Annotated in this window: 42 protein-coding genes and 1 pseudogene (1 of these 43 only partly in view); 21 read left to right on the top strand and 22 right to left on the bottom strand. The window is 62.9% G+C overall.

Annotated features, from left to right (window positions below):
- Positions 1-359 precede the first annotated feature (359 nt).
- From C5N93_RS24075 to C5N93_RS24045, 7 genes are all read left to right on the top strand, one after another.
- The gene (locus C5N93_RS24075) at positions 360-1,862 is read left to right on the top strand and encodes an amino acid adenylation domain-containing protein (RefSeq protein ID WP_242561212.1); all 1,503 of its coding nucleotides are present in this window, start codon (positions 360-362) and stop codon (positions 1,860-1,862) included.
- A gap of 2 nt (positions 1,863-1,864) precedes the next feature.
- Positions 1,865-2,128: an acyl carrier protein gene (locus C5N93_RS24070; RefSeq protein WP_150720175.1), complete on the top strand. Its 264-nt coding sequence runs from the start codon at positions 1,865-1,867 to the stop codon at positions 2,126-2,128.
- 28 nt (positions 2,129-2,156) lie between these two features.
- Positions 2,157-3,077: a chlorinating enzyme gene (locus C5N93_RS24065; RefSeq protein ID WP_347403325.1), complete on the top strand. Its 921-nt coding sequence runs from the start codon at positions 2,157-2,159 to the stop codon at positions 3,075-3,077.
- 6 nt (positions 3,078-3,083) lie between these two features.
- Positions 3,084-4,040, top strand: a complete 957-nt coding sequence (locus C5N93_RS24060) for an SDR family oxidoreductase (RefSeq protein WP_242561210.1) — start codon at positions 3,084-3,086, stop codon at positions 4,038-4,040.
- Between the two features lie 47 nt (positions 4,041-4,087).
- On the top strand, positions 4,088-5,308 hold the full coding sequence (locus C5N93_RS24055; RefSeq protein ID WP_242561209.1) for a cation:proton antiporter: 1,221 nt from the start codon (positions 4,088-4,090) through the stop codon (positions 5,306-5,308).
- A gap of 91 nt (positions 5,309-5,399) precedes the next feature.
- Positions 5,400-6,089 carry a CoA pyrophosphatase gene (locus tag C5N93_RS24050; RefSeq protein WP_242561208.1) on the top strand — a complete coding sequence of 230 codons (690 nt, stop codon included), beginning with the start codon at positions 5,400-5,402 and terminating at the stop codon, positions 6,087-6,089.
- A 51-nt stretch (positions 6,090-6,140) separates the two neighbouring features.
- Positions 6,141-7,562 carry a DHA2 family efflux MFS transporter permease subunit gene (locus C5N93_RS24045; RefSeq protein ID WP_242561207.1) on the top strand — a complete coding sequence of 474 codons (1,422 nt, stop codon included), beginning with the start codon at positions 6,141-6,143 and terminating at the stop codon, positions 7,560-7,562.
- 114 nt (positions 7,563-7,676) lie between these two features.
- Here the strand turns inward: C5N93_RS24045 and mqo are convergent, their stop codons facing one another.
- Positions 7,677-9,389, bottom strand: coding sequence for a malate dehydrogenase (quinone) (gene mqo, locus C5N93_RS24040; RefSeq protein ID WP_242561206.1), 1,713 nt, complete (start codon positions 9,387-9,389; stop codon positions 7,677-7,679).
- A gap of 459 nt (positions 9,390-9,848) precedes the next feature.
- On the opposite strand from mqo, the gene xopG reads away from it, so the two are divergent.
- Both xopG and C5N93_RS24030 read left to right on the top strand, forming a co-directional pair.
- Positions 9,849-10,514 carry a XopG/HopH/AvrPtoH family type III secretion system effector gene (gene xopG, locus C5N93_RS24035; RefSeq protein ID WP_242561205.1) on the top strand — a complete coding sequence of 222 codons (666 nt, stop codon included), beginning with the start codon at positions 9,849-9,851 and terminating at the stop codon, positions 10,512-10,514.
- A gap of 252 nt (positions 10,515-10,766) precedes the next feature.
- A pseudogene (locus C5N93_RS24030) lies at positions 10,767-11,747 on the top strand (APC family permease); the annotation flags it as partial.
- 32 nt (positions 11,748-11,779) lie between these two features.
- Here the strand turns inward: C5N93_RS24030 and C5N93_RS24025 are convergent.
- Positions 11,780-12,694 (bottom strand): LysR family transcriptional regulator, encoded by a 915-nt coding sequence (locus C5N93_RS24025; RefSeq protein ID WP_242561203.1) that lies wholly within the window; start codon positions 12,692-12,694, stop codon positions 11,780-11,782.
- Between the two features lie 99 nt (positions 12,695-12,793).
- Between C5N93_RS24025 and C5N93_RS24020 the strand changes: the two genes are divergently transcribed.
- From C5N93_RS24020 to C5N93_RS24010, 3 genes are read left to right on the top strand one after another with little or no spacing between them, the layout of a single operon-like run.
- The gene (locus C5N93_RS24020) at positions 12,794-14,098 is read left to right on the top strand and encodes a citrate:proton symporter (RefSeq protein WP_242561202.1); all 1,305 of its coding nucleotides are present in this window, start codon (positions 12,794-12,796) and stop codon (positions 14,096-14,098) included.
- Between the two features lie 60 nt (positions 14,099-14,158).
- Entirely contained in the window at positions 14,159-15,541 is a 1,383-nt protein-coding gene (locus C5N93_RS24015; protein WP_242561201.1) for an acyclic terpene utilization AtuA family protein, read from the top strand.
- Positions 15,528-15,839 carry a hypothetical protein gene (locus tag C5N93_RS24010; RefSeq protein WP_150720187.1) on the top strand — a complete coding sequence of 104 codons (312 nt, stop codon included), beginning with the start codon at positions 15,528-15,530 and terminating at the stop codon, positions 15,837-15,839. The genes C5N93_RS24015 and C5N93_RS24010 overlap by 14 nt, the downstream gene beginning before the upstream one ends.
- Positions 15,840-15,919: 80 nt before the next feature.
- On the opposite strand, the gene C5N93_RS24005 is transcribed toward C5N93_RS24010, so the two are convergent.
- The 3 genes from C5N93_RS24005 to C5N93_RS23995 form a co-directional block, all read right to left on the bottom strand.
- The gene (locus tag C5N93_RS24005) at positions 15,920-17,410 is read right to left on the bottom strand and encodes a YncE family protein (RefSeq protein WP_242561401.1); all 1,491 of its coding nucleotides are present in this window, start codon (positions 17,408-17,410) and stop codon (positions 15,920-15,922) included.
- 135 nt (positions 17,411-17,545) lie between these two features.
- Positions 17,546-18,067 carry a DUF305 domain-containing protein gene (locus C5N93_RS24000; protein WP_150720188.1) on the bottom strand — a complete coding sequence of 174 codons (522 nt, stop codon included), beginning with the start codon at positions 18,065-18,067 and terminating at the stop codon, positions 17,546-17,548.
- Between the two features lie 244 nt (positions 18,068-18,311).
- The gene (locus tag C5N93_RS23995) at positions 18,312-19,412 is read right to left on the bottom strand and encodes an asparaginase (protein ID WP_242561200.1); all 1,101 of its coding nucleotides are present in this window, start codon (positions 19,410-19,412) and stop codon (positions 18,312-18,314) included.
- A 211-nt stretch (positions 19,413-19,623) separates the two neighbouring features.
- Between C5N93_RS23995 and C5N93_RS23990 the strand changes: the two genes are divergently transcribed.
- The 5 genes from C5N93_RS23990 to C5N93_RS23970 all read left to right on the top strand — a co-directional run bounded on the left by C5N93_RS23990 (position 19,624) and on the right by C5N93_RS23970 (position 24,734).
- Positions 19,624-19,956, top strand: a complete 333-nt coding sequence (locus C5N93_RS23990; protein WP_242561199.1) for a hypothetical protein — start codon at positions 19,624-19,626, stop codon at positions 19,954-19,956.
- 112 nt (positions 19,957-20,068) lie between these two features.
- On the top strand, positions 20,069-20,971 hold the full coding sequence (locus C5N93_RS23985; RefSeq protein ID WP_242561198.1) for a LysR substrate-binding domain-containing protein: 903 nt from the start codon (positions 20,069-20,071) through the stop codon (positions 20,969-20,971).
- A 208-nt stretch (positions 20,972-21,179) separates the two neighbouring features.
- Positions 21,180-22,502 carry an MFS transporter gene (locus tag C5N93_RS23980; RefSeq protein WP_242561197.1) on the top strand — a complete coding sequence of 441 codons (1,323 nt, stop codon included), beginning with the start codon at positions 21,180-21,182 and terminating at the stop codon, positions 22,500-22,502.
- A gap of 82 nt (positions 22,503-22,584) precedes the next feature.
- Positions 22,585-23,799: a CoA transferase gene (locus tag C5N93_RS23975; protein ID WP_242561196.1), complete on the top strand. Its 1,215-nt coding sequence runs from the start codon at positions 22,585-22,587 to the stop codon at positions 23,797-23,799.
- A complete protein-coding gene (locus C5N93_RS23970) occupies positions 23,796-24,734 on the top strand; it encodes a hydroxymethylglutaryl-CoA lyase (RefSeq protein WP_242561195.1) in 939 nt (312 codons plus the stop codon). Before C5N93_RS23975 ends, C5N93_RS23970 begins: the two co-directional genes overlap by 4 nt.
- 38 nt (positions 24,735-24,772) lie before the next feature.
- On the opposite strand, the gene C5N93_RS23965 is transcribed toward C5N93_RS23970, so the two are convergent.
- From C5N93_RS23965 to C5N93_RS23940, 6 genes are all read right to left on the bottom strand, one after another.
- Positions 24,773-27,196, bottom strand: a complete 2,424-nt coding sequence (locus C5N93_RS23965; RefSeq protein WP_242561194.1) for a hypothetical protein — start codon at positions 27,194-27,196, stop codon at positions 24,773-24,775.
- 140 nt (positions 27,197-27,336) lie between these two features.
- Complete coding sequence (locus tag C5N93_RS23960; protein WP_242561193.1) at positions 27,337-29,226, bottom strand: DUF4157 domain-containing protein; 1,890 nt, start codon at positions 29,224-29,226, stop codon at positions 27,337-27,339.
- Positions 29,227-29,325: 99 nt separating this feature from the next.
- Entirely contained in the window at positions 29,326-29,988 is a 663-nt protein-coding gene (locus C5N93_RS23955; RefSeq protein WP_242561192.1) for a DapH/DapD/GlmU-related protein, read from the bottom strand.
- A gap of 12 nt (positions 29,989-30,000) precedes the next feature.
- A complete protein-coding gene (phnE, locus tag C5N93_RS23950; protein WP_069342873.1) occupies positions 30,001-30,813 on the bottom strand; it encodes a phosphonate ABC transporter, permease protein PhnE in 813 nt (270 codons plus the stop codon).
- Positions 30,810-31,670 carry a phosphonate ABC transporter ATP-binding protein gene (locus tag C5N93_RS23945; protein ID WP_242561191.1) on the bottom strand — a complete coding sequence of 287 codons (861 nt, stop codon included), beginning with the start codon at positions 31,668-31,670 and terminating at the stop codon, positions 30,810-30,812. The genes phnE and C5N93_RS23945 overlap by 4 nt, the downstream gene beginning before the upstream one ends.
- Entirely contained in the window at positions 31,667-32,566 is a 900-nt protein-coding gene (locus C5N93_RS23940) for a phosphate/phosphite/phosphonate ABC transporter substrate-binding protein (protein WP_069342874.1), read from the bottom strand. Before C5N93_RS23940 ends, C5N93_RS23945 begins: the two co-directional genes overlap by 4 nt.
- Positions 32,567-32,833: 267 nt before the next feature.
- Between C5N93_RS23940 and phnF the strand changes: the two genes are divergently transcribed.
- Complete coding sequence (gene phnF / locus C5N93_RS23935; protein WP_069342875.1) at positions 32,834-33,592, top strand: phosphonate metabolism transcriptional regulator PhnF; 759 nt, start codon at positions 32,834-32,836, stop codon at positions 33,590-33,592.
- Here phnF and mdeB read toward each other — a convergent pair whose 3' ends face one another.
- On the bottom strand, positions 33,593-36,328 hold the full coding sequence (mdeB, locus tag C5N93_RS23930; protein WP_242561400.1) for an alpha-ketoglutarate dehydrogenase: 2,736 nt from the start codon (positions 36,326-36,328) through the stop codon (positions 33,593-33,595).
- 164 nt (positions 36,329-36,492) lie between these two features.
- Between mdeB and C5N93_RS23925 the strand changes: the two genes are divergently transcribed.
- Entirely contained in the window at positions 36,493-37,020 is a 528-nt protein-coding gene (locus tag C5N93_RS23925) for an Lrp/AsnC family transcriptional regulator (protein WP_069342877.1), read from the top strand.
- 2 nt (positions 37,021-37,022) lie between these two features.
- Here C5N93_RS23925 and C5N93_RS23920 read toward each other — a convergent pair whose 3' ends face one another.
- From C5N93_RS23920 to C5N93_RS23910, 3 genes are all read right to left on the bottom strand, one after another.
- On the bottom strand, positions 37,023-37,766 hold the full coding sequence (locus tag C5N93_RS23920) for a sulfite exporter TauE/SafE family protein (protein ID WP_242561190.1): 744 nt from the start codon (positions 37,764-37,766) through the stop codon (positions 37,023-37,025).
- Between the two features lie 212 nt (positions 37,767-37,978).
- Positions 37,979-39,424, bottom strand: a complete 1,446-nt coding sequence (locus tag C5N93_RS23915) for an NAD-dependent succinate-semialdehyde dehydrogenase (RefSeq protein WP_242561189.1) — start codon at positions 39,422-39,424, stop codon at positions 37,979-37,981.
- Positions 39,425-39,492: 68 nt separating this feature from the next.
- A complete protein-coding gene (locus C5N93_RS23910; RefSeq protein WP_242561188.1) occupies positions 39,493-40,641 on the bottom strand; it encodes an iron-containing alcohol dehydrogenase in 1,149 nt (382 codons plus the stop codon).
- A 119-nt stretch (positions 40,642-40,760) separates the two neighbouring features.
- On the opposite strand from C5N93_RS23910, the gene C5N93_RS23905 reads away from it, so the two are divergent.
- Together C5N93_RS23905 and C5N93_RS23900 are read left to right on the top strand one after the other, a co-directional pair.
- On the top strand, positions 40,761-41,711 hold the full coding sequence (locus tag C5N93_RS23905) for a LysR family transcriptional regulator (protein WP_242561187.1): 951 nt from the start codon (positions 40,761-40,763) through the stop codon (positions 41,709-41,711).
- A gap of 124 nt (positions 41,712-41,835) precedes the next feature.
- Entirely contained in the window at positions 41,836-43,179 is a 1,344-nt protein-coding gene (locus C5N93_RS23900) for an MFS transporter (protein WP_242561186.1), read from the top strand.
- 132 nt (positions 43,180-43,311) lie between these two features.
- Here the strand turns inward: C5N93_RS23900 and C5N93_RS23895 are convergent, their stop codons facing one another.
- The 7 genes from C5N93_RS23895 to C5N93_RS23865 all read right to left on the bottom strand — a co-directional run.
- On the bottom strand, positions 43,312-43,998 hold the full coding sequence (locus tag C5N93_RS23895; RefSeq protein ID WP_242561185.1) for a hydrolase: 687 nt from the start codon (positions 43,996-43,998) through the stop codon (positions 43,312-43,314).
- 122 nt (positions 43,999-44,120) lie between these two features.
- Positions 44,121-45,323, bottom strand: a complete 1,203-nt coding sequence (locus tag C5N93_RS23890; RefSeq protein WP_242561184.1) for a GGDEF domain-containing protein — start codon at positions 45,321-45,323, stop codon at positions 44,121-44,123.
- A gap of 72 nt (positions 45,324-45,395) precedes the next feature.
- Positions 45,396-48,632 (bottom strand): hypothetical protein, encoded by a 3,237-nt coding sequence (locus C5N93_RS23885; protein ID WP_242561183.1) that lies wholly within the window; start codon positions 48,630-48,632, stop codon positions 45,396-45,398.
- 52 nt (positions 48,633-48,684) lie between these two features.
- A complete protein-coding gene (locus C5N93_RS23880; RefSeq protein ID WP_242561182.1) occupies positions 48,685-50,073 on the bottom strand; it encodes an ATP-binding protein in 1,389 nt (462 codons plus the stop codon).
- Positions 50,055-54,986, bottom strand: a complete 4,932-nt coding sequence (locus C5N93_RS23875; RefSeq protein WP_242561181.1) for a contractile injection system tape measure protein — start codon at positions 54,984-54,986, stop codon at positions 50,055-50,057. Before C5N93_RS23875 ends, C5N93_RS23880 begins: the two co-directional genes overlap by 19 nt.
- Positions 54,987-54,988: 2 nt before the next feature.
- Complete coding sequence (locus C5N93_RS23870) at positions 54,989-57,607, bottom strand: hypothetical protein (RefSeq protein WP_242561180.1); 2,619 nt, start codon at positions 57,605-57,607, stop codon at positions 54,989-54,991.
- On the bottom strand, positions 57,604-57,671 hold the end of the coding sequence (locus C5N93_RS23865) for a hypothetical protein (protein ID WP_242561179.1). Its footprint extends 304 nt past the window's final position; the window shows 68 of its 372 coding nt (coding positions 305-372); its start codon lies off the right edge, out of view — the gene reads right to left on this strand; its stop codon occupies positions 57,604-57,606. Before C5N93_RS23865 ends, C5N93_RS23870 begins: the two co-directional genes overlap by 4 nt.

Raw genomic sequence — 57,671 nt, 5'->3', positions numbered from 1 at the left:
TGCCAACGGCACTCCGCTCTCACAATAGGACAAAAGAAACACAATTGTTAGGATTGCAACTAAAAAATTCTCCGCCAGTGAAATCCGGGTCAGATGGCAAATAATTAAAATATTCACATTCTCTGAATCAGATGAAATTGGAGTGAATAAATCGTCATAACTGTCGATGACGGCAACAATATCTCGATAGAAAAATACGGCGAATGCAAATCACAAAAAAATGATATTTCGCATTTGACTTTTGCAAAATCGTCGCCCTATTCTTTGAAACATCGCTCGCGTTGATTCGTTATTTATTCGTCATCCTTAATATTGAAAACTCGACCTATTAAATTTAAGAGTCGAGTGAGGAGCACACCATGCTGCTGGAGACGTTGCCCCCACAAGTCGAACAGAATGCGTCATTGCGTATCGATCCTCTGCTGCAAATGCTTTGCCGCGCCGCGGCGCTAAACGCCGACAAGATCGCGGTGATAGACGCTAAGGGCGCTTACACCTATGACCAGGTCTTCGCGTCGGCCAGAGCGTTTGCGGCAGTACTGCGTGACGCGGGCATCGGCCCCGGCGAGACCGTTGCGCTATCGATGCGAAAGGAAATGTCGTATGTCCAGGCCGTCCTGGGATGTCTGCTTTCCGGCAATGCGTTCTTGCCTATCGATCCGATCTATCCGTCGGAGCGCAAGCACTACATGATCGAAGACGCGGGCGCGGTGGCGTGTGTCATCAACTTCGAAATGTGTCACCGCATCGACGCCGCCGTGCTGTTGGACATGCGGGATATCCCGGCGAATACCGTGCCGTCGAACGACTTTCCTAACACGCTTCGTACGGCCTATACGATCTATACGTCGGGGACCACCGGACGCCCCAAGGGGGTGCCGATTGCCTCGACGGCGCTCGCCCGGTTTGTCGTCGTGCAGGGCGAAACACTGAACGTCTCGCGCGATAGCCGTTTTGCGTCCGTCTCGTCGATTTCGTTCGATATGTCGATATGGGAGATCTTCATGGCGCTTTGCCATGGGGCATCGATCGTCATGCTTGACCGAGAAACCATTCTCGACGGAAGAAAGTTGGGCGCCGCACTGAAGTCGCATGCGGTCAGCCACGTACTGATGACCCCCTCGATGCTGTCGCTACTGCCTGCCGACACCTACCCGGCGTTGCGGCATGTCGTGTCGGCTGGCGAGAAGTGCAATCAGCAGACAGTCGACACCTGGTCCCCCGTCAGTCATTTCTACGACGCGTACGGCGCGACCGAAGCCACCATCTACACGACCATCGTCCGAAAGACTCCCGATACGCCGCTGACATGCGTGGGCAGCGCCATGACCGGCAGCGAAATCGTGATCGCCGACGAGCGCGGCGAGTCGCTCCCGACGGGAGATATCGGCGAGATATGCATCGTCGGCAATGCCGTCTCCGCCGGATATCGCAATCGTCCCGACCTCAATGCCCGTGTCTTCATCGCGCTCGATGGCAAGCGTGCCTATCACACCGGAGACATCGGCTATCTCGACGCGCAAGGCCGCTTGCATTGCAAGGGGCGCGCGGACCGGCAGGTGAAGTTCAACGGGTTCCGGATCGAACTCGAAGAGATCGAGCGCGTGGCGAATGAAACGGCGTTCACGGCGGCGTGCGCAGCCACGCTGCATACGACCGCTTCCGGCAAGACGTTTCTGTATCTCTTTGTCGCGCCTCGCGAGCCGTCCGCGTTCTCGACCGACACGTTCCGTGATGCGCTGCGTAGGCGCCTGCCCGGCTTCATGATGCCCAGCCGGATCTTTGCCGTCCCGGAGATCCCCGTGACCTCCAGCGGCAAGGCCGACATTCCCCGTCTCATGACACTGACCCAGGAAGGTTGACGATGAACCATCTCGCAGATCCCGTCTCCACAGTCTCCACCGATGCCATCGACCGGATGCACGCCATCTGGCGCCGCATACTCGACCATGACGAGTTCGGCCCGGACGATAGTTTTTTCGACATTGGCGGCCACTCGCTGCTTACCACCGAGTTGGCCATCGAAATCGAAAACGAGTTTCGGGTCGCCATTCCCGTCGACGCGATTTTCGATCATCAGACGATCGCTGAACTCTGTGCCTTTGTGAGTCATCGCAATCCGTCGTAAATCCCTTGTGAAGATTTGCCAATCCGGAATGCAGGAGATCAAGAAAATGGTAAACGCCAAAACAATCAGAGAGCGCTTCTTTCGCGATGGATTTTATGGACCATTTCCGGTCTACGAGCCAGAAACGGCAAAGACGATGCTGTCTTCGATTCGTCGCCAGAGTCAGAACATGAGTCGGGCGATATTTCAGAACAGCTGCAATTACGACCGCCATTTCGATATCGACGAACTCGCCTCGCACGTGGAGAACGACGTCATCGTGTCGCATGCCAGGGCGATTCTGGGCGACAACCTGCAATGCTGGCGCTCGGAGTACTTCCCGAAGTTTCCGGGGGCGAAGGGCACGGAGTGGCATCAGGTCGAGAAGTTCCAGTACACCACCGGATCGCCACAGTTGCAGCCCATCGACGGCAAACCGGGCGACGTTCCGTTCGAATTGACGGTCTGGACCGCTTTCACGGAATCGACCATCGACAACGGCTGCATGAAGTTTCTGCCGGGCTCGCACCGCACGAAATACTTTGACGAGTCGCTGGAGCCTGTGACCGGGCGAAACGAACGATACGATCCGATTTCAGCAGACAAGACGGCGTTCTTCGGATACAACTTTGCCGAATTCAAGGTCGATCCGTCGTGGGAACCGAACGAAGACGAGGCGCATTCGATGATCATGAAGCCCGGAGAGGCGGTGATGTTCATGGCCAAATGCGTGCACGGCTCACACCCGAACATCACCAAGAACAAGACGCGCTTTGCGATCACCACGCGATACGTGTCGACAGATGTGCTCGTCTATCCCGGGCAGGATCAGTTCGTCGAACACGGCGGCTTCTTCGATCTGAGCCAGTACGGTGTGGTGCAAGTCGCGGGGCAAGATGCGTTCGGGCACAACCGGACACGAAGTTCGACCAATACGGGGTATCGGTTCCGTCCGGCATCGCTCGGGTAAGTCGCCATGCAAGCTGCAGGCGCGTTCGCGGGCCGCGTCATTCTCGTGACGGGCGGCTCAGAGGGTATCGGCGCGGGCACCGTCGAGGCGATGGCGCGTGAAGGTGGCATCGTCCACGCCGTTTCGCGCTCGCCGGATGGCGAACGCATCGCCTCGCGCCTCGTCGCGCAAGGGCTGGCGGTGTCCTGGACGCAGGCGGACGTTGCCGAACCGGCGGCTTGCGCAGCACTGGTGCGTGATGTGGTCGATCGATTCGGGCGGCTGGATGTTCTGGTCAACAACGCCGGCAACCGTCCGGCGACATTGCGGCGGGACATCGGCTCGCTCACGGACGCCGACCTGCATGAAGCCCTCGCGACGCACTTGCACGGCCCCTTCAATCTGTCCGTCGCGGCATGGCCTCATATGGCGTCACAGCGATATGGGCGCATCCTGAATTTCTGCTCAGGGCATGTCTTCGGTTCGCTCGACGATCATGGCCTGTTGCCTTTCGGGATCGCCAAGGCCGGCATCATCGGGCTGACGAAGATGATGGCGACACCCGCCGCCCGTTGCGGGATCGCCGTCAATGCGCTCTTCCCCGCTGCGCTCGACTCGCACTGGAATCGCGTCGAATGGCGAGTGATTTCCGAGCAGGAGGAACAAGCGCTGGCCGATGTGTGTTCCCACCGCGACCTCTGGCCGTTTATCCGCTGGATATGCGGCCCCGAAGCCTGCAATGGGGAAATGTTCAGCGTCTGCAATACCAACCTGACGCACGTGTTCGTCGGCGACAGCGAGAACTTTTCATATCCGGCTTATGCCGACATGAGCGCCTGTGTCGGCGCTGCAATGGCGTCGGGCGACTATTACCGTCCCCGCTCGGTGGGGCAATTCTTCAGCCGCCACCTCGGCGCGGCGCGCAGCAAGCGCCTTTTTCAGCTACTCACGCATTTCGCGGGAAGCGGCCAGACGTCCCGGTGACGTCTCCCTGATCGTGTCTATCGCCATTCAACCAACAAGGCTGTGCCATGTGGCTGATACAAGTCGCTGTCGTCATCACCGTCTGCTACGGTTGCGGCGCGCTCGCCGAGCGTATGGGGCAATGCAAAGTCATTGGCGAGATCGCCGGTGGCATTCTGCTTGGCCCGGTCGCACTGGGGGCCGTTACCCCTTCGCTTCAGAAGCAGTTATTCACGCCCGACGCCGCGTCCCTGATCGGCCAGCTCGGTGAGGTTGGTCTGGCACTTCTGATGTTCGAAATCGGGCTGGAACTCAGCATGCCTTCCCGTCGGGCAGTGCTTGGGCCGGCGTTGATCGCGATATCCGGCATTGCGCTGCCGCTTGGCGGAGGCATCGCAGTGGCCTGGATCTCCTACGACGTGCTGGCTGCACATCAACCGTTTTGGCCCTATGTTCTGTTCTGCGGTGTCGCCCTGTCCGTGTCAGCCGTGCCCGTCATGGCGCGTATTGTCGGGGATCTGAATCTGATCCGCCATCCGGGCGCTTGCGCAGCCTTGTCCGCAGCGATGGTCGGTGACCTGCTCGGGTGGTGTGCGCTATCGGCCATCGTGTGCTTCTCGCACGTCGATGCCAGTTGGCGGGCGCTCGGGGTGGATATTGCGCTGCTTTGTGCCTACGTCGTCGCCCTGAGCGCGGCATCGAAATGGGGACTCACGCCGCTGCTCACGCGCCTGCTGGCGCGAGGCTGGTCACGCGGCACGGTGACCATGCTCGTGGCGTTGGTGTTGCTCTCGGGCTGGATCACGTCAGCGCTCGGCTTTCATAGTGCGTTCGGTGCCTTGCTCCCCGGCATTCTGTTGCGTAATGTGCCGGGTCTGCGAGAGCAGTTTCAAAGGCTTTTGGGCGGATTCGTTCATACGATCCTGATGCCGTTATTCTTCGCCAATGCCGGTTTGCACATGCAGATGTTCGACGGCGGCGCCAATGGGCAATGGTATTGGCTGATCGCGTTTATTGTCGTGGGTTTTATCGGGAAGTATCTGGGGGTATTCGCCGGCGCCCGAATGGTTGGCTATTCGCGCGAAAATGCCACTGTCATTGCGACCCTGATGAACGCGCGCGGGCTAATGGAATTAATATTCCTTTCGATTGGGCTGGAACTTCGAATTCTTCCCGCCAATGTCTATACCATGCTGCTGATTTTCGCATTGTTTACCACCGCAACGACAGCACCTCTATTACGGCGTAGCATTCAGCCGGTGACGGCCGGGGCAAAAGGGTCGATATAAAACCGACTAAAAGCCTTTCTCCGGTTCGATGGACGCCGATTGCAAGTTATTGCATGATGGCAATTCCGCTGTATTCATACAGGAGGAAGATATGGAGACCGAGAGAAGTTTCCCGAATACCGACGGCGCGCTTGCCAACCTGCTGACGAGCACCGGGACACACCAGCCCCTCATCGAGACCATTGTGCGGGGTGTCGAGCGATACCGGATTCCCGGTTCCATGGACTGGGCCGCGACGCAGCGCTCGCTCGACAGCGGCGACGGGCAGTGGAAGCTGTCGGCCGTGCTGGTGGCTATCGTGGCGCAGTCGGAGCCGAGCGTCCTCCTGACGACCCGTTCGTCCGGATTGCGTGAATACTCCTCGCAGGTGAGCTTTCCCGGCGGCCGGCCGATGGATGAGGATGGCAACGTCGGCACTACCGCGTTACGGGAAGCGTTCGAGGAAATCTGCCTTGCGCCGGGTGCGGTTCAGGTTGTCGGTTGCCTGCCGATTCACAAGACCCGCAAGCGTAATCACGCCATCGTGCCGGTCATCGGTCTGATACCGGAGACGGCCGGCTGGGAAGCCGCGCCAGCCGAAGTCGAAGAGGTCTTCGAGTTTCCTCTGTCGACGCTCCTGAAACCGGAGCTGGCGAAACAATATGTCGACGGCGAGCGCGCGGGCTCATGGTACTGGGCCGAGCAGAGATACGACATCTGGGGCGTTACGGCCGTCATCCTGAAGTCGCTCTCCGGACTGGTGCACGGTCAGGACATCAGCGACAACCTGAGCCGCAGATAGTCCGGTCTGACGTCCATCGTCAGACTCCCCTCCCCCCATAAGGCGCGCGCCATGTCGATTGCCGATAAGACCGGTGAAGCCGGTGAAGCCAGTGAAGAAGGATTTGAAGTCCCCCGACGTTACTTTGCGGCCCTGGCCATCCTGCTTGGTGTCCTCATGTCGTCGCTGGACAGTTCTATCGTCAACATCGCGTTGCCGACGATTTCCACCGATCTTGGCGTCAGTGCGGCATCCGTCATCTGGGTGGCGAACGGTTATCAGGTCGCCAGTGCGGCCACCATGCTGATCTGTGCTTCGCTTGGATCGAGAGTCGGCGAGCGGCGCTTTTACGTCATCGGGCTGGTGTTGTTCACGATCTCGTCGTTAGGTTGCGGACTCGCGACGAGCTACATGATGCTAGTCGTGATGCGCGTGATTCAGGGCCTCAGCTACGCGGTACTGATCAGCGTCGGCTATGGCCTGTATCGGGTGATCTTTCCTCCCGCATCGCTCGGCACCATCTTCGGCATCAATGCCCTGACGTTTGCCGTCGGCACTGCCCTCGGCCCCGCGCTGGGCGGGCTGATCGTGTCCTACGCGTCGTGGCCGTGGCTCTTCTACATCAACCTGCCGCTGGGGGTTGCCGCGATTGTGTTCTCGCTCATGTCGCTAGGAAAAGACACGCACAGGGAGCGCGGCTTCGACATCTCCGGCGCGCTCACGTCGGCTGTGGCATTTGGCCTGTTTGCGCTTGCCGTCGACCAGATCGGGCGATGGAACAACGTCACCGTGCTAGTGCTCGGCGCAGTGTCGGCGTTTCTGCTGTATTTGTTTGTCGCCATCCAGCGGCGCGTGAAACATCCTCTGCTGCCGCTGGACATATTCCAGTCGCGCCGCTATTCGTTTGCGGTGCTCACGTCCGTGACGATGTTCGTCTCACAAGGCATGGCGCTGGTCGCGTTGCCCTTCGTGTTGCAGCACACCTACGCCTACAGTGTGCTGGAGTCGGCATTCCTCTTTACGCCGTGGCCGATCACCGTCGCCATTTGCGCCCCCATTGCCGGCCGGTTGACCAATCGCTTCAACGCGACACAGGTCTCCAGCATCGGCGTGCTGATTTTCTGTCTGGGAATCGGTTCTCTGGTGTTTTTGCCCGAGCAGCCCCGCGTCATCGACTTTCTCTGGCGCGTTGCCGTGTGCGGCATGGGATACGGATTCTTTCTCCCGCCGAACAACAAGGAGATGTTTGCCAATGCCGCAAAGAACCGCACCGCCAGTGCGTCCGGCGTGTTGTCCACGGCGCGAACCACGGGGCAATCGCTCGGCGCTGCACTGGTCGCCGTGGTCATGGCGCTGGCCGGTGGGGTGAACGACGGTCCAGGTCAACACTTTTCCGCGTATGTCTTCGCACTGGCGTGCGCGATTGCCGCGTTGTCGTTCATCGCGAGCATGGCCCGCGTGTATCGGCAGCGGTATCAGGCAACGGCTTCGTGATCACGTCACCGTCCAATTCGGTAGCGCGCGGATCGTCACGCCCTGATCGGCGGGCATGACCCCGCGCGAAGAACAGCGCCCACCAGAGGTTCCGGACAGGCGCTGTGCAGCCGCTTACAGCGCGATGTCCGGCACCTTCTTCACGACGCCCGGGTTTGCCATCGGGGCGGCCGGCACGACACCGTCGAGGCTCGGCGGCGCGATGGCCAGTTGCAGCGTTTCTGCCGTGTTGGCCCATTCCTGCGCCAGCAGATCGGGGTGCTCGTTGAGCTTCTTGCCGTAGCTCGGCACGATCTCCCGAATCTTCTGTTGCCATGCCGGTGTTTTCATTTGCTCAGGGAACACGCGTTCGAGCAACGACAGCATGATGGCCGGCGACGTCGAACCTCCCGGCGAGGCGCCCAGCAGCGCGGACACGGAACGGTCGCCCGACACCACGACTTCGGTACCGAGCTTGAGCACGCCGCCCTTCTCCGGATCGTTCTTGATGATCTGCACGCGCTGGCCGGCTTCCCACAGACGCCAGTCTTCGTCCTTCGCTTCCGGCATGTAGTGACGCAACGCCGCCATCTTTTCCTCGCGCGACAGCGCCAGCTGTTGTGCCAGATACTTCACCAACGCGAATTCGTGAACGCCAACCTGCAACTGGGGAACGATGTTGGACGGCGTGGCCGCTTTGGCCAGATCGAAGTACGAGCCGTTCTTCAGGAACTTGCTGGACCACGTGGCGAACGGCCCGAAGAGGATGACGCGCTTGCCATCGAGCACGCGCGTATCGAGGTGAGGAACCGACATCGGCGGCGAACCGGTGTCTGCGAGACCATAGACCTTCGCCAGATGGCGCGACGCGATCTCGGGCTTTTCCGTGACGAGGAATTCGCCGCCCACGGGGAAGCCGCCGTACTGCTTTGCTTCAGGAATGCCGGACAGTTGCAGCAGCGGCAGCGCGGCACCGCCCGCACCGATGAACAGGTTGCGCGCATCCACCGTCTGGATCCTGGAGCTGTCGTTCATGTCGAACGCGGAGACGCGCCAGGTGCCGTCTTCGTTGCGCGTGATGGAACGCACTTCGTAGCCGGTCGTCACCTTGACGCCCGCCTTGCCGGTCAGATGCGAGTAGAACTGACGCGTGATTTCGCCGAGGTTCACGTCGGTGCCGAGCGGCGAGCGCGTGGCGGTCACGACTTCGTCGGCCTTGCGCCCTTCCATCATGATCGGAATCCACTCAGCGATCTTCGCCCGATCGGTCGTCATCTCCATACCGGCAAATAGCGGCGACGCCTTCAACGCTTCGACACGCTTGCGGATGAACTCACGGTTTTCTTCGCCGAATACCAGATTCATGTGCGGCGTCGAATTGATGAACTCGCGCGGATTGCCCAGTACGCCCTGGCGCACCTGATGCGACCAGAACTGACGCGAAATCTGGAAATTTTCGTTGATGTTGATGGCCTGGGCGATATGGACGTTGCCCTTGTCGTCCATCGGCGTGTAGTTCAGCTCACAAAGCGCCGAGTGACCGGTGCCGGCGTTGTTCCAGCCGTTCGAGCTTTCTTCCGCGACCTTGTCCAGACGCTCGAAGACTTCACACGTCCAGTTCGGCTCCAGTTCCTTCAGGTAGACGCCGAGCGTTGCGCTCATGATGCCGCCGCCGATGAGCAGCACGTCGACCGTGCGGTCCGCCTTCGCGGCGCGATACTGGCTGCCGAAGAAGTACGAATATCCGCCCCATACGGCGGCGGCGCCGACGGCTGCGGCGAGGAACTTGCGACGGGTGAAAGGCTTGCCGCTGCGACCAGGCGCCGTCTTGTTGTCCGTTTGCGTCATGAGAGTCACCCTCAAAAATAACGTCTGGCGTCGATAGCCCGAACGCGCCCGGCGCTTGCCGGCATCGATTCGGACTGCTCGACGCAATCATGTCTGTGCGTCGGCGAGTCGGGAGCGATACCGGAAGCCGAGCGTTGCGAAAACGCGGATTGTAGCGCAAACCCACAAAAACCTAAGTGAAAACCCTGATATAGAAATGGGGTGGGGGTCACACGTGCGCATTATCGGACGTCCTAACCCGGCGCTCGGGCGTTGTCCCAGGCGGAACGCCAACGCGCTCACGTGCGCATCGGTGAGCGGCGCGGCGAAGTCTTCGCCGGGCATGACATCCCTTCGCGACCGTGGATCATCCCCGCAGATTGATCGGTTACAACGTTGTGTGAAGCGCGGTGCGTCCCCCGTCGGAAACGTCGGGCGCACTGTGCGTGCCGTTGTTGGCACCCATTACGGAGTCACATGATGAAAGTTCAGAGCAGTACAGTCCCTTCGATCACGATCGAGTCCAATTCGAACACGGCCATTCGCGACGCCGAACACGCCCTTGCCAAGATTGCCAGCCAGCCAAATGGCAACGCGTTGCTCAGCGGGCTGAACAACTTCAGCCAGAGCGGCAAGCGGGTCAAGATCTTCGTGGCGCCTCGCGGCGGCAACATGCGCAACGCGACGATGCCGGTCGACGACATCGATTCCCCGGGAGAAGACAACCGAAACGCGATGAAGAACGCGAGCAAGTCGTCGCTGGGATTCAAGGGCAAAGGAGCCAGCGCCATTGTCGAGTGGAATCCGAGCAAGAGCCTTGCGCTCAATGCCGCGGGCGAGCCGGTCGGTCACACGCAAGACACCAGCAAGGCGTATCTGTCCCTCGCGCATGAACTCGTGCACGCCTATCGCATCACCAAGGGCACCTACACGGGCGGCAGCGGGACCGAAGGCTTTCAGCCGGGAACGCGTGCGGCCGAAGAGGAGTTGCGAGCCACGGGCCTGGACAAGTGGGCCGATGAGCCCATCAGTGAGAACGGGATTCGTGCCGAACACGGCGAGCCGCCCCGCAGGGCTTACCCGCTGAGCCGCGATCGCGGCGATCAGGTCGCGGAGTTCGATCCCACGGCGACTTACCGCGGGTAATACGGGCACAAAGGAGCACCGGGGCAGGCCCGGTGCCCGGTTCGATGAGACTCACCCAAGGCCGGCGGTCGGCGGTAACCCATGCCGGCCGCTTGCCTTGCCAGTGGGCGCCGCTATGGCATCCCCCAGTTGTCCATCTGTCGACTAGGATGTAAAAGTCGCGCCATCGATGGTCTTAACCGGACACGCCCATGACTCCTCCCTCCGAACTGAAGGCAGATTCACTGGGCATCGTCGAATCGATCATACGCGGTGACGCTGATCGCTGCGGGATGGCTCACGCTCGTGAGTCTGGTCGTGGTCAAGGGAATCAAGCTCACCAGCTACGTGCAGGTGCTGATGACGGTCGTCGAAGGCATCATCCTGCTGGCGATCATCGTGGCGGGTTTCGTCGTTTTTCCCCATACCCCGCAGCACGCGTTTTCCTGGGAGTGGTTCTCGCCATTCGGATTCACGCCGAAGGTCTTTGCGAGCAGCGCGCTGGTCGCGATTTTCTTCTTCTACGGCTGGGACGTCACCCTGAACCTGAGCGAGGAGACACGCGACGCGAATCGCACGCCGGGACGCGCGGCGTTCTGGTCGATGGTGTTTCTGATGGCGTTCTTCCTGGTCTTCATCACGTTGGCACTGCTCGGCCTGTCCGATGACGAAATTCAGCATTTCAACACCAACATCATTTTTGCGATGGCGGAAAAGCTGTTCGGACCGCTCTGGGGTTATATCGCCATCATTGCGGTGCTGCTGAGCACCGTGGGCACTGTGGAAACGCAGATGCTCCAATTTACGCGGACCCTGTTTGCCAAAAGCCGTGACGGCGCCCTCCATCAACGCTACGCGCGCCTGCATCCGCGCTGGAACACGCCGCACATCGCCATCTTCCTGATCTGGGCCACCGGCCTGGCGCTCCTGCTGGTGTCGTCGTATCTGCCCACCATCAACATGATTCTTCAGGATTCGATTACCGCTATCGGCTTTCAAATCTGCTTCTATCTGGGGTTGACGGGGCTGGCGTGCGGCTGGTTTTACCGCGCAGAACTCGTCCGGGGCCCGTGGCGTGCCGCGACGCACGTGATCTGGCCGGTCGCCAGCGCGCTCTTTCTTTTCTTCATCGCGCTCTCCAGCATTCCCACGTTCGACTGGGTCACCAACGTCGTCGGCATGGGCGGCATCGCCGTGGGAGCCATCCCATTGCTGCTCAATCGCAAACGTCTCTTGCGCGTCTCGCCGGGTTGACGTTCGTGTGGGTGCCGGCGCGTTTGCGTTACCTACTCCGCCGGGTTTGCCTTGCTGGATGAGGTCAATCGGTCCAAAAGCATCCCCACGAACGTTTGCGTCACTGGCGGCAGCGTCCGTCCCCGCTTCTTGATGAGCGCGATGGGGCGCAGGAACGCGTCGTCGGCAATCGGGCGCACCCGTAATTGCGGTTCCGCCCTGACTTCCCGGGCCGATGCGGGCAGGATCGTCACACCAAGGCCTGCGCGGACCATGGCGACGGCCGTCATCATGTAAGTCGGCTCGCAAGCGATGACTGGCGTGGATCCGGCGCCTGCCAACGCGGCATCGACCACCGCCCGCACGCTCGTGCCCGGCGCCGTCAGGACCAGCGGTACCGCCGCCAGATCCGCCAGCGAGACTTGCTTGCGACGCGCCAGCGCATGGCCCGGCGGCAAAACGGCAACCAAACGGTCCGCGCCCGCGTGGAGCACGTCGAACTCCGCGTCGTTCACTTCCCCGCCGGTCAAACCGATATCGACGTCTTCGTTGCGCACGAGTGCTTCGACGACACCGGCCACGGCGTCACGGATGTGAAAGCCCGCGCGCGGTACCGCTGCGTTCATCTGTTGAATCAATTCGGGCAATTCACTGGCGGCGAACGTCGGCAAACAGGCCATGCGGACCACGCCGCTCGAACCATCGCCCAACGCGCGAGCATCGATCAGCACATGCTCCATGTCGTGAAGCGACTTCGCCAGCACGGGCAACAGTTCACGCCCTGTCGGGGTGAGCGCCACGTTTCGGCTGTTGCGATCGAACAAGCGCACCCCGACCGTTTCCTCCAGCCGCCGAATCTGCACGGTCAGCGCCGGCTGCGACAGATGCAATTGCGTGGCGGCCCGCGTGAAGCTGCCGTTCTGTGCCACGGCGATGAACGCCCGAATGTCCCGCAGGTTCAGATCCATTATCGTTTTTGATTGCTGCGATCAAATCATTTCAATTGTCTTATAGACGCCATCAACTTACGCTCCATCGCATCAAAAAACAACATTGGAGACAAGCACATGCTGCCGTTACTGGGGCTGGCTACCATCGTCGTGCTGCTCGGCGCGATTCTGTCAAAACGCATGTCGCCGCTCGTGGCGCTCATCATCGTGCCGATCGTGGCGTCGCTCGTCGGCGGCTTCGGCTTTCAGACGAGCAAGTTCGTGCTCGACGGTCTCAGGAGTCTTGCACCCGTCGTCGGTATGTTCGTCTTCGCCATTCTGTACTTCGGCACGATCACCGACGCCGGCACGCTCGACCCGATCATCGACCGGATTCTCAAGGCGGTGGGCACGCGTCCGACGCGCATCGTGATGGGTACGACGCTGCTCGCGCTGCTGATTCACCTCGACGGCTCCGGCGCGGTCTGCTTTCTCGTGACGATTCCGGCGATGCTCCCGCTCTATGACCGTCTGGGCATGGATCGTCGCGTGCTCGCGGCGGCGGTCTCGATGGCCGCCGGCATCAACTTCCTGCCGTGGACCGGACCGATGATTCGTGCCTCGGCATCGCTGCATCTGCCGGTCTCCAGCCTTTTCAATCCGTTGATTCCGGTGCAGGCCGTCGGGCTGGTCTTCGTCTTCGGCATGGCTTACTGGCTCGGCCGGCGCGAAGAAAAGCGTCTGGGGTTGACTGCCGCAAGCGGCGCGATTCCGATGCCGAAACGCGAACTCTCGCCGGAGGAGCAGGCGCTGCGCCGCCCCGGGCTCTTCTGGTTCAACATCGTGCTCACGCTGATCGTGCTCGGCACGATGGTCGTGATGGGTGAGAAGATTCCGCCCGCGATCATGTTCATGGTCGGGCTGTGCGTCGCATTGCTGGTGAATTACCCGGATGTCGACATGCAGCGAAAGCGCATCGATGCGCACGCCCGTGCCGCGCTGATGATGGCCGGCATTCTGCTCGCTGCCGGGGTCTTCACCGGGGTGATGCAGGGCAGCGGCATGCTCAAGGCGATGGCGCAAGCGGCCGTCGGCTTCGTGCCCCCAGGCATGGCGAGCCACATTCCGGTCGCGCTCGGTCTGGCGTCGATGCCGTTGAGCATGTTGTTCGATCCCGACTCGTTCTATTTCGGCGTGCTGCCCGTCATTGCGGAAGTTGCCGGACAGCTCGGGGTGCCGGCGGTGCACGTCGGTCAGGCCGCGTTGCTCGGCCAGATGACGACCGGCTTCCCGGTCAGCCCGCTCACTCCCGCGACGTTCCTCGTCGTCGGGCTATGCCGCATCGATCTCGCGGACCATCAGAAATTCACGTTCCCGCTGTTGTTCGGCGCGTCCATCGTGATGACGATCGCCTGCGTCGTGCTTGGCGTGTTTCCGCTATGAGCCGGCTTTGCACGACTTGCACGCTCCGCCCTACTCGCTTTATTTCATGGACCTGAACGCATGACAGGCAAGTCACATAAGGCATCGCGACGCACCGTCCGGATCGGTGCCGGCGCCGGCTACTCCGGCGACCGCATCGAGCCGGCCGTCGAACTCGCCGAGCACGGTGCACTCGACTATCTCGTTTTCGAATGCCTCGCCGAGCGCACCATTGCCATCGCACAACAGGCGCGTCGTCAATCGCCGGAACACGGCTACGATCCGCTGCTCGAAGCCCGCATGACCGCGGTATTGCCCGCCGCGATGCGTAACGGCGTGCGCATCATTTCCAACATGGGTGCGGCCAATCCGCTCGCCGCAGCGCGCAAGACCGCGGAGATTGCCCGTCGGCTGGGGCTGGGCGATGTCAGGATTGCCGCCGTGACCGGCGACGATGTCCTCGATGTCGTGCTCGCCACCGATGCAAAGTTCGAGGAGACGGGCGATAGCGTGGCGTCGTATCGCGATCGCATTGTCTCGGCGAATGCCTATCTGGGCGCAAGCGCCATCGTCGATGCGCTGGCCGCCGGCGCACAGATCGTCCTGACGGGCCGCGTGGCCGATCCGTCTCTTTTCGCCGCACCGTTGATCCATGAGTTCGGCTGGCAAATGGACGACTGGAACACGCTCGGTCAGGCGACCGTCGTCGGTCACCTGCTGGAGTGCGCGGGACAAGTCACTGGCGGCTACTTTGCCGATCCGGGCTACAAGGACGTGGCGGGCCTGGCCCGGCTCGGCTTTCCCATCGGCGAAGTCTCGTCCGACGGCTCGGTGGTCATCACGAAAGTCCCGCAGGCCGGCGGACAGGTGACGGTGGCGACGTGCAAGGAACAGTTGCTGTACGAGATTCACGATCCGCAGCGCTATTTCCAGCCGGACGTCGTTGCCGACTTCTCACACGTCAGTGTGAGCGAGGAAGCCCCCGATCGCATCAAGGTCGGCGGTGGACGTGGCGCACCGAGAACGGACACGCTCAAGGTGTCGGTCGGATACGTCGACGGTTTCATCGGCGAGGGACAGATTTCGTACGGCGGCCCCGGCGCAGTGGCACGCGCCCGACTTGCCATCGACATCGTGCGTGAACGTCTGGCGTTGACCGGTGTGGCCACGCGTGAGCTGCGCTGCGATCTGATCGGCATGAACGCGCTGCACGCAGAGACGGCCGGCGCGCGCCATGCCGAGCCCTACGAGGTACGCGTGCGTGTCGCGGGACGAACCTCGTCGGCGCAGGAAGCGCAGCGTATCGGCAACGAAGTCGAGACGTTGTACACCAACGGCCCTGCGGGCGGCGGTGGCGTGACCAGGTCGGTGCGCGAAGTGCTCGCCGTACAGTCGGTTCTGCTGGCACGTGAGCACGCCAATCCGACGTTCACTTTTGTGGAGACGCAAGATGAAGCTGCGTGAACTGGCGCATTCGCGCACCGGCGACAAGGGCAATACGCTCAATGTCTCGCTCATCTGCTTCGACGCCCGGCATTACGCGCATTTGCGTGCCGAGGTGACGCCCGAGCGCGTCAAGGCGTTTCTGAGCGACGTCGTACGCGGCGATGTCGTGCGCTACGAACTGCCGAATCTGGCCGCGTTCAACTTCGTACTGGGCAACGCGCTGGGGGGCGGTGTGACACGCTCTCTCGCACTCGACGCCCACGGGAAATCGCTCAGTTCCGCCTTGATGGATCTCGAGATCGCGGCACCAGAGTGACGGAAGACGGCAACCGTACGTACGGTCGCCGTCCCCTTCGTTCCTGCTCAACCGCGAGCACCATCGGGACGTGGGTCTTCTTACAGGCGCTGAAGTTGCACCGGCGCGCCCGGCTTGCCGTCTACCTGTGGCGCCACGACCAGATAGCGACGCTTGTCGGTCGCGTTCTTCGCGTCTGCCGCTGCCGGCGACACGACCTGACGGATGGCGCCGATCGAGTTCACGATGGCCGAACCTGCCGGGTTCGTCATGAACGACGCGAGTGCCTGCAAGTTACCGCTGCCGTCCGGATTGTCCGAGAGCGCCAGCACGTAAGGCGACTTGGGCGTCAGGCCCGTAACGGACGCTTGCAGCACTTGCACGAGCCCCTGATCGAACAACGTCACGCTGGTCGGCGCAGCGCCCGCGCCGCCGCCAGCCGGTGCCAGCGTCAGATGCGCGGCTTGTCCCGAGACACCGAGCGGTTGCAGATTCTGAAGCCCATCGCCCTCCGGCACGGCGTCAGGCACGTACGCAATGGCTTGCGGCGCCTGCCCGATGGGGATCGTCGCGACGACACGCTGCGACGACGTGTCGATGGCGGCGAGCGCATCGGCGTTCTCGAGTCCGACGTACACACGCGAGCCATCGGCGGACGGCCAGACGCCGTGCGGCAGATTGCCCACGTCCACCGTGGCGATCTGCGAGAAGTCGTCGGTGCGGAATACCTTCACCTGATTGAGGCCACCGACGCTCACGTAAGCCAGCGTGCCGGCGGACGTATGGGCGAAGTTCACGTGATTGGTGATCGGGCCGGTGTCGAGCGTCTTGATGAGTGCGAACGGCGGTCGCGCGTCGAACACCTGCGTGCGACCCACATCCTTGAGCGTGAACCACACTTGCTTGCCGTCAGGCGTGGCCGCGATGTTCGGGCAGAACGGGCTCTCCTGCTTGACCGTGCCCACGATGCGGTGATCCGCTACCGACACGACTTTCGTCTCGGGATTGAACGACGAGCAGATGTAACCGTACTTGCCGTCAGGCGAGAAAATCTGCATGCCCGGGCCGGCCGGCGTGACGATGCGGGTCTTCTCCTCGAAGGTCTTGGCGTCGAGCACGGCGACATAGTTTTCTCCGCGAACGGTCACCCAGACTTCCTTGCCGTCGGGCGTGTAGAACGCCTCATGCGGCGAGCGGCCGACATAGGTCGTGTGCTTGACGGCATTGGTCTGCGTGTCGATGAAGGTGACGGAGTTCGAGCCGATGGACACGACCGCCAGCGTGCGGTGATCGGGCGAGAAGCCCATGCCGTGCACGAGCACCTGACCGCGATAGAGCGGGCTGAAGTTGCCCGGCGACGGATCGCCCAGACGAATCACGCCCAGCAGCTTGTTGTCCACCGGATCGGTCACGGACACCGTGTTCGAGAATTGCTCGGCGGCGTACAGGCGGTCCTTGTGGCTGATGGGGATATCCGGAGCGGCAAGCGCGCCCGGGGCCTGACCGGCGTGCGCCGGCGCCGCCGCGAATGGGGTGACCAGCGCGATGACCGGCGTGGTCAATTGCACGGCCAGTAACGTGGCGCGGGCCATGGCGGACAAGGGTTTGCGAATCATGGGGTCTCCTGAAGACGATTCACGTGGGAATGCGAAAGGTTGGGAAGACGCGGACGTGCGTCGTCCAATGCGTGAGTTATCGAATCTGGGCGAGGCGACGGATCGCGACGATCATTCGCCGTGGTGGTGATGCATCGCAGACATCGCCCCGGCAGGCGGTGGTGTGTCCTGTGCCGACCCTTGCGCGGGCGGCACGGCACCGGTCGGCGCAGGGGCCGAAGGCGGCAGCGGTTGCCCGAGCGCAATGCGCATGGCGATGATTTCCTGTTGCTGTTCGACGATGATTTCCTGCGCAATCCGGCGCAGTTGTTCGTTCTTGCCATAGCGCAGTTCGGCCTGCGCCATGTCGATCGCACCCTGATGATGCGGAATCATCATCGCAACGAAGTCATGGTCGATGTCGCCGCCGGGTTTGACGGTCATGTCGCGCATCATGCGATCCATGGCGACGTCGTTTTCATGAAGGAACGCGGCTTCGTCCGGCGATGGTTTTACCGTCGGTGCGGCATGCGCCTGCGGCGTTAGCGCCAACAAGACTGAGAATGCCAAAGACACGGACACCGACGTCAATGTCAATCGATGACCCCAGGGGTGACGCAAGAATGTGTCGCGAAAACGTGAAACGGATAGCATGGCCGCCCTCCCGATATCTCCCGCACATGCGGGGTGCAAAGGGGTATACACAGCCAAAGGGGGTTCTATTCCGTTTGCGCGGAAGTCTTCACGTCTTTCGGAAATATGAGATATGGGCGGGAATAAACGGCGTCAGGAGGTGTGCTCCCCGTCCGGGGTGCCGGGGATGCGCGTATTCCGTCACCCCCAGCACCGGAGGATCGCCCGCGCGATCCCCTTATCAGCAGATCAGTCGGTCATCCGATCAATACGTCGCGTCGAACGCCTTCTGCACCTTGTCCGATGCGCTGACGCCGTTGCCGATCAGCAGTTGCGTGAGCACCCGTGCTTTTTGCGGATTCAGATCGTAGGAAACGACAAACCCGGTCTTGTCGTCGGAGACCTCGACGTTGCGGTTGACGAAGCCGCTCCCCACCCGCGACGACCGCACCACGACGACGCCCTGCTTCGCCGCCGCCTCCAGCGCGTCGAGCGCGGCTTTCGAGGCGTTACCGTCGCCGACGCCCGCCAGCACGATGCCCTTCGCCTTGTGTCGCACGGCGTCTTCGATCTGCGTGGCGTCCATGTCGGCGTGGGCATAGACGATATCGACGCGCGGCAGACCGCCGACCGGCACGGCCAGCGGGGCTTTACGCGACGCCGGCGTCGGTGAGAGGTACCGGACCGAGGCGGGATCGACGTAGCCCAGCGGGCCGCTGTTGGGATTGCCGAAGGTCTGGACCGAGGTGGTGTTCATCTTCGTCACCCAGCGCGGGCCGTGAATCGTATCGTTCATGACGACGAGCACGCCGCGATTGCCCGACTGCGGGCTGGCCGCGACTTCAACGGCTTCATAAAGGTTGCCGGGGCCGTCGGCGCTGACGGCCGTGCTCGGACGCATCGAGCCGACGAGCACGACGGGCTGACGCGTGGCCAGCACGTTGTCGAGGAAAAATGCCGTCTCCTCCATCGTGTCAGTGCCATGCGTGATCACGATGCCGTCAGCCTCATTGCGCTCGAATGCCTGTTTGATTCGGGCTGCCAACTGGTACCAGACCTTGCTGTTCATGTCCTGCGAGCCGATGTTCGAGATCTGCTCCGCCTTGATGCTCGCCAGCTTGTCCAGCCCGGGCACGCTGGCGGTCAGTTGCTCGCCGGTCACGCCGCCGGCGTTGTAGCCGATGGCCGAGCGTGCGTCGCCTGTGCTGGCGATGGTGCCGCCGGTGGCGAGGACGAGAATGCGGGGTTTGGGCGCGTTGGTATCGGCGGCCGTGGCCGTCAGGGTATAACCACCGGCGCTCAGGGTGAGCGCGGCGAGTGCCATCGTATGCATCAGGACTGCCCGAGGGGTCTTCGACGTCGTCATAGTTCGCTCCAGTTTTGTAGTTTGTCGAACATCGCGCAGACGGCAAGCACGATGCCCGACATATTGACGAATTTGGCGTCGGGAGGAAAGCGCCATGCGCCATGATTGATGACGGGCGCTGAGCGTGGCGTTTGAAGTCACCGTCCTTGCGCGGCGGTGCTATGCTGGAAACGAGTTCGTTCGCATCACTTCACGTCTGATGGAGGGCATCATGACGGAAACCGACGTGCTGGCCATTGAACAGCGGGCGACGGCGCTCGTGCACGCGCAGGTGCTGGGTATGCTGCTCGCTCACATCAACCATCTCGACGGCAGGCCCGACGCGGCCTTCGACCGGTTCCGGCAGGCGGCGATGGACGAAATTCGCCGCGCGCTGATCACGCGCTGCGGTTCGACGGCCCGGGAGCATGACGAGCTCGAATTGCTGTTCGCCGCGCTCTCCCGGGCCTCGGAAGACGTGTTCCGCGTCGCCGACCATCACAACGCGAGATTCTTCCGCCAGTTGCACGATCGCAAAGTCGCGGCGGAGCCGGCGCTGGACTGACGGCGAGGCGATACACTATGCCTCGCCTGCGCCTCGGGCGAAACGTGTCCGCCATGGCGAACCGCCCCGCGACTTCCACCGCCATAACCACCCGCAACGTCGCTCATTCAGGATGAATCCGCATCGTATCGACTTCGCGTCGCTGTCCCTGTTCAGTCTGATCGCGCGCACCGGTAGCATCAGCAAAGGCGCCGCCCTGGCGCATCTCGCGGTCGGCGCCGCCAGCAAGCGGATATCGGATCTGGAGCTCGCTGTCGGCACGCCGTTGCTCGAACGGCATTCCCGAGGCGTCACGCTGACGGTGGCCGGCCAGGCGCTTTACCGCCACGCGCAGCGCATTCTGACCGACGTTGACGTGCTCGCCGCCGAGATGTCGGATTTCACCGCAGGCATCGTCGGCGTCGTGCGTCTGTGGGCCAACACCTCGGCCGTGACACAGTTCCTGCCGCATCAGCTTGCCGCGTTCACCAAAGCCAATCCCGGCATCCGTATCGAACTCGAAGAGAAGAACAGCAACGAGATCGTACTGGCCGTACTCGATGGCCGCGCCGATGTCGGCATCTTCGCCGACCGCACGCCCGCGCTGGGTTTGCAGTGTCTCGACTACTGCAAGGACCATCTGAGCCTCGTCGTGCCCAAGGGGCATCCGTTGGCCGGGCGGCGCAGCGTGCACCTCGCCGAAGTCCTGGACTACGACTTCGTCAGTCTTTCGGAAGGGACATCGCTGGCCGATCGGCTTCAGACGGAAACCGAGGCGCTCGGGCGCCGCCTGAAGCTCCGCATCCGCGTGCGCAGCTTCGACGCCATGTGCCAGATGGTGGCGGCAGACATGGGGATTGCCGTGCTGCCCGCCGACGCCGTACGCGCCCTGGCGCGCTCCCTGAACCTGCGTCAGATCGCACTTGCCGACGACTGGGCGCAGCGTCGTTTGCTGATCGGCCTGCGTGACGTGAACGCCGTACCGCGGCACGTCCGCGCGCTCATCGAGCACCTTCGCACGACTCAGGACGCCTGAACGGCGTCCGAACCACGCGCCCCTCCTTCGGCCGCTGCTTTCGCGATTCGCGAAAGCTCGGTTCTCGTCTTTGCGCTTCTGCGGCCACCGGCCTGCAACCAGAATACCCGTACGCGTCATACAGAGCGCCGCTACAGCGATGCCGCACGGGTTTGCCGACCATCGGGGCCGGGCCACCCGCTGCCATCCTCAATATCAGGAGACAGTCATGGCTCATCCCGAGTCGATCCCCGTTACGTCATCACATCCGTCCGTCGACACCGAGATATCGCACATCGTGCGCAAGATCGCGTGGCGCATCATGCCGCTGATCATGGTGTGCTACCTGTTTGCCTTCTTCGACCGCATCAACATCAGTTTCGCGAAGTTCTCGCTACAGGCCAGTCTCGGCCTGAGCGATACGGCTTACGGCCTCGGCGCCGGGCTGTTCGTGGTCGGCTACGTGCTCTTCGAGGTGCCGAGCAACCTCATGCTCTACAAGGTCGGCGCCAGACGCTGGATCGCCCGCATCATGGTGTCGTGGGGCATTGCGACGGCGTTAATGGCATGCGTGCAGACGGAATGGCAGTTCTATTTCCTGCGCTTTCTGATCGGTGCGATGGAAGCGGGTTTTGCCCCGGGTGTGCTGTATTACCTGACGCTCTGGTTCCCTGCTGCCTACCGGGGCCGCATGACGTCCCTGCTCTTTCTGGCGTCCGCGTTTGCCGGTCTGCTGGGCGCACCGGCCTCCGGGCTGGTGCTCTCGCATCTGGACGGCGTACTTGGAATGCCCGGCTGGCACTGGCTCTTCCTCGTGGGCGGCGTGCCTTGCGTGCTGCTGGGCTTCGTCGTCTTCAAGTCGCTCAGCGACCGGATCGAGGACGCCCGCTGGCTCAAACCCGAGGAGCGGACCGTTCTGCTGGCCAACATCACGCGCCAGAACCGCGATATCGGCGGGCACTCGTTGCTCGATGCCATCAAGACGCCCGGCTTTCTCATGCTCGGCCTGATCTATTTCCTGATTCAGGTCTGCTCGTACGGGCTCAACTTCTGGGCGCCGCACATCATTCGCGCCTCGGGCATCAGCAATGCCACGACCATCGGCTTTCTGACCGCCGTACCTTACTTGTGCGGCGCGATCGCCATGGTCGTGGTCGGTCAGGTGTCGGACCGTTCCGGCGAGCGTCGCTGGTTCGTCGTCGGTCTCATGCTGCTCGCCTCGCTCGGCTTCTTCAGCGCCGGTATTTTCGACAAGCAGACGCACATTCTCGTCGCGGCGCTGGCGCTGATCGGCGCGGGTGTCGTGGCGGCCATTCCGGCGTTCTGGGCGCTGCCGCCCAAGCTCGTGACAGGCGCGGGTGCCGCCGCCGGGATCGCGCTGATCAACACGCTCGGGCAACTGGGCGGCATCGTGAGCCCGGTCGCCGTCGGGTGGATCAAGGATACGACCGGCAGCACGACGCCTGCGCTGTATCTGATCGGGTGCCTCGGGCTGATTTGCGCGGCGATTCTGAGTTTCGCGATGCCCGCAAAGCTCAAGGCGCGCGATTAGGCCGGCGGATTAGGCCGATCAGGCCGACCACATGCGGGGACGCCCCGCATGGATTTTCAAGAGATCAAGCAGGAACACAAGCATGAACACCAACGCAAAGGAAAAGCCCGACATCGCATTGCGCGGCATCCGCGTGATCGAAATGGGCCAGCTCATCGCCGGGCCGTTCGCGGGCAAGACCCTCGGTGAGTTCGGGGCCGACGTCATCAAGATCGAGCCGCCGGGCGTGGGCGATCCGCTGCGTAACTGGCGCATGCTCAAGGACGGCACGTCCGTCTGGTGGCAGGTGCAGTCGCGCAACAAGCGTTCGGTCGCGCTCGATCTGCGCAGCCCCGAGGGGCAAGACATCGCACGTCAACTGATCGCGAGCGCCGACGTGCTGATCGAGAACTTTCGTCCCGGCACGCTGGAAAGCTGGGGCATGGGCTGGGAAGTCCTGTCCGAACTCAACCCGGGACTGGTGATGTTGCGCATCTCGGGCTATGGGCAGACCGGACCGTATCGCGATCTGCCGGGCTTCGGCGCGATCGGGGAAGCCATGGGCGGCCTGCGTCATCTGACAGGAGAGCCGGGCCGCGTGCCGGTGCGCTGCGGCATCTCGATCGGCGACACGCTGGCAGCCCTGCACGGCACCATCGGCATTCTCACCGCGCTTTATCACCGCAAGGTGAACGGCGGCAAGGGACAGGTGATCGACGTCGCCCTGAACGAGGCGGTATTGAACGTCATGGAGAGCCTGATCCCGGAATACAGCGCGTTCGGCGCCGTGCGAGAGGCTGCGGGCAGCGCCCTGCCGGGCATTTCCCCGTCCAACGCCTACCGATGCAGCGATGGCTACGTGCTGATCGCCGGCAACGGCGACAGTATTTTCAAGCGCCTCATGTCGGTCATCGGTCGCGACGATCTTGCGGCCGACCCGACGCTGGCCAACAACACCGGGCGCACCGCACGCGTTCTCGAACTGGACGACGCCATCGGCGCGTGGACCGCGTCGAAATCGGTGACCGAGGTGCTGACCCTGCTGGGCGATGCCCGCGTGCCCGCAGGCAAGGTCTATACGGTGAAGGATATTGTCGAGGACCCGCACTTCCGCGCCCGGGACATGATTCTTTCGCAAACCACGCGTGATGGCTACGAGGTCGAGGTGCCCGGCGTCGTGCCGAAGTTGATGGGGACACCGGGGACGGTGCGCACCTCGGCGCCGCGTCTTGGCGAGGACACTGACAACGTATTGCGGCAACTGGGCCTTTCGGCGCAGGACGTCCACGCCTTGCGCGACAAAGGAGTGATTGCATGACGAACGTATGGCATGGCGGCGGACGCCGCATCCGCATGAACGAAGTGGGAACGCGCGACGGCTTTCAGGCGGAGACGGTCTTCGTCCCCACGCAAGAGAAGATCGCCATGGTGAATGCCTTGTCGCATTCCGGCGTCGCGAAGATCGAAGTGACCGCGTTCGTGTCGCCGAAGATGATCCCGTCGTTGCGCGACGCCGAGGCCGTGATGCAAGGCATCGAGCGCGTGCCGGGCATCGTCTACAGCGCGTTGGTGCCCAATCTGCGCGGGGCCGAGCGTGCTATCGCGTGCGGTGTCGACGAACTGAACCTGGTGATGTCCGCCAGCGAGAGCCACAACCGCGCCAATCTCCGTATGGGACGCGAGCAATCGTTCGACGCGCTTCGCGATGTGGCGAGCGCTGCGCGTCAGGCGGGGAAGTCGGCCAACGTGTCGCTGTCGTGCACCTTCGGTTGCCCCATCGAGGGCGATGTGCCGGAGCATGAGGTATTCGATCTGTGCGAGCGTTTCGCTGCGCGAATGGGCGCGGATGGCATCACGCTGTGCGACACGACCGGCATGGCGTATCCGAGCCAGGTCGTTGCGCTGGTGCGTGGTTTCCGTGAGCGGTGGCCGGACATCGGCCTGACGCTGCACTTTCACAACACGCGAGGCATGGGGCTGGCGAACGTGCTGGCGGCCATCGACGCCGGTGCAGACAACTTCGATGCGTCGCTGGGCGGCATCGGCGGCTGCCCTTATGCGCCCGGCGCGACCGGCAACGTGTGCACCGAGGAAGTCGTGCACTCGCTTGCGCTGATGGGCTACGACACGGGTGTCGATCTTGCCCGTCTGATCGATGCGTCGAATCGCTTGCCGGCATTGATCGGACACGATACGCCGAGCCAGATTGTGAAGGCGGGATGCCGGCTGGATCTTCATCCGTTGGCGGCGTGATTCTGGATGTGCTGCGGTGCTTCCAGGTAGTCGGGGGCTTACGCTCCGTTGAAGTACCGCAGCAGCGCCCAAAGCTGACGTCCCCAGGCGACGTCGACGCCGTCGAAGATATGCTCTTGGAGTTGTGCGTCGGGATGATCTCCCTGCGCCGGGACCCCGGCCTGTACGAACTGGGTGTTCAGGTCTGCGCTGATGACAGCAGCTTCCGCTGGCGCCAGCCCGTTTTGCGTCAGCCTGAGCAATGCCGCTGCACGGTGATCTCTGAATTGCAGGAACTCGTGACTGAACGTTCCCTGCCCTCTCGCCCACAGAATGCCCGGCCCGTAGTGCTGAACCATTTGCGGGACGGTCATTGTCGCGAGCGGCGGAGGAGCAATGACCGGTCTGGCACCTCCCCCGCCTGCGGGCTCACTGCGCGACGCGCTCACGGTCGCACGGGTCCCGCCTGTGCCCACAGCCCCGGTAACTGGTGTCGTCACGGACGACGTCGTCGGCGATGTAGCCGACGACTCTGTCGACGGCGCCCTGGGTCGCTGCACGCGGTTTCGGTCCATGTCGCGCGCGGCCTCCATGATCGGACGCAGGGGTTCGGATCTTCCTCGAAGCGCCTCGTTCACCGCACTCACCAAAGTGCCGGTTCGATGTTCCACCAGTACGCGAAGCTGACCTGATACGGTGTCGCGCAGCGGCGGTTGTAGCTTCTCCGCCACGGCCCGATACCCCCGATCGCCCGCCCCCTGAACGCTTGGAAACTGTCCGTCGTTTCGAATTTGCTGGACGGCTTCGGCCAGCGGCGCATACGGATGGGCTTCGCTATCTCCCACCGTCACGCTACCCTCGGCCGACGCGCCACGCGGCGCGCGCAACGTCGGGTCGGCGGCCAGAATCGATTCAATGGGCGATTTGACCGTAGAGCCGGCCCGATTGCGGCCGACGGTGGTGGCATCGAGCGGGCTGCCCGACCCATTGGTGAGGGCCGCCAGTTGATCCAGCAACTGTTGTCGGTCGGTTGCCCCTCGCCCTTGGCGGAACAGTAGGTTCTGCTGATCGTGATTGAGGGTGCCGAACGCAGCGAGTTCGATGGAGATCGTCGCGTGCTGTGCCAAATTGGAAGTGGAGGAGATCGAGAAATTTCTCTGATCCGGTGCGCCTTCGGTCAACTGCGCGGCATGCTCGCGCAGCAATGCGGTTGGACGCCACTGCCCCACTGCAACCGGCGAGGCTGCGGTGAGCATCGAGGTTGGAAAACGGCTGATGGCCCGACGAATCTGCGCGGACAGACTAGTGCTTAGCCAGGAGAACCGCAATGGCGGCGTGCGGAACTCGACCTGAGCCGTGCATCCCCCGGCGTCGGGCGTTCGAATATCATCGAGAAGCACTTCGAGTATCACCGCCCGGCGCGGCTCTCCGCCCCGGATTGCCGGTGGTACCGTGCCGACGAACTCTGCCAGTGTTCGATTGAGCACCTGCCCGAGCGTCGGTCTGGCCGATTCAGGGAAGTGGTACGTCCGTCCTAACTCGATTTCGAAACCGACACGCGTGAGCGATTCGGGGCGTATCTGGGTGCGCAAGTCGGGGCGGGCCCGTTCCGAGGCCGTAACGGCGGTGCTCCCGGCTGGCAGGCGTTCGCCTTCGGATACCGGTTGTACGGCACTTGGCGGCTGCACGTCACGCGGTCGTTCGACGCGATCGTGGATGTCTGATCCAGTGCCGCCCGTACCACTCTGCCCGCTCTGTCCGACATCCGGCACGGCGCCCTGTGACGTCTGCGACGTCGATATGGGGCGATCGGCATCACGCCCCCCATCGCCGGGCAGTTCGGTTCGGGCTTCGGACCGCGATTCCAATGTCGGTTCCGGCGGAAGCGACGTGCCGACGTCGTCGGGCGGTTCGGTCCGCGAACCGGACGGCGCTTCAGATCGTGTCTCAGATCCGGCGGCGGAGCGCCCTTCGGACGATTCGCCGGAGCGCGGACCGGAGCTCGAACCGGAACCCGCATCGGCGTCCGGCCCAAGTGTTGGCAATATGGCGTCCACGACGGCGCGCGCGTTGGCATAACGTCGTGAGGGGCCGTCTCGTAGCCATGCTCGAAAAGTGGCGACGATGCGCGCTGCACGTTGCGGACCGTACGCGCGCGCGATCGCCTCAACCTCGGCAATCATTGGCGTTCGCGCAGGCAGCGCCCGTGTGGATGCCCCAATGAACACCACGCGCTGGACGACATCTCCGGCGTTGGAGGACGAAGGGGCCTGGGCCGTTGTGCGCTGCGCTGGCGATGTCACGACGCGCTGGAGACGTTGAAATTGCGTGGCCCGATCGCCGTTGTGTGCCAGATACCGGAGTTGCGTATGCGACGCTGCGGCGGGCCGGTGGTCCTCAATGCGCGCCGGGGCGCGAGAAGGCACCGAAGACGTGCCCTGCCCCGCGCGCTGTGGTGTCTTTTTCGAAGCATGATCGTGCATCGCGATTCACCTTGCCGTGACCCGTGCTGAAGCCGGGGTTGCCGGGGCTGTTAGTTGGCCTGACTGACGAATGTGGCGTAAATGCGTCTCAAGATGTGCGCCAAACGGGGCGTAACAGCGGTGGGGAGCGGTGCCAATGACTAGTCTTTGTACTTGGCGATGAAAACGTCGAGCAGATGCTGCATTTTCACCCGCCATACGGCTTCACCCAGTTCCGGTGTCGATTTTTCTGACACCTCGGGCGAGTTCGCCGCGCCGCCTTCGATCTCTTTGAAATCAGCATCAGCACTTGCCGAACCAAGATCGAAAAGTGTCACGACCTCCACGCCATGTCTCAGTCGAGGCCCTGACACGCGGCTCGGCGCCAGTCCGTTATCGATCGCCTGAATGTTCTTGTACTCCTCCAGCGACATCAGAATATTCTGCATCGTCTTGATGCCCGCGGTCGTGCGCTCCCGCGTCAGGATGTACGAGGGGTGATCTTTGATTCCATGCCATTCGGTCACGATCCTGAGCCAGGCGAACCGACACGCCGTCAGGTAGTTTCTATCCAGTCCCGCTGCGACTTTGATTTTGAGTCCTCTGGCCAGCGCCACCGCGCTCTCCAGCGTCGGACTGAAGCTGGACTTGGCACTATCGATGTCGGATGACGGCACATCCAGGCCGGCTTTGATGTGACCGAACTCATGCATCACGATCTCATTGATGTCGAGCGCAACATCCGATGCCTGGTGCTTTTCGGCCGCTGCGACCGGGATCCCGGCCGCGGTCAGAACGGCGTCATACAGCCGGTACGACGTGTTGGCGTCGTTCTCTGCGCACACAGAAAGAAATAACGTATCCGTCATCCGGCCGCCCCGTTCACTCAACATTTTCACGAGATATCCGTACAGATGACCGGCAATGACCTTCGCGTAAGTCAAGTTGGAAGCAAACCAGTCCGGCAGTGTTTTGGTATCCGAGATCATGACGGCCATCTGGATGGCCTCATAGTCCTTGACGTCTTCCGCCTCCGCGACCTGGAACGCCGGATCCGATGCCCCCTGGCTCAGTAAATGAATGATGGCAGCCTCGATCTCCGCCTGCTTCGATTTGGCGAGTACCACCGGTAAGACTTGCTGTCGATTGCCTTTGGGCGCGGCGGCTTTTGCCCAACGGGGGACCGTTGGCGCATGGCCCAAGTCTCCTTTGAGTTCGACCTCCCCAAAGGCGCCATCGTCGATGTCGGCCTCATACTTCGTCGTAGCGCTCGCGTCGATCTTCTTATCGGCCTCGTGCTGCATCTTGCCGATAACGCCGCCCTGTGCATCGATTCTTCCGTCCGTGAAGACGGCATCCCAGACCGCGTTACCGGCGCCGTTGAGTTGCGCTTCGTCGGCATCGAAGCCACTCGTCTTGCCGTTGACCGACTTGAATCCCTTCGCCTGAAGCGTATCGCCAATGTTTGCGCCCGGTGTCGACGTGACGATCGGACTCCCCTCGTCGATCCGTTCCCCGCCCAGCGCCGCCGCCCGTTCGCCCATCGCATCGGCCTCGGCCTCCAGTGCCGGATCGTCATTGATGGCAGCACCCGCATTCATGCGGGCGGTCGGCTGCACACGCCCCTGCCGCTGCTGCACCACATGCCACGCCTCATGCGCGAGATGCTGTTCCTGTCCGGGGCCGAGATGGATATCGTTGCCTTGCGCATACGCGTGCGCCTGCAATTGGGCTGGGTGCGGAGAGTTGTAATGCACTCGCACGTCGTCGAGCGAGTGGCCCGATAGCGTCTCGATGCCGGACAGCAGGTTAGCGGGTAATCCGGATTGCGCCGTGTGGGAGGAAGACGTCCGATGCGCTGCCGCATCTGGCACGTCAGCGTGCGGAGCGGTATGGCGATCCGCCATTTTCTGAATCGCGAGATGGGTTGCAGCGACAGGACGATTGTCGACGAATGCGATCCCACGCCCTTTCGCTGCGTGCGCGGAAGTGGCACGCAGCGAAAGCGGTTCATTGGTGTCCGGCCTTACCCCGTGCGTCTGATATTTCAAGATCATCACCCGTGTCGGTCAGAGAGCGAAATGCTGCACTGCGGGAATGCACTTGCGTTGTTATCGACGGGATTCTATCAGTCAAACCGGACCGCACTTTCAGGACTGTTCGTACTTCTCCACAAACGCTTCCGCGCTCAGTGCGCGAAAATCGGCCAGCGCGGCATCCAGTTGCGCCGGATTCCAGTCCCACCACGCAATGGCCTGCATGCGCTCGGCGGTGCGCTCCCCCATGCGGAATCGCAGAACGCGGCCCGGCACGCCGACCACGATCGCATAAGGCGGCACATCCTTCGTGACGACCGCACCTGAGCCGATGGCCGCGCCCGTGCCGATGTTCACACCCGGCATGACGATCGCGTTATGTCCGATCCATACGTCGGGGCCAATCGTGATGGCATCCTGCGCGCGCCAGTCGAAAATCTCCGCATCGTCGTCGAGCGACATGCCGTAGGACCGGGAGCGATACGTGAAGTGATGCAACGTGGCGCGCCACATCGGGTGATTCGACGGGTTGATGCGAACCCCCGTCGCAATGTTGACGAACTTGCCGATCTGCGCGTGTGCAATCTGGTTCGTCCCCATCGCGTAACCGTAGTCACCGATGGACGACGCACGTACCGATGAATTCGGCCCCAGATACGTGAAGCGTCCGAAGTCGCTATCGCGTACGAGCGACGTCGGATCGATCTCGGGCGTCTCGCTCAGCACGCGAGCGCGCGTCCACGGATCGACCCCTTCCCCACAATTGATACGCTGCATACTGCCCTACCCTCAGTGCACCAGACTGCGCAGGTACGCCGAAGCGCGTTCCGCACAAGCCACCAGAACAAACGTGACGATCAGCAGGTACGACACCGTCTGATAATCGAAGAGATTCATGGCCGTGAGCAACTGGAAGCCGATGCCGCCAGCGCCGACGAACCCGAGCACCAGCGATGAACGCAGGTTCTCGTCGAAGCGAAACAGACCGATACCGAGCAGCGACGGCAGCACCCCCGGAATGACGGCGTGCGTGAGCACGGCCAGACGTCCCGCGCCGGTGAGCGTCAGCGCTTCGACCGGACCCATGTCCATGTCTTCGATCACTTCGGCGAACAGGCGTCCGAGCATCCCGATGGAGTGCACGGCCAGCGCCAGCGCGCCGGGAAACGGTCCCAGACCGACGGCGGTGACGAACAGCAGCGCCCACACCAGATCCGGCACGGCGCGCGTCACACCGATGACGGCACGGGCGCCGTAGTACAGCGGCAGTGCCGGCGTCACGTTTTTCGCCGCCAGAATCGCCAGCGGGAACGCCAGCACGATGCCGAAGATCGTGCCGAAAATCGCCAGATCGATGGTTTCGAGCACCGGACGCAGGTTCGGAATGAACTGCGCGAAGTCCGGTGGCATGGCGCGCGAGATGATATCGGCCATGCCGTGCGCGCCGGTAATCAGATCCTGCGGGCGGGCCTGCACCACGATCCAGGCCTGCACGAACACCGCCACGGCAATCAGCAAGCCGACGACGGTCAGCACCTGCCGCATTCCCGACGGCATATCCCCGGGGCCACGACCGCCCCGCATTTCAAGCACAGTGCTCATGACGCCTCGGTGACATAAAGATTGGCGATCTGTCGCGCGGAGACTTCGCTCGCGGGCTGATCGAATTCCATCACGCCGCGACGCAGACCGACCATGCGATCGGCATAGCGCATGGCGAGATCCGGCTGATGCAGCACGACGATGACGGCCAGCCCGTCTTCGGTCGCCAGACGCCGCAGCAGGCGCATGACTTCGTCAGCGGCTTCCGGATCGAGGCTTGCGACCGGTTCGTCGGCCAGCAGCACGTGCGGTTCCTGCGCGAGCGCGCGCGCCACGGCAACGCGTTGCGCCTGACCGCCCGAGAGCGTGCCTGCACGTTGGTGCTGAAGATGCAGCAGGCCCACTTCGTCGAGATAGGCACGTGCCGGTTCCACGGCTTCGCGCGGCACACGCCCGAAGGCCGTCGCCAGCGTGCGATGACGCCCGAGTGCGCCACAGCACACGTTGGCAATCACGCTGCGTCGTTTGACCAGATTGGCATTCTGCGAAATGAGGGCAAGCGGCAGACGGGCTTCGCGCAACGGCTCGCCCGAGAGCTTGACGAGATCGCGCCCGGCCAGATTGACGCTGCCGGTGGTCGGGCGATTGATACCGACCACGCACTTCATGAAGGTCGACTTGCCGGAGCCGTTGCTGCCGAGCACCACGACCATCTCGCCGGCTTCGACCGACAGATTGAAATTGCGCAACGCGGTGTGACCGTTCGCGTAGCACATCGTCAGATCCTGGACGGCGAGCTTCACGCCAGGGGCAAGCTTCGTACGACGGAAGGCCCCTGCCGTGGTGGCCCCGGCGGCCGCGAATGCGTCAGCCGGGGTCAATGCCAAACCGTCCGTCACGTTGGACAAGGTGTTCACAGTTTGGACAGATCGATATGAAGGGTGGAGACGAGGTCGCGAATCTGGTTGTAGGCAGCGTCGGTCTGCGGCACGGTCTTGAGTGCCGGCGTGGCGTTGGCGGCCATGAACTTCTGATCGGCTTCCGGCAGTTCCTTCAGGTCGAGATTCGAAAGAATCTTCGCAAGACGCGTCTTGAACTCGGCCGGCAGATCGCCGCGCACGGCCATCGGGTCGACCGGAATCGGGTCCGACTTCCACAGCGTCACGTAAGCCTTGTCGTCATACTCGCCATGCAGACGCGCGCTCGAAATTTCTTCGCTGTTCAGCTCGCCGGCTTCCACCTTGTGATTACGCAGCGCTTCGAACGAGGCCGTGTGGCTGCCCGCGTAGATCGCCTTGACGCCCTTGTCCGGATCGATGCCGTTCTTGCGCAGGCCGTAGGCCGGGAACAGGTGGCCGGAGGTCGAGGCCGGATCGGCGTACGCGAACGACTTGCCAGCGGTGTCGGCGAGCGTTTTGACGCTCGATCCCGGCCACGTCACGATCGACGCGTAGTAGTTCTGCGGCGAGCCGTTTTCGTTGGCGAACGTGGCAACGGCTTCGGCGTGGGCGACCTGATGGGCAAGCACGTAGCCGAGCGGGCCGAACTGCGCGAATTCGAGCTTGTTGTTACGCATCGCTTCGATCTCGGCGTTGTAGCTCGTGGCGATGTACAGCTCGACCTTGCAGCCGAGCTTGTCGCCGATCAGCTTGGCGAGATCCGTGTAGACCGGCAGCATGCGCGCCGACGATTCGTACGGCTCGACGCCGAAGCGCACGACACCGTTGTTCGGGCACTCGCCTGCGGCGTGGGCTGCGCCGCTGGCGACGGCAGCGAAGAAGGCGACAGCGGCGAAGCGTTTGATGGCTTTCATGAATTCCCTCTGGGTTGTACTACGGGCCTGCGAAAACATTGCTGCGGATTCTAGAAATCGGATATGACAGAACCGTGATGCATTTATCTGAACGTCTAGACGAATTGGTTACGGAAAATTACACAGGGGAAACATGACAATTCTGTGTGTCGACACGGCAAAGTCACACATCCATCACGGCTTGCGCACTACAATGCGCCCGGAACAATGAACATTTGAAGTACGGGGGATGACGTCGCTATGACAGCGAGCGGGAGCGCAGTGTCGATGAGTAATGCGGGCAACGGTGGCAGTCCGGAGCGCGTGGAGCGCGGTGCGGGTGTGGCCGTCTGGCGCCAGATCGAGCAGATTCTGGCCAAAGAGATTGCGGCGAACGGTTTCGGTGACGACGGCCGTCTGCCCAGCGAAGGTGAACTGGCCAAACGCTTCGATGTGAACCGGCATACGGTGCGGCGCGCCGTGATGGGACTGGCCGCGAATGGGCTCGTGAGCATCGAACAGGGGCGCGGCACCTTCGTGCAGCGCGGCGCGATCGACTACCTGATCGGGCGACGCACGCGCTTCACTGAAAACCTGCGCCAGCAGCATCATGCGGCTGAGGGGGAGATGCTATCGGCCGCGCGGCTTCAGGCCGATGCGACCGTCGCGAAAGAACTGGCGTTGCGCGCCCGCGCGCCGGTATGGCGGATCGAGTCGCTGCATGCCGCCGATGGCGTGCCGCTCACTTACGCCTGCAACTGGTATCCGGCAGCCCGCTTCCCCGATCTGCCGAGCCTGCTCGAAGAGGACAGCAGCATCACACATGCCCTCGCGTCGATGGGCGTGCCGGATTATTTGCGCAAGTGGAGCCGTATCGGCAGTGTGCTGCCCGATGCCGAGATCGCCTGGCGACTTGGCGTCAATCGTCAGCAGCCGGTGTTGTGGGTCGAGAACGTCGACGTCGACCTGGACGGCGTGCCGATCAAGTACGGCATTACGCATTTCGCTGCGGACCGCGTGCAACTGATGGTCGATACGTCGACGTAATCAGCACTGCCAGGACGCCGCCCGGCGAATGCCCTGCTTCCCGTAGCGCTCACGCGCCTGCGCAACGATATCGGCACCGATGGCACCGTCGTCCTCAAGTGCCTTGAGGGCGGCGAGCACGATGGAGACGCGGTCCACTTCGAAGAACGCCCGCAGCGCCTGGCGCGTGTCGCTGCGCCCGAAGCCGTCGGTGCCGAGGGTGACGTAGCGACGCGGCACGAACGCGCGAATCGACTCCGGCAGCGCGCGCACGTAATCGGTGGCCGCCACGACGGGGCCGTCGCTTTGTTCCAGCATGCGTTGCACGTAGGGCTTGCGCGTGGCATCGCCATGCCGTTCGAGCCGCTCGGCGGCAATGCCGTCACGATGCAACTCCGTGAAACTCGTCACGCTCCAGACCCCGGCCCGGATCGACCAGTCGTCCTGCAACATCTTTTGCGCTGCGATCACTTCGGGAAGAATGGCGCCTGAGCCGAGCAGTTGCACCTGAGCGCTACGTCCACCGCCCGCTTGTGAGGCCTCGTCTGCGTCCATCCGATAGATGCCTTTGACGATGCCTTCCCGGATCGCCTCCAGATCGCCGCCGGGGATGCCGGGTTGTGTGTAGTTCTCGTTCATCGCGGTGATGTAATAGAAAACATCACGCTGCTGCTGGATCATCTCGCGCATGCCTTCGTCGACGATGACAGCCATCTCGTGAGCAAACGCGGGGTCGTAAGCACGGCAATTCGGAATGGTGGACGCGTTGAGATGGCTCGTGCCGTCCTGATGCTGAAGCCCTTCCCCGCCCAGCGTCGTCTTTCCTGACGTCGCACCGATCAGGAAGCCGCGTGCACGCTGATCGGCGGCAGCCCAGATCAGATCGCCGATGCGCTGGAAACCGAACATCGAGTAATAGATGTAGAACGGCAGCATCGGGAGGTTGTGCACGCTGTACGAGGTGGCAGCGGCAATCCACGACGATACCGCGCCCGCCTCCGAGATGCCCTCCTCCAGAATCTGTCCGTCGATGTCCTCGCGGTAGTACAGCATCGAGCCCATGTCTTCCGGCTCGTACAACTGGCCCGCCGGCGAGTAGATGCCGACCTGACGGAACATGTTGGCCATGCCGAAGGTCCGGGCTTCGTCCGCGACGATGGGCACGACGCGCGGGCCGAGGGCGTCGTCCTTGAGCAGCGACGTCATCATTCGCACCAACGCCATCGTCGTCGACATTTCTCGCCGGGTATCGTCGAGCGCGAAACCCGCCCACTTGCGGATGTCCGGCACTGGCAGCGAGGTGTCGGCCATTCGACGCCGACGTGGCAGGAATCCGCCCAACGCGGCACGCTTCTCAAGCAGATATCGCATCTCGGGGCTGTCGGCAGCGGGTTTATAGAACCGCAGCGCTTCGACATCGTCATCCGACAGCGGCACGCGGAAGCGGTCGCGAAATGCCTTGAGATCGTCCGCGTCGAGCTTCTTCTGCTGGTGGGTCGTCATGCGTCCCTGCCCGGCGGCGCCCATACCGAAGCCCTTCATCGTCTTGGCGAGAATCACCGTCGGTTGCCCGCGATGCGCCGCAGCCTGCGCGTAGGCCGCGTAGAGCTTGCGAACGTCGTGTCCGCCTCGGCGCAGGCAGTCGATATCGGCGTCCGAAAGTTGCGCCGCGAGTGCGGCAAGCTCAGGATTCTGGCCGAAGAATCGCTCGCGATTGTAGGCGCCGTCGTTCGCGGAGAACGTCTGGAACTGTCCGTCGACCGTGTTGGCGAAGGCGCGCAGCAAGGCGCCATGCTTGTCGCGTGCAAACAGCGGATCCCAGTCGGACCCCCACACCACTTTGATGACGTTCCATCCCGCGCCGACGAAGTGCGCTTCGAGTTCGTCGATGATGCGGCCGTTGCTTCGGACCGGACCGTCCAGCCGTTGCAGGTTGCAGTTGATGACGAACACCAGATTGTCGAGATGCTCCCGGGCGGCGAGCGAGAGCGCGCCCATCGATTCCGGCTCGTCCATCTCGCCATCGCCGAAGAAACCCCAGACCTTACGGCCCTCGGTGTTGGCGAGCTTGCGTGCCGCCAGATAGCGCATGAAGCGCGCCTGATAGATGGCGTTGATCGGACCGATGCCCATCGAGCCCGTCGGGAATTGCCAGAATTCCGGCATCAGCCATGGGTGCGGATACGAGCACAGGCCCGGGCCATCGATTTCGCGACGGTAATGTTCGAGATGCGTCTCGCTCAGGAACCCTTCCAGATAGGCGCGCGCATAAACCCCCGGGGACGAGTGCGGCTGGAAATACACGAGGTCGCCTGACCCGGGTGCGCCGTCCGGCTGACTCGCCCGGAAAAAGTGATTGAAACCGACTTCGAACAGATCGGCGGCCGAGGCGTAGCTGGCGATGTGTCCGCCGAGTTCGCCGTACGCCCGGTTGGCGCGCACGACCATCGCCAGCGCATTCCAGCGCAAGGCACCGGCGAGTTTTTCTTCGAGTTCGAGATTGCCCGGATAGTGGGGCTCGTCGGCAGCGGGGATCGAGTTGCGGTAAGGCGTGATCTGCGGTCGATTCGACGTCACGCCCATCGACAACGCGTGTTCCGACAAACGGTCGAGCAGATACTGTGCGCGCGGCTTGCCGAGGTGACGTACGACGCCGTCGAGCGCGTCCAGCCACTCCATGGTTTCCTGCGCATCGGTGTCGTTCGGATCGACCCGCTGCCATCCGACAAGACCCGAAATTCGGCTTTCGCCCAACATGTCCGTCATGGCACTTCTCCTCGATCTACAGCATTTATCGGTATCGCTGACTGAAGATCATGGTACGCGGGCGGACGAAGAATAGGCCTCTGAATTGCAGCGATTCGCGCGCTGAGATAGGCTAGTTATTCCGATTTCTTGCCAATTTCAGGAATATTTCTACTGTGACGACTTTACCTAAGCATCTGGACCGGACTGACATCGCGATCCTCGCCGAATTGCAGAAGGATTCGAGGATCACCAACGCGGAATTGGCCCGTGCGGTGCATCTGTCCCCAACGCCTTGTTTCAACCGCGTACGTGCGCTGGAGAAACTGGGGCTGTTCAAGGAGCGCGTCACGTTGCTCAACCCCGAGCCGCTGGGGTTGCATATCAACGTATTCATTCAGGTCCGGCTGGAAAAACAGGGCGAAGAAGCGTTGATGAACTTCGAGCATGCGATCGCCGAGCGTCCGGAGGTCATGGAGTGCTATCTGATGACGGGCGACGCCGATTACCTGCTGCGCGTGGTCATGCCCGACATGAAGACGCTGGAGCGCTTCATCGTCGAGCATCTCACCAAGATTCCGGGCATCTCCAACATTCGTTCGAGCTTTGCGCTCAAGCAGGTGCGCTACAAGACGGCCCTGCCGTTACCGACGGCCGGCCTGACGTTGGCCGAGCCCGATAACGGCACCCAGGAGTGGGCGTAGTCTCACAGCAGCTTCGGCACCGATGAGGCGAGCAACGCGATGCCCGACGCCGTGAGCAGGGACAGGACGATCTGTCGGAAGCGCGCTTCGCTCAGGCCGATATAGAGCTTGGCACCGAGGAACGTCGGGATCAGCATCGCGGGCGCGACGATGGCGAACAACGGAATCGCGGCCCGGGTGACGACGCCCGTCGCGAGATAGGCCCCCATCGTCACGACCAGCATCGCGAGATTGAAATTCTGGATGACGGCGCGTTGAGTGTCCTTCTCGAAGCCCCTGAGCGTGCACCACAGCGTTGGCAGTGTGCCGGCAAATCCGCCGACGCCGCTCAGCACACCTCCGGTCAGTCCGGCTATCGCGTCGCCGAGCCTTCCACCGAAGGTGATCTTCGGCAGATTTCTGGCGAGCAGCATCGAGGGGCACCACACTACGAGCAGTGCACCCAGCGCAGCCTTGAACCAGTTCATTTGCAGATGCGGGAGAATCGCCACGCCGATCGGCACGCCTGCCAGTCCGCCGAGTACGAACGGCAGCAACAGTTTGAGGTTGAAGCCGCGCCGCATGGTGACCGCGACCAGAAGCTGTCCCGTCAATGCGCCGAACACGGCGAGACAGGCGGCAAGCTTCGGGTCTAGCGACCACGCCCAGAAGGACATGGCGACCAAACCGAAAGCGAAGCCGGAAATGCCCTGAACAAATCCTGCGACGACAGCCCCGACGGCCGTCAACAAATAGATCTCGAACATCGCGTCTTCCCGAGTCAGCCAACACGGATACGTCGCCAGGAGATTTCGGCATCCTGACACTCAGGAAGATTGTGGTGAGTTTCACTGGCAGGACAATCCGATCTGCGGATGTCTGCATACGCATTTGCTTATGCGGTGGCGCAGCAAAATAAAAAACGCGGCGTCCGATGTGCGGACGCCGCGTCGTCAAGCCATGCCAGAACAGTGAGACGTTAGTTCGCCATGACCGAAACAGCCTTCGTCACCAGGTAGGCTTCCATGGCTTCCGGTCCACCTTCCGAACCGTAGCCCGAGTCCTTCACGCCGCCGAACGGCATTTCGGGCGATGGGGCCGCCGGTTGGTTGATCCACAACATGCCGACTTCCATCTGCTGCGAGAGCAGATGCACGTTGCGGAACGACTGCGTGAAGGCATAGCCGGCCAGCCCGTACGGCAGACGGTTGGCTTCGGCAATCGCGTCTTCCAACTTGTCGAAGCCCCGAATCGCAGCGACCGGGCCGAACGGCTCGTTGTTGAACACGTCGGCGTCGAGCGACACGTCGGTCAGCACCGTCGGCGCGAAGAAGTTGCCGGCGGAGCCGACACGCTCGCCACCCGTCGCGACCGTCGCGCCGGTCTTGCGGGCGTTCTCGATCACGTGGCTCATGGCCGTCAGGCGACGTGCGTTGGCGAGCGGGCCGAGCGTGGTGCCTTCGGCCAGACCGTCGCCCAGCTTCAGGCTTTCGGCGTGTTTGACGAGCGCCTTCGCGAATTCGTCCTTCACGCTGTTGTGCACCAGAAAACGCGTCGGCGAGATGCAGACCTGACCGGCATTGCGGAACTTGGCGCCACCGGCAGCCTTGACGGCCAGCGCGAGGTCGGCGTCTTCGGCGACGATCACCGGTGCGTGGCCGCCCAGTTCCATCGTGGCGCGCTTCATGTGCAGGCCAGCCAATGAGGCCAGTTGCTTGCCGACCGGCGTCGAGCCGGTGAAGGTGACCTTGCGAATGATCGGATGCGGAATCAGGTAGCTGGAGATTTCCGCCGGATCGCCGAAGACAAGACCGACCACACCGGCCGGCACGCCCGCGTCGACGAACGCTTGCAGCAGCGCCGCCGGCGATGCCGGGGTTTCTTCCGGCGCCTTGACCAGGAACGAACAGCCGCAGGCCAGCGCGGCGCTCAGCTTGCGCACGACCTGATTGACCGGGAAGTTCCACGGCGTGAACGCGGCGACCGGGCCGATCGGTTCCTTGAGCACGGTCTGCTGGGCGCTCAGATTACGCGACGGCACGACACGGCCGTATACACGCATCCCTTCGTCGGCAAACCATTCGATGATGCCGGCGCCGGACAGCACTTCGATGCGTGCTTCGGCGAACGGCTTGCCTTGTTCCTGCGTCATCAGACGGGCAATCGAATCGGCACGCTCGCGCACCAGTGCGGCAGCCTTGCGCATCGTGACGGCACGCTCGGCGGCCGGCACCTTGCGCCAGACGGCGAATCCGCGTTGTGCGGCATCGAGGGCACGATCCAGATCGGCGATGCCCGCATGCGCGACTTTACCGATGACATTGCCCGTTGCCGGGTTGACGACGTCGAGCGTCTTGCCGCTGGCGGCATCGCACCACTCGCCGTTAATCAGAAGCCGGGTGTCTGTATATCCTGACGTAACCATATGAATTTCCTGAGAACAATTGGGCAATGGGGTGAGGCGCACCGGACATCCGCGCGCCTCGCCGCGTTTTACATCGACGCTTCCAGCATCTCGCGGTAATCCTCGGGGGAGGCCTCTCGCGGGTTGGTCTTGTGGCTGTGATCTTTCAGCGCACCCACGATGATGCGCGGGAATAGCTCGCGAGTCACCCCCAGTTCCGCAAGCCCCGAGGGAAGACCGAGCTTCGCCGTCATGTCGGCAACCGCCGGACCGACGTCGTCGCCCGATGTTAGGCCCATTGCCTGCGCCAGACGGTTGAGTTTCGCGTCTTGCTGCATTGACGGCGCTGCACGGTTGAACGCGATCACGGCAGGCAACAGGATAGCGTTGAGCGTGCCGTGATGCAGACGAGGATTGATGCCCCCCAGCGAGTGGCTCAGGCTGTGCACGCATCCCAGCCCTTTCTGGAATGCCAGCGCCCCTTGCATCGACGCACTCATCATGTTCAGGCGCGCCTCGCGATCGGACGGCTCGCGCGTCGCCCGCTCGATGTGACGCCACGCGCGCCACAGGCCGTCGAGCGCAATGCCGTCGGCGGGCGGATTGAACGCGGGGGCCATGAACGTCTCCATGCAGTGGGCGATGGCGTCCATGCCGGTGGCGGCGGTCAGCCCTGCGGGCAGGCCCAGCGTCAACGCCGGATCGCAGATCGCCACGCGCGGCACGACGTACGGGGAGATCACGCCGACTTTGCGACCGTCGTCGAGGATCAGGATGGCGCCACGGCCGACTTCACTGCCGGTGCCCGCAGTCGTCGGAATGGCAATGACGGGTGCGGTTGCCGAGGTAATACGCGCGACGCCGCCCTCGATGACCGCGAATTGCTGAAGCGGCCCCTCATGCGTGGCGCACACCGCCACCCCCTTGGCCAGATCGATCGACGAGCCGCCGCCAAGGGCAATGACGCCATCGCACGTGTTGGCGTGGTACATGGCGACGGCGTCGCGCACGACCGATTCGTTCGGGTTCGGCGGCGTCTGGTCGAAGACGGGTATCGGCTGATCCGCGCCCAATGTGCCCAATGCGTCCAGAACGGTATCGAGCAGCCCGGCCGCGCGAATACCGGCGTCCGTCACGATCAGCGGGCGGCGCATACCGATGCGCTCGCACTCGCTGCCGAGCAGACGAATCGTGTCGTAGCCGAACTGGATCTGGGTGATGTAGTTGATGAGGGACATAGTGGATGACGAAAAGTTATAGGAGCGCTATGCTCACGCAGCGATATCGCAGTGTATGGCCCATCACGTCACGGCGATATTGACAGCATTTGATAGCGATATAACTTTTCATCAAGACAATGACGCCCCCTTCCCTTAACTCGATCATCTCCCGGCTGCACGTCAAACAGCTTCGTCTGCTTATCGCCATCGAGGAGCACGGGTCGTTGCTCGGGGCGGCGAAGCAACTCGCCATGACGCAGCCGGGGGCCAGCAAGGCGCTGCATGAGATCGAGACGACGTTCGGCACGGCGTTGTTCGAGCGCTCGAACCGCGGGCTCGAGCCCAATGCCGTCGGGCATTGCGTGATTCGCTATGCGCGTCTGATCCAGTCAGATCTCGCGCATCTGCGTGAAGAGATGGTCGGCATCATGCGCGGCCACGGGGGACGCGTTTCGGTCGGCGTCATCATGGGGGCCGTGCCGTTGCTGACCGATGCCATTACGTCCGTGAGCGAGGTGCAGCCGGAAATGTCCATCGAGATCGTGGAGGACACGAGCGCCACGTTGCTCAGCCAGATCGACGCTGGCCGGCTCGACCTCGCCGTGTGCCGTACGAGCGTCAGTCAGACACCCTACCTCTACGACAGCGTGTTTGTGCAGAACGAAACGCTGGCGGTCATCGCCAATACGGCCCACCCGCTGGCCAATGCGGCGAACGTCTCCCTGGAGGCGCTTGCCGACTACCGCTGGGTGGTCTACCGGGCGAACATGCCGATGCGTCGACTGCTGGAGCGGGAATTCCACGACGCCGGCTTGCGATTCCCGGCACATTTACTGGAAACGACATCGGCCTTCGCCACCGTTTCGCTGTTGCAGAAGAACCCTGCGTTGGTCGCACTGGTATCGATCGACGTGGCCCGTTTCTATACCGAGCACGGCGTGGCCTGTACGCTCCCGCTGCAACTCTCGTCGCTCAGCGAGCCTTACGAGCTGGTGACGCGCCGTGGCGCCCCCACATCCCATGGGGCCCGCATGCTGATGGACGCCATCGTCTCCAACGGTGCGACCCGGTATGCGTCTCTCACATGATGCTCGGACGTGCAGGCATCGCCAGCCTTGAGAGAAAGTTATAGCGCTAACGCCAACCTTCAGTGTACTGACGCGCGCCGCCTTTGTAGACTTCGTCCGGTCATTAAAAAACAAGGTGGAGACAATGAGCGGAATCGCGCCCAACAGCGCAGGCACCCCCAGCCTGACGTCTGCGATGAAAGAAACGATGGTGCCCGACGCCGAGCGCCGTCGTGCGCTGCTCGGCAGTGCCGTCGGCAGCACGATCGAGTGGTACGACTACTTCCTCTACGGAACGATGGCGTCCATCATCTTCGCAAAGCAGTTCTTCCCCAGCACGGACCCATTGGTCAGCAATCTGCTGGCGCTTGCGACGTTCGCGCTGGCTTTCGTCATTCGTCCGCTCGGCGGCGTGATCTTTGCGCACATCGGGGATCGCGTCGGTCGCAAGAAGACGCTGGCCATCACGTTGACGATGATGGGGATGTCGACGGTGCTCATGGGACTGCTGCCCAATTACGACCAGATTGGCGTCTGGGCGCCGATCCTGCTCTCGCTGCTGCGGCTGATGCAGGGACTCGCGCTCGGCGGCGAATGGGGTGGCGGCGTATTGCTGGCGGTGGAGTATTCGCCGCGTCATCGTCGCGGCTTCTATGGCGCTGTGCCGCAGACAGGCGCGGTGCTCGGTCTGGCGTTGGGCAACATCATCACATCGCTGCTGAGCAACTCGATCAGCGACGCCGATTTTCAGAGCTGGGGCTGGCGCATTCCGTTCGTTGGCTCGATCGTGCTGGTGCTGATCGGCATGTGGATTCGTAACGCCGTGGGTGAGACACCGTCGTTCAAGCGGATTCTGGCCACGCGCACCGAGACGCGGATTCCGCTGAAGGAAACGTTGCAGGACCACTGGCGGGCAGTGCTGATCGCGATCGGCGCCAAGGTCGTGGAAACGTCGACGTTCTTCCTTTATGCGACGTTCACGATTTCGTACATGATCGGCCACGGCTTTCAGCGCTCGGACATTCTGAACATCGTGTTGGTCTGCGCGCTGATTGCGTTCCCGTTCATGCTCTACTTCGGCCATCTGTCGGACAGGATTGGCCGCAAGAAGGTGTTTCTCTGGGGGACGGTGGCGTTCATCGTGTGGATCGGGCCGTACTTCTGGCTGCTCAATCAGAAGTCGATCCTGTTGGCGTCAGTGGCTGTGGGCGTAGGGTTGAGCGTGATCTGGACGACATATGGTTCGATGATCGGCACGCTGCTCGCCGAGGCGTTCCCGCCGTCGATTCGTTACACGGGCATGTCGCTGGGTTATCAGATTGGCGCGGCGCTCGTGGGCGGCCCGATGCCGCTGATCGCAACGGCGCTTGTGGCCTACTTCGGCGGCAGCTACGTGCCGGTAGTGTTCTTCATGATCGCCTGCGCCCTCGTCTCCCTCGTGGCGGTCGCGCTGGTCAAGGATCGCAGCGGTTTGCCGCTTGACGACTGATCCCGTTGTCAACGTTGTCATGCAAAAAAGCCGCCGGCACGATGTCCGGCGGCTTTCTTGTTTTGTTCACAATAAACTCAAATGCCGGATCGCCGAAGACAGGGGCAAACCGCGTGATCAGGCAACGACCGATCAGCGCGCCGGAACCGGGGCGATCGATTCGTGGGAAGTTGCCGTGCGTTGCGCCGCCTTGTGCACCATCGTGTAAGCGTAGTCGACGCCCATGCCGTAAGCGCCCGAATGCTCCTTCACGAGCTTCATCACGGCATCGTAAGTGTCGCGATGCGCCCAGTCACGTTGCCATTCGAGCAGCACCTGCTGCCACGTCACCGGCACGGCGCCGGCCTGTACCATGCGCTGCATGGCGTAATCGTGCGCTTCCTTGCTGGTGCCGCCCGAGGCGTCGGCCACCATATAGATCTCGTAGCCGCCTTCGAGCATGGCGCACAGGGCGAAAGTCGTGTTACACACTTCCGTCCAGAGACCTGCGACGATCACTTTGTTACGACCATTGGCCTTCAGCGCATCGCGCACCTTCTGGTCGTCCCAGGAGTTCATCGACGTGCGTTCGAGCGTCTTCGCGTTGGGGAACACGTCGAGCACTTCGGGATACGTGTAACCCGAGAACGATTCGCTCTCGACCGTGGTGATCGTCGTCGGGATATTGAAAATCTTCGCGGCCTTGGCCAGACCCACCACATTGTTCTTCAGCGCCTGCCGGTCCATCGATTGCACGCCGAATGCCATTTGCGGCTGATGGTCGATGATGATGAGCTGGCTGTTCTGAGGGGTCAAAACTTCGAGTTTGGCATTAGACATGGTCGGAGTCCTTTAACTGAGGTGCACTGTGCAACCCCACGAAAGACTAGTCGAGCGCCCCTTGCCGGAACATCAGATGATGGTATTAGTCGTCGAAACGGTTGCTGCCATGCGGATGACACTCACCCGGCGGCGGCTTGCCCACCGACCACCTGCGGATATCGGTCGTCCTCCGGGATCGTCCCGCCGTCGGTCGCGACAACCACGCAGTTCCTGCCACGTGCCTTGGCGGCATAGAGTGCCGCATCCGCTCTTGCCATGACGCTCGCCAGGGTGTCGTTCTCGCCGAACGCGTCCACACCGGCGCTCAACGTAGGCGTGACGTTGCGGCCGGAAACGCAGGAGCCGGAACCCGCAACGACAAGACGCAGACGGTCGACCAGACGGCCTGCTTCCTCACGGGTCGCCGCCGGCAGCAGCACGGCAAACTCTTCGCCCCCGATACGCCCGACCACGTCGTCAGCCCGTACGGACTGTGAGATCAGCGATGCCACGTGCGCCAGTGCAAAATCGCCGCACGCATGGCCGTACCGGTCGTTGACGCTCTTGAAATTGTCGATATCCAGAATCGCGATGGACAGCGGCGAACGTGCCGCCGTGCGAGCGACAACCGCCTCCGCGCGCGCGATGAATGCCCGCCGAGCGAGCACGCCCGTCAGATCGTCGAACGTTGCCAGACGCTCCATCCGGTCGGCGAGCCGGTCATGCGCGAGCAGGACCATGCCGACGGACAGACAGGGCAGCGTGAGCGTCGCCATGCCGAGGAACAGGACATTCAGCGGTGTTGGCTGGAGAAACACGGTCTCATGCGCCAGCCCCACGGCATAGGCGAAGGAGCGCACGGCATGCACCACCGCCCCCAGCGTTGCCGCCACCGAAACGAAGTAATAAGCGTACTTGGGACGGCCCGGCGGCCGATACTTCAACACCATCCAGCCGATGTTGAACCGTACATACGCGATGACGCCGGAAATCATCGCGCTGCGTGCATCGACATGGGGCGACATGAACGTCCAGTGGATCAGCAGTGCGAGGATCACGGCGAGCGCGACGTATTCCCATGCGTAGCTCGCTCTCGTGTTCAGAAACTGACGAAACCCCTGCACGCCGAGCAGCGAGGCGATCATCAGCAGGCTGCTCGATGTTGCGACAATGACGTCGGAGGTGCCCATCAACAGCAATGCGGACGTGAGCGCCAGCAAGCCGCTCGCCACGCTCCACAACCGTACGCCCGGGACATGCGCCTGAAACAATGAGCCGAGTACGGCAACGCTCATCACACACGAGAGAATGGCAATGCTGATGAAAACCGCCGGGATAGACATGTACGCGCCGCGAGATTTTTGTTTTAGCCGCCAGCATAGCCGAATTCCGTGACGCGGCGATCGTCTCCGTACTCAAGGCTGATCATCGCGCGCCTTGAGCTGGTACTGGTACCACGCGATCAACGCCACGATGAACAGCACGAGGAATATCGGGATCATGTAGCCGCGCGCCAGCCATCGCAAGAACGGGTCGCAGAACAGCAGCGCCAGGCTGAGCAGGATCCAGATCCCCGCAATGGCAAGCGAAGGCGCGTGATAGTAACGCGTCATCCACTCGCGCCAGCGGCACGACACGTAGTAGGCCACGCCACACCCGATCAGCAACAGCAAGGCGATCTTCGTTGCCAGCCGGAACGCGAACAGGTTCTCGCACACCGTCTTGCAAACGGCCGAGGACTGCGCGCCGGCGGGAATCTGGTAGTGATCCGCCAGACATTCGCTGATGCTGCGCGTCATCGTGCAGGCCTGCACCCCTTCCGTCGGTTTGGGGATGATCGACTCGGCTGACGGCACGGCGGGATCGGTTTTCGACGCCTCCGCCGCCGCGGTGCGAAGTGGCATCGGCCAGAAGCCGATACCGCCAAAGTTGTCCTGCGCGTAGACGATATCGTCCTGAAGTTGCTGCCAGTTGTCGTTGTCGAACGTGATGACGGGAATGATCTGGCGCAGCACCGTGCGGCGATCCTCGCCATGCAGGCCGGCTTCGACCGACTCGCGCAGCGCCTTCTTCGAGTCGGTCGTCGGTTCATCGAGCAGCACGAGGAAATTCGGACGCCGGTTCCGGTCCCGGTCGACACGCGCCAGCAGGTCGGTCGAAACGTTCTTGTCGGTGTCCGTCACGAGTTGCAGCAGGTTCGAGTAAGTGTAGATGCCATGCCCCACGCGATCGTGGCGCACGAGAATGTCGATGCGATCCCCTGCCCTCGCCCGACGCAACTGGGTGCGAAGCTGGTCGACGAACTGGTTGAACACCACGACCGACACGGGATCTTCCGGGTAGCCGTCGAAAAACAGCACGACCCCGCTGCCGTTGGTCGGCGCAAAGCGCGCGCCGAAGGGCAGATGGTTCGACACCGACGCGGTCCAGTTACGCAAGCCGGTCGAGAGCAGCTTCACGATGTCCGCGCCGAGCCGGTTCAGCACGGCCACCTTGCGATCCTTGTCCAGACGCGTCCAGGTCCGCCAGTCGTTGCGCTGGATCACCCATTGCACGTCGCTCTGATGTCGTTGCGCTACCGAGACGAAGTCACCAGGCAACGAGGCGGACGTCTGCGACAACTCCACGAAATTGCTGCCGTAATTGGCTTGCACCAGCGCGCCGGTATCGTCGAACGTCGCACCGTAGTAGCCGATGCGCGTGAGCGTGCTGAAGTCGACGTTCTGCTTCGGTCCGGCCATCCAGAACGGGAAGAAACCATAGACGGTGCCTTGCAGATGGTCTAACAGACACCCGCAACCGTCACCGCTCCAGCTCACCTGCCGAGTCGGGTCGAACACCGGCCGCTTGCGGGCGGTCGCAACCAGCGACGGCCGGAAGCGGTCATACAGCGCCTGCATCAGTTGCGGCAGCGACAAGGTCTCGACATTGCTGCACGTGCCTTTACGCCAGAGCGCTTCGAGCTGCGCAAACAGCGCCGGGTCGCGCAGCACGGCCGACAACTGCTGCATCTGATCGGACGAAATCTTGCGCGCATCGGCCACGCTCCCCGGTATGCCCGTGGGGCAAGCGCCCACGCCTTCGCGCAAGCGCGCCATCACGGCCCGGTCGAACAGCCACAACTGCGGATACTGCAACCCCTGCAATCCCCCAAGCATGTCGAGCACGACCGGCGGCACCGACTCGTTGCGGCGGCTCGACGCCAGCTCCGCGAGCGCTTGCGCCGTCAGCACGTAGGTGGTCTGCGACTGCGCGGCGCGCATGATGTCCGGCACGTACGGATCGACCGGCGTCTTGATATCCGAGGTGGCGTCGAGAATCGCTTCGTTGAAATCGGCCTGACTGGCGTACTCCTCGGTAAGCCCCGAGACGGCGTCGACGATTTCCGTCGGCACACGGTTGTCGTTGCGGAGTTGCTGGAGCGAGGCGTCCGTGAGCTGGTACGTCGTGGTGACGGCCACGGCACGGGCTTCCGGCAGATAGGCTTCGGCACGTTTGCCGAGGTCCTTGAGGGCGTCGAGCACGGCGGCATCGAACAGCGGCTGATTCAGATAGACCTTGTCCTGCAAGGCCGAAAGATGGTCGATGACCTTGGATTTCGACGCCAGCAGGCTGAAGTCGGCGGCGTCGAGCGTGTAGTTGTAGATCGTCAGCAGGGCTCGGTCGGGATCGGGGCCCGCGTTGCGATTCCCGTCGGTATCCAGGTGATAGAGCCAGAGCATGGCGGCGATCTCGTCGTCCGTGCCCGCAAGGCGAATCTGGTAGTAGCGCGCCTGCTCCTTTGGCTCGAACCCGTCGATCCAGCGACCGAGGTCGGCACCGACCAGATCGGCCTTCCATTGCGGATGCGCCCGCACGATCGACGCGAACTTCAGCAACGCCTGCACCGACGCACTGGTCAGGTTGCCGACCGGCTGCATCTTGAAGTCGAGCCAGAAGCGATTGAGCCACGACAAGGTGATCGGCCCGACGAGATTGTCCGACAGCGGCCGCGTGCTTTCACGATAGGCCTGAAGGTAGGCCGGGTCTTCCGAATAGATGACGAGGAGCGCCTGCTGAATGGCGCGTCGCGTGGCCGGTGCCAGATGGCGCACCACATCGGCAGAAATCAGTACGGTAGACGGGCCAGAGGTCGGCTCCGGTGTGACCTGCACGGTATTGACGATGCGCCACGCCTGCTCGGGAGTCATCGGCTTGCCGTCGCTGCCAATGGGCGGCGCCATGCGCGAGACCTTGACCGACGGCGTGTCGGCAGGTGCCGCGACGGCTTGCGTCGGGGCACCCTTGACGGTTGACGGCGGCGATGCGGACGTCGCGGGACTCGCTGCTGGTGCTGCGGCAGATGCAGAAGGTGCAGTAGGTGTGGCAGAGGGTTGTGGCGCAGGCGGTGTCACCGGAGCAGCCACAGGCGTTGATGCGGCAGCGGCCGGTGGCGACACAGCAGAAGCGCCTCCAACGGCAGGCGCCGGCGCGACCGCAACCGGCGCAGACGCGGCCACCGGCGCGGCGGCAGGCTTCGATGCCGGGGGTACGGCAGGCAACGACGTCGCAGCACTCGCCGTTGACGGCACCGCTGCGACGGCGGGGACCGAAATGAGCGATGCCAGCGCCCCCAGCGACAGGGTCAGCCCCGCCATTCCGGCAGCCAGCACCGAAACTCGTCTGCGCCTGCCGCAGCGCCCCATGAAGTCGACGTGGCTCATATCAGATCGTGCGTCCTTCTTTGAGGTGTTCGCGTCGGATGGCGCGCTGCAAGTCGGCCTGCGTGACGGTATCGCGCCCGTCGCGATCGGCCCACATCACGGCATGTCGCGCCACGTTGAGCAGCGCGCCGCCAGAGAGCACATGGGCGCTCGCCAGCCCGGGGAGGTCCACGTCCGCCGCCAGCCCCCGACGCTCGGGGAAGAGATTGCGCCAGAGCTGAAGCCGCTGGGCGTCGTCGGGCATAGGGAAGTGGATGGCGCTCTGGAAGCGTCGTGCAAACGCTTCGTCGATATTGCCTTTCAGGTTGCTGGCGAGCAGCACCACGCCCGGATAGTCTTCGATGCGTTGAAGCAAATACGCAACCTCCTGATTCGCGTGGCGATCGTTGGCGCTACTCCCTTCGGTGCGTTTGCCGAAGAGCGCGTCCGCCTCATCGAAGAACAGGATCCAGCGCTTGTTCTGCGCCTGATCGAACACGTTGGCCATGTTCTTCTCGGTCTCGCCGATGTACTTCGAGACGATTTTCGACAGGTCGATCCGGTAGACGTCGACGCCTGCGGCCTTGCCGAGCAGCGTGGCCGTGAGCGTCTTGCCCGTACCCGGCGGCCCGTAGAACAGCGCACGAAAACCGGGCTTCATCATCCGGTCGAGCTGCCAGCGGCGCATGACCGCCTCCCCGCCATCCAGCCACTGGCGAATCTGGTCGATTTCGTCGATGACGTCCGGCGTCAGCACGAGATCACGCCAATCGTGCTGCGTGGTGATGCGTTTGGCGGGAAAGCCCGCGCTGTAATCAGGCTTGTGCTCGCGCCCGGACGTGCTGCGCTCCAGAAAGTCTCGCTCGACGTGCAACGCTGCGGCCAGCGCGGGCTCGCCGTCTGCCCGGCGCTCCAACCGGAGGATGCCTGCCCGTGCAAACACGTGATCCGTGTCGAACAGGTCGAGCACCTCGAAGCGGCGCGACAAGTCGTCGCCAGCGAGCACGAACGCCGCCGTCTCACCGGTCGGCAGCAACCCGCTGTGATGCTGTGCACGCCATCCGCCGAACTCCGTGAACTGGCGCTCGGTGTTCTTGTTCTGCGTGAACAGCAGATCCAGCGCTTGCGGTCTCACATGCGGCAGCATGGCCAGCATGAGCACGACGCGTGCGTCGAAGTCGTCCGCCAGACCGTACTCGACCAGCGCCTGCGCAAACGGCGAGGGATCGTCGGTTAGCGTCGGCGGCGCATGCGCGTGGATATCGTGCGGCACGCCTTCGTGCATGAAATAGGCGTGAAGCCGGGTTTCGAGCACGGCGCCGAACCACGCGATTTCTCGCGACAGGCTCTCGGCGTTGGCAGCCAGCGCGTTGGCGGCGGTCGGTGCAGACGTCATGTCCAGTTCACCCATAGCGGTTGCTCCATCCATGACAGTTGAATCGTGGAGATACTCCACGGCATCTGGCGCATCAGCACATCGATAGTGAGGCGGCGCACGTCCAGATGCCAGCCGTCTTCGGCCAGCGACAACCGACCGTCACGTTGCAGGAACGCTTCGCGCAGCCCGGCATGTGAGGTATTGCCAAGCGCAGTCCAGTGGTGGAGCATGGCGTCGATCATCCGATTGCAAGTCGCGGCTTCCTTCTCCGTGATATCCAGATGACGCGCCACCGGCGTGGCGAACGGCACACCGCACAGCAGCTTGTGCATCGTCAACTCATGTTCCGGCGCTTCGGTCTGCCCCGTACCGGCGTAATACAGCAAGAGCACCGCACGCTCGGCAGCGGCTTCGCTGACAAAGCGTCCGTCGTGAGTGAGTTCGACGAATTCCCACAGCACGGGCATGAACGCACACATCAGGACAATCCCCGCGTGGGGCACATCGAAAGGCGTTTGGGCGGCCGCCTCGTTCGTGTTCGAAGGGGATGAACGCATGTCGACTCCTGTTTGCTGTTGGACTTGAGCGATCAGCGCGGGCGGCGCCTCGACACCGGCATGACGCGCCAGTCGCGTCACCACCGATCCGGCGAACACCGCCGAATCGAACGGACGCTGCGGGGCGAATAACCACGGGAACAGGCTTAGCCAGCGCATGCGAGGTAAATCCGACGCCGCTATGGTCTGCATGGACATCGCGCACATCTCGGCGATATCCGTCGCGAGACGCAGCATCGTTGCGACCTGCGGCGTGTCACGAGACGACAGCCGGGCGAGGCCGGGCCATAGCGGCTGCGGGACGATATCCAGCCAGCGCCCGGCAAGCCCCTCATCGTTTGCGGCCAGCGCAATCACCGGACGCAACACGTGCGCACCGGAATAGACGGACTGCCGTATCCAGATATCGAACCCGGGCGGCGGCAGTTGCGCGGAACGAAAGGCCGAAGAAGTCAGGTAGTCGATGAAGTCGTCTGGCATGGCGGTGCGACGGGTTTGGGCTTCGGATGATGCGGCGGCAGATGCCAACTGCGGCGATGCCGGAGGCCCATCGCGATCTGAGGTTTTTGGGGATGTGGGGAAAGCGCCCGGCAACTGAGGTGCCGTCGCAGCGTCGTGCGTCCGGATCTGCGGCTCAGTGTCAGTCGCATCGTCGGGAAATGCTGGCGCATCGTCGGACGCTGCTTCGCTTAACGTTTCCAGTTCCAGCACGCTATCGCTGGCGAGTGCGGCCGCGACACTGGCGAAGTACCGAGCGACGGCGTTAGGTGGCGTCGTGGCGTCATCTGGCGCATGCGCGGCAATCGAATGGTAGAGGACGTCACGATGCTCGACGGGAATCACGTCGCTCGTCGCGATCATCGTGTCGATGATGGCTTGCCAGTCGGTGGCAGTGAGGTCTCCCGCGCCAGCGGTCAGCGCAGGATGGGCGGTCGCAAGCTCACGTTGCAGCGTTGCTCGCTGTGCGTCTGTCAGTCGCGCTGTCTCGCCCGTCAGATCACCGCCTTGCGGCAGCACTTCGTGTCGGAGACGCAGCAGGCGTCGCAGCGCCTCGGTGGACGATGCGATTGGCGCGTCGCTGCGATCAGCGATGGATGGCGCGCCGTCCCGGCTCACCCGCTCTGTTTCGATGATGACTGGCAACTGGCTGCCGTTCGGAGCGGCGTCCGCTCGTTCGTCATCGTGCCCTGAGATGGCAACGTCACTGGTTGGCGGCGTCGTGGACGGTACTGCCGAGCTTGTGCTTTCCATCGCGCGATTCGTCTGGCGTTCAAGGCTCAGCGAAGGCGTTGCCGTGACCGGCATCGAAAGCCACTGATCGATCAGACGATGCTGCCACGGCGCTGCTGCCGAGCGATGGGCCAGCGCACTCAGTTGGGCAATGGAGGCCGTGGAACCCGCATCTCGCAAATACGTAAATACAGCGTGCCAGACGATTCGTTTCCACGCCGCAAAACTCCATGACGACGGGGGCACAGGTGGGGACGTCGATGAAGGCGTCGATGAGGACCGATCGCTCGCCCGTGCGCCGCTCACGTCAGTCGCACTGACCGCCGTCTCCATGGGCACGCTCACGGCATCGTCACTCCCGGTGGTCAGGCGCGGGATGTCACTGTCGATCAGGCGCTCTGGCGAGACGTTGCCGGGCAGCAGATTGGGCGGATTGCCCTCATTGAACACGTCCCACGACAACGCCGAGAGTGAACGCCAGAGCGACAAGGCCGCGGGGTCAAGAAGCGTCGCGAGATCGGCCAGCATGTCTTCCGGGAAACCTTGCACGACGCGGATCAACACGGTGTCGTACCCCGCGTAATGGCGCCAGACGCCGGACAGCGCATCACTTTCGTTGGTCAGCCATCGTTGCCAGTCCTCGAACAGCGCCTCCGGGGAGCCACTCAACAGCGCGCGAATGAAGCCTTCATGCGCCGGTAGCGCCTCCGGGATCGACGCGACTTCGGCGTTATCGACGGCAAGCGGCAATGCGTCCGTCGTGTCGTTCGAACTCGACCGATTGGCCCCTTCGGAATCGCCCGCAGCGACTAGCACCGGACTTGGCGCCGTCGTTCGCTGAACGCCGAGCTCAAGTCCATCACCCGACGAGCGTTGCGTCTGCACCGTCCTGTCGTGGGAAACATGCGCAGCGAATGCCACCCCATCCACCAAGGACGCTACGTCGCCGGACCATACACGGCGCCATCCCAATGCGGTGGTCAGCGCCTCGCTCATGATTGGCTCAGAAATGGCCGTGATCCAGGCATCACTCGTATCGGTCTCTACGAGCGCGTTTTCGCCGGAATCCGCCGCAGCATCCGGGTCCGTTGCGTCTTCTGAATGCATGCTCGTGGCCGCATAACCGGTGAGGTGTTCCTCGTCTGCCTTGCTGTTGTGGATAGCTACGCTTGAATCCGCCTCTGTGCCCGCCATGACTCCGACATGCGCACTCGTCATCGGATTTTTGGTTATGTTGTCCCGGTATGCGCCGCCTTTGTCGCTGTCCGCACCATGCCCGCCAATCATCTCCGTTTCGATGCGTGTCTCGGGCCTGCGCGCATCTGCCCCGGCAAATCCGCTCCCGGTCGTCGACAGATGCGCGGCCGCTTGCAGGGCCGCCGTCGCCTCGCGCCCCGCCACGTTTTCAGTACCCGATCGCGTCGGAATGCGTGACGTCAATGTGCCCGGCGGCGTCGTGAGGTCGTCAGTCGTCATCGTCAGCAAACGAGACAAGAGCAGTCCAAGCATGTCCTCCAGCATCGACAACGGGAATGTCGAGGCGACGCGCTCACGCAAGTCCGGGACCGTAAGGTAGTGATGCAGCGCCTCGCTTAGCAGGTCGGGATGGTTTTCCATCAATTGCGGCCAGACGCTATAGAGCGGTTCGGCTTGCCCGCGCGTGAAGGCTGCCGCCAATAGCGCTTTCCATCGGGCGACCCGTGCGCCGCTTGACGGACTATGCGTCGGCGCCCTCGCCTCGAGCGTCGACGCGTCGGATGGAGGTGTCCTCGGGTCTCTCGCCACGTGTCGGGTGCCGCGGTCAGAAGGGTGAAGTGTCGCTTCTGGTGCCATGCTGCCAGGCGTGCCGAGCGTCTGACTCACCCGGTGCAACGCGTCGATCATTGGCGACGGCAGTGCGCCCGTTCGCCCCAAGGTCGCGGCACGCAACACCGCCCGAATGCTCGCCGTTGCTTCCTCGTTCGTGCCGGGCCAGACATTGAGGCGAGCGCGGGAAAGCACGGCGTGCCAAACGTCATGCCAGGGCATCGATTGCGCGCCGGTCCCCGACAGACCCAGGCCTGCCACGATCAATCTCGCTCTCGCGACCCGTTGTGCGTCGGCGCGCAACGTCGGACGCCAACCGGCAGTGACCAACAGCAACTCAAGCGCATCAAGTTCGCGCAGCCATTCGGGCGCGGCATTCGGGTACAGCGCCCTGATCATCGCTGAGACGTTGCTCGCCGAAAACTGCTTCGTCAGGCGTTCGATCAAGACTTCTGGCGAGGCGCTTGCCTGAATTTGCCGACGAACGCTCTCGACGCCGCCTGCAAGCACCCGAGCGAGCAGACGGTCTAGTGGATCGTCCGATACCTCCGATACCTCCTCCGATACCGTCGATGCCATGGATGCCACCGATTCCGTGGAGCGAGCCGAACTAACGCCCGAGGTCGCGGAGGTCGATTCACTGGATTCAGCCGAGGCGACCGCGCCAACAGGCGTGACCGAGGCGACCGAACGCCCGGTCATCGTCGCCGCCCCCGACGCCGCAACATCGGAAGCACCGGAAGCCGCGACATCGGAAGCACCGGAAGCCGCGACATCGGACACGCGAGCAGGCCGCTCAGTGTCCGTGTGCCCGCCGGGATAGCCATCGCGCGAGTCGCTCGCTACGTCGCCCACTGCCAGACCGTGCGTCAGGAATGCCATGAGATCCGCGACGTCGGCGTCCGCCTGCGTCGCGAATCGGCGGGCCTTCGGTACGTCAGGCTTATCTGTCGGATCATCTGCCCCGTAGTTGGCGTTCAACGGCACGGGCGCGATCGAAACGTCTTCACGTTCCTCATGGCGCCCATATCCCTCATGTCGCTCATGTCGCTCGGGACTCCCCGCGCCCTCTCCGCCACGCCCATCACCCAGCACCTCAGCCAGCGCGAACGCCAGTTGCTCCGCCAGCACATCGGGCAACGCTTCAGCCTCGACTTCGCCGAGATCGACGTCGAGCCGGTCGATACGATGGATCCCGAGGTCGCGGGCCGCATCGTCGAGCACCGACGCCATCACCGGCAGCAAACGCTCGACGACCAGCGCACGAAGCGGTTCACCCTGCGACATGCCCATCTCCCCCGACGCGAACGTCAGGTCGAAGTCGAGCTTGCGGATCCGATGGCGGGCCTGCACCGCTACACCCAAAGCGTGAGGTGATGCGCCCGACGGCGGCGCATCAGCAACGCGCGCAGACTGGCGCTTGCGGCGTCGAGCCGGTCCAGCGACGACGACGTCTCCCGCTCCCGAAGTCGTGCACGCCACAGCCCGTAGCGGTGCTCGAAGTCGCGCATGGCGACGTAGTCCAGCCAGTGGAATTCCGGCAGCAGGTGCGCCGGCAGATTGCGGCAGACGGTCTCCTGCGCGAGCAGCCGGAAATCGGGATCGCTGAATCGCGCCGTCCACGCCGGGAAGACCACACTCACACGCGCGTTGAAGAACGACGCGGCTTCGTGCGCCTGCGCTTCCGTCTCCCCTTCGGTTTGCGTGGACAGCCGATGCGGACGCAGCAACACGTGCTCCACCAGATAGAAGCCCTCCGACGCCTGATTCAGCTCACACAGGAATTCGCGCAATATCGCGACGTACCGGTCGGCGTAGGCCACCGCCTCATCCCCATGAAACCGCGCCAGTTGCACCTCGTCGGCCGCTTTCCCGTTCGTGGCGTCGCCAAGGCGGGGATCGTGCGTGCGGAAATGAACGTGCAATGCGTCGCCATGCTGCCTGAGCACATAGTTCTCCAGACGCACGCCATGCACCAGCAGGCCGCCGGGCAAAGTGTCTCCCGGTGCGGTATGCGCTTCGCTCCGGTGCGCCGCCGTCGGCGGCTCCCCCTGCGACTTGAGCACGATGAGACGTGCCGCCGCATGCTCGTAGCTCGTCTTCGTCGCCGTAGCGTCGGACTGCAACCGCAGGTGCCAGCGCAGCAACGCGTCGCTCAGCGGCGCATGCGGCGGTTCGGCCGGCAAGCCCAGCAGAATCGAAATCTTCGCGTGGACCCCGGCCACGTTGGGCCGACCGTCTGCACGCACATCCATCGCGGTGATATCGAACGCCGACGCCCGGTCCCGCGACAGCGTCGCGATGTGACGAAGGAAATCGAGTTTGTTGTCGATCAGCCAACGCGCACCGTGCGCGTCCTGATAGTCGTCGAAGCGTCGCAGGGACTTTTGCGAATACGTCTCGCCATACATGGCGAGCAACACGTCGAGCAACCGGCTGCGGCGGTCCTCGGCCCGGTCCTTTCTCGACACGATCCGCTCAAGGCGGCTGCGCACGGCTGCCGGGGCGTCGGTATAGAACGCCTCGATATCGGGCAATGCGTCGTTGTCGATGGTTTGCGAGAAATAGGTTTCGTACAACGTGTCGACGGAGAACATCCGGCCGACCGATTGCAGGTTTTCCAGATAGTTGGCCATCAACTGCTCGGCCAGATAGAGATAGGCCTTCAATTGATGGGCACTGACGCGATTGGCAAGCGGTGCCGTAGCCGGCACACCGAATCGGTTGATCCCGTAGATCGCAGGAAACTGATGCTGAATCGAGTAGTAATCGCGCAGTTCGCGCTGCTCACCTTGCGGCGCGGGCACGATGCCCGCCACCGACTGCTTCGTGTTACGCAGCGTATCGAATTCGAAACGCGCTTTGGCCAGCGCGACGCGCGCGTCGTCGAGCACGACCCGCGACTTCTCCTCCCGCCGATGCTCGTTGCCGCCATTCGACGCCTGCGCCCTCGTACCGCCACCGCCACCGACCGCGCCACTCGCGAAGTGCAGCCGCAGAAAGCTGCCCTGCGCGTCGCCCGGAAACCGCAACCGTAACACCGCGCCCGATGTGCCGTTCATGCTGTCGCTGTTCACCGGTTTGCCGTCGGCATCGCACAACGCAAGACGCTGCACGTGGGCCACGCCGTCGACCGCCTGCACCAGCCCGACGAGGCGCGCCAGCGCGATCGGCGCGCCCTGCGCCTGCGCGCCGGTGCTCGCCACGTAGCCATGCTCCGTACGCGGCCCGGCAAACAGGGTCTCGAGCGGAATGCCGGCATCGAATGCCTTCACGTATCGCTCGATCCGGAAGCCCGAATGCACCGCACGCGCGCACTGAAAGAAGATGTCGGCGAAGATCGACGCCGGATCGCGCTCGCTATGAATCTGGATCTCGCCGCACAGATATACGGGTTGGACCGGCACGACGACGACATCGGAGAGGTCTTCGCCCAGATTCCGATGCGCATGGAACACTTCCCTGACGCGCAGACATACGGCGGCTTCATGCTTCGCGCGGGTGGCGTCGTCCGCGTTGTCCTGAAGGGCGTCGTTGAGCTTGATGGCGACACGGCACAGACCGTGCGCGGCATGGACGTTATCTAGCGGGCGGTCGTCTCGCGTGAGCCAGACGTCCTCAAGCTCGGGAATCGTGTCGTAGAAGCGCTTGCGATAGTCCTCGAACGTGAGCACCTCGCTCGGCAGAATGTCGTCTGCCGGATGCAGCGCGTGACGCTGGTAGTCGATCCGTCCATCGTCGCCGACCAGATAGTCTTCCGGCGGGAAGTCCGAGCGGTACCCCAACTCCGTGATGGCGTAACACAACTGCTCAAGAATCGTGACGCCCGGATCGTGCAGGTTGTAATCGGTCCAGCGCTCGCCGCACAACGCCTGCAACGTCGCAATGCCTGCGCGACGCAATGCATCGAAATCGAGCCCATGCGGATCGGACCCGGCGCCGTCGTGACGGGCGATGGACTCAGGGGCGTTCATGGCATCCTCACGCCGGGCACCCGCCCGGAATGACGTGCGGCGCGCACGGGGCTGCCCGATGTGC

The sequence above is a fragment of the Pandoraea sp. LA3 genome, from assembly GCF_022696215.1.
Taxonomy (GTDB): Bacteria; Pseudomonadota; Gammaproteobacteria; order Burkholderiales; family Burkholderiaceae; genus Pandoraea; species Pandoraea capi.
Note: the sequence above shows the minus strand (reverse complement) of the source record. Positions and strands in the feature narration are given on the sequence as shown.

Bases quoted from the DNA above. Each gene is read 5' to 3' on its own strand.
- C5N93_RS24075 (WP_242561212.1), top strand. From the start codon at position 360: ATGCTGCTGGAGACGTTGCCCCCACAAGTCGAACAGAATGCGTCATTG.
- C5N93_RS24070 (WP_150720175.1), top strand. From the start codon at position 1,865: ATGAACCATCTCGCAGATCCCGTCTCCACAGTCTCCACCGATGCCATC.
- C5N93_RS24065 (WP_347403325.1), top strand. From the start codon at position 2,157: ATGCAGGAGATCAAGAAAATGGTAAACGCCAAAACAATCAGAGAGCGC.
- C5N93_RS24060 (WP_242561210.1), top strand. From the start codon at position 3,084: ATGCAAGCTGCAGGCGCGTTCGCGGGCCGCGTCATTCTCGTGACGGGC.
- C5N93_RS24055 (WP_242561209.1), top strand. From the start codon at position 4,088: ATGTGGCTGATACAAGTCGCTGTCGTCATCACCGTCTGCTACGGTTGC.
- C5N93_RS24050 (WP_242561208.1), top strand. From the start codon at position 5,400: ATGGAGACCGAGAGAAGTTTCCCGAATACCGACGGCGCGCTTGCCAAC.
- C5N93_RS24045 (WP_242561207.1), top strand. From the start codon at position 6,141: ATGTCGATTGCCGATAAGACCGGTGAAGCCGGTGAAGCCAGTGAAGAA.
- mqo (WP_242561206.1), bottom strand. From the start codon at position 9,389: ATGACGCAAACGGACAACAAGACGGCGCCTGGTCGCAGCGGCAAGCCT.
- xopG (WP_242561205.1), top strand. From the start codon at position 9,849: ATGAAAGTTCAGAGCAGTACAGTCCCTTCGATCACGATCGAGTCCAAT.
- C5N93_RS24025 (WP_242561203.1), bottom strand. From the start codon at position 12,694: ATGGATCTGAACCTGCGGGACATTCGGGCGTTCATCGCCGTGGCACAG.
- C5N93_RS24020 (WP_242561202.1), top strand. From the start codon at position 12,794: ATGCTGCCGTTACTGGGGCTGGCTACCATCGTCGTGCTGCTCGGCGCG.
- C5N93_RS24015 (WP_242561201.1), top strand. From the start codon at position 14,159: ATGACAGGCAAGTCACATAAGGCATCGCGACGCACCGTCCGGATCGGT.
- C5N93_RS24010 (WP_150720187.1), top strand. From the start codon at position 15,528: ATGAAGCTGCGTGAACTGGCGCATTCGCGCACCGGCGACAAGGGCAAT.
- C5N93_RS24005 (WP_242561401.1), bottom strand. From the start codon at position 17,410: ATGGCCCGCGCCACGTTACTGGCCGTGCAATTGACCACGCCGGTCATC.
- C5N93_RS24000 (WP_150720188.1), bottom strand. From the start codon at position 18,067: ATGCTATCCGTTTCACGTTTTCGCGACACATTCTTGCGTCACCCCTGG.
- C5N93_RS23995 (WP_242561200.1), bottom strand. From the start codon at position 19,412: ATGACGACGTCGAAGACCCCTCGGGCAGTCCTGATGCATACGATGGCA.
- C5N93_RS23990 (WP_242561199.1), top strand. From the start codon at position 19,624: ATGACGGAAACCGACGTGCTGGCCATTGAACAGCGGGCGACGGCGCTC.
- C5N93_RS23985 (WP_242561198.1), top strand. From the start codon at position 20,069: ATGAATCCGCATCGTATCGACTTCGCGTCGCTGTCCCTGTTCAGTCTG.
- C5N93_RS23980 (WP_242561197.1), top strand. From the start codon at position 21,180: ATGGCTCATCCCGAGTCGATCCCCGTTACGTCATCACATCCGTCCGTC.
- C5N93_RS23975 (WP_242561196.1), top strand. From the start codon at position 22,585: ATGAACACCAACGCAAAGGAAAAGCCCGACATCGCATTGCGCGGCATC.
- C5N93_RS23970 (WP_242561195.1), top strand. From the start codon at position 23,796: ATGACGAACGTATGGCATGGCGGCGGACGCCGCATCCGCATGAACGAA.
- C5N93_RS23965 (WP_242561194.1), bottom strand. From the start codon at position 27,196: ATGCACGATCATGCTTCGAAAAAGACACCACAGCGCGCGGGGCAGGGC.
- C5N93_RS23955 (WP_242561192.1), bottom strand. From the start codon at position 29,988: ATGCAGCGTATCAATTGTGGGGAAGGGGTCGATCCGTGGACGCGCGCT.
- phnE (WP_069342873.1), bottom strand. From the start codon at position 30,813: ATGAGCACTGTGCTTGAAATGCGGGGCGGTCGTGGCCCCGGGGATATG.
- C5N93_RS23940 (WP_069342874.1), bottom strand. From the start codon at position 32,566: ATGAAAGCCATCAAACGCTTCGCCGCTGTCGCCTTCTTCGCTGCCGTC.
- phnF (WP_069342875.1), top strand. From the start codon at position 32,834: ATGAGTAATGCGGGCAACGGTGGCAGTCCGGAGCGCGTGGAGCGCGGT.
- mdeB (WP_242561400.1), bottom strand. From the start codon at position 36,328: ATGTTGGGCGAAAGCCGAATTTCGGGTCTTGTCGGATGGCAGCGGGTC.
- C5N93_RS23920 (WP_242561190.1), bottom strand. From the start codon at position 37,766: ATGTTCGAGATCTATTTGTTGACGGCCGTCGGGGCTGTCGTCGCAGGA.
- C5N93_RS23915 (WP_242561189.1), bottom strand. From the start codon at position 39,424: ATGGTTACGTCAGGATATACAGACACCCGGCTTCTGATTAACGGCGAG.
- C5N93_RS23910 (WP_242561188.1), bottom strand. From the start codon at position 40,641: ATGTCCCTCATCAACTACATCACCCAGATCCAGTTCGGCTACGACACG.
- C5N93_RS23905 (WP_242561187.1), top strand. From the start codon at position 40,761: ATGACGCCCCCTTCCCTTAACTCGATCATCTCCCGGCTGCACGTCAAA.
- C5N93_RS23900 (WP_242561186.1), top strand. From the start codon at position 41,836: ATGAGCGGAATCGCGCCCAACAGCGCAGGCACCCCCAGCCTGACGTCT.
- C5N93_RS23895 (WP_242561185.1), bottom strand. From the start codon at position 43,998: ATGTCTAATGCCAAACTCGAAGTTTTGACCCCTCAGAACAGCCAGCTC.
- C5N93_RS23890 (WP_242561184.1), bottom strand. From the start codon at position 45,323: ATGTCTATCCCGGCGGTTTTCATCAGCATTGCCATTCTCTCGTGTGTG.
- C5N93_RS23880 (WP_242561182.1), bottom strand. From the start codon at position 50,073: ATGGGTGAACTGGACATGACGTCTGCACCGACCGCCGCCAACGCGCTG.
- C5N93_RS23870 (WP_242561180.1), bottom strand. From the start codon at position 57,607: ATGAACGCCCCTGAGTCCATCGCCCGTCACGACGGCGCCGGGTCCGAT.